Genomic DNA, 56,958 nt, shown 5'->3' on the forward strand with positions numbered 1-56,958 from the left:
CACGAACCCTGTCCTCGTCGCGGGACAAGGACGAACACCCACAACACACGTCGGGAGGCGAGGCCTGAGATGGCCAGCGTCAAGCCCACCAAGGACCGAGGCCGGTACACCAACGATCTTTCCGCTGTGACGCGGCAGGCAGCGAACATGCTCCTGCTGCGGCCACTGGTGTGGAAACTGGTCAAGGTGTCCGTGCACGGCGCGGACAATCTCGACGGGCTCGACGGCGCTTACGTGGCCGTCGCGAACCACTCCTCCCACCTCGATGCCCCGCTGGTCTTCGGGGCGCTGCCGAAGCGACTCTCTAAGTATCTGGCAACCGGAGCCGCAGCCGACTACTTCTTCACCGCATGGTGGAAGGCCGTCGCGCCAGTACTCTTCTTCAACGCATTCCCGGTCGACCGAGGCAAGGGGAAGACCAAGCAAGGGGCTCGCAACCCACGCTCCCATCGCGGCATGGCAGGTTCCCTGCTGACCGACGGCGTCCCACTGCTGATCTTCCCGGAGGGGACAAGGTCGCGCACTGGAGCGATGGGTACCTTCAAGCCGGGCGCTGCCGCGCTGGCGATTTCGCGCGGGGTTCCCGTCATCCCGATTGCCCTGGTAGGCGCCTGGGCTGCCATGCCTTCCGAGCAGGCGGGCCTCCCCAAGGGTCGTCCCCCGGTCCACGTCGCGATCGGACACCCGATGGACCCCGTCCCCGGGGAGATTGCCCACGAGTTCTCCGAGCGGATTCGTCGTCAGGTCATTGAGCTGCACGACCAGACCGCCCGCGCCTACGGCATGCCCACCCTCGACGAATACGGACGCCACCGCGCCTTGAGCCAAACATCTGAGAGCGGTCACGCGACGTCCCAGACCAAGGACTCGACGGCTGAGTCATCTCAGCCGAATGGAGGTCAATGATGGATCGACCGGTCAAGATCAGGGAGGTCGAGGCCTGCCGGGTCATCTCGATGACCCGGGTGGTGTCCATCGACGAACTCGATCCGTTCATGGATGAGGCCTTCAAGGCTCTAGAACGTCTCGCCCCCGGCGATCCCACTCTCGACAAGGCCTCCCCCTTCGTCATCTACCACGACGGCCTCACCGCCGAGAAAAACGGCACCGTCGAAGTGTGCCAGCCGATTCAGGGCTCCATTGACGACTCTGTGCTGCCGGGGAACGTCACCGTACGCACCGTGGACACCCATCGGGAGGCCTGGGTGACGGTCACCAAGGCCGAACTCGAGTACCCCGACATCGACGAGATCTACGACGACCTCGACGCCTGGCTGGAGGAAGCCGGAATGGTACGTACTGACGCCCCTCGCGAGGTCTACTGGGCCAATTGGGACACCACCGGCATGGAAGATCCGGTCTGCGACGTCTGCTTCCCCATCGTCTGAGGCTCACCCAGATACGGGCGTCCTCACCCAAGCCCAAAACCAATGAGAAGGGCCCCGTCAGATGACGGGGCCCTTCTCACGAAGCCTTGGATCAGCTGTAACGGACGGTCACCAGACCCTGTCCGGGAGCGATGGCATTCATCGCAGCGGTCGAGAGATCGAGGCAACGTCCACCGACGTAGGGACCGCGGTCATTGATACGCACGGTCACGGTACGGCCGTTGTTGACGTTGGTGACGCGGATCGTGGACCCCAGCGGGAGGGTCCGCGAAGCAGCGGTCAGGGCCGACGGATCGAAGGTCTCACCGGAAGCGGTGGGGCCACCGGCGGTGCCGTCGCCCTCGCCGTAGGTGGAGGCCACACAGGTGCTACCGCTGGTCACCGGATTCGAGGCGGATCCGGAATTCGAACGAGATCTCGAGTTCGAACGGGAAGAGGCGGACGAGGACTCAGCCTTCTTCGTACCAACCTTAACGACCTGGGTCACCGGGGCCTTGACGACCTTGGTGGAAACCTTCTTCTCAGAAACCTTCTTGCCGTCCTTGTAGACGACGGTCCAGGTCTCCTCGTTGGTGCCCTTGACGCCCTTGGTGGCGATCTCGGTCGCACCCTTGGCCATCGAGGGGTTCTCAACCCTCTTGGTGGAGAAGGGAACTGCCACGCGGCGCTTCTGGGACTTCTGATCAACCATGGTCAGGGTGATCTTCATGCCATCGGCCAGCGGGGTGCCGAGACCCGGCTTGCTGACGTCATTGGAGTCGACGGAAATCTTGGCAGCCTTGAGGGCATCGGCAACAGTCCCGACCGCACTGACCTTCTGAGTCTTGCCACCAGCGGTCACGGTGACGTCCTTGGCAGTCTGCATGGAGAAGGACAGACCAGTGCGGGAAATGTCCAAGGAGCGCGACACCGAGACGAGGTTGTCCGGATCGGACTGGTTCAGCTGATCCAGCACCTCGGAAACGTTCTTGGCGGTGGTCCACCGGACCACCTTCTTGCCGTCGATGGTGACGACGACACGGCGTCCGTAGTTGACGGTGATGACCTGACCGTCGTGGATCTCGGAGTCCAGCGAGGGTTGGACATCGTCATGGGGGCCAACAGTGATCCCATGCTGGGCGAGGGCCTGCTTGACCGTACCCGGCTTGACCTTGCCCTGCTCGGAGACTCCGTCCACGGAGAAGGTCACGGTGTCTCGATCAAGCGCCTGGACCATCGTGAGACCACCAGCCGAGGTAAGGCTGAGGGCTCCGGCAATCGCGGAGGCTACAACTTTCGACATTCGACCACTTCAGTATCGGGGGCTCGAGGGCCCGGTACGGGGATCAGCGTCAGCCAAATCTGACATGCGCCAATGTGCCCCCGGTGGGAGGCACGGGCTATACCCTAGAACAGTTCACCCGGAGAATCCAAAGATTTACTGAGAAACTTAAGATTCGCTCGCTCCTCACGTGCGTCTCGCAAGGTCCAGGCGGAGCGACGAGCCGAAGCGAGCCCACGAAAAACCGCGTCATGCAGCGGTTTTGTGGCCCCCGCCTCACTGCGAGCGAACCCAGCCAACCCATCTCAGCTTCTCAGTTTGAATCGCTCACTTCCGGGTGCCAGCGCACCAGCCTCATCGAGTTCGTCACCACAAAAATCGAGCTGAAGGCCATCGCCGCGGCAGCGATGACGGGGCTCAACAGACCCACGGCGGCAACCGGGATGGCCACCACGTTGTAGGCGAAGGCCCAGAACAAGTTCTGACGAATGGTGCGGTCCGTGGCGTGCGCCAAGGACAGGGCCTCGACGGCGAGCCTCGGGTCTCCTCGGGTGCAGACGATGTCACTGGCGGCGATGGCAACGTCGGTCCCGGTCCCCATGGCGACCCCCAAATCTGCCGCCTGAAGGGCAGCGGCGTCATTGACGCCATCGCCCATCATCGCGACGCGAGTTTCGTCAGCCTGCAGTCTCTTGACGACGTCAACCTTGTCCTCGGGCATGACCTCGCTGATGACCTCGTCGATACCCAGTTCTGAGGCCACGCGTGCGGCAGCGCCGGAATTGTCACCGGTTACCAGCACCGGACGTACACCGGCACCAAGGAGGCGGTTGACGGCGATGCCGGCCTCCGGCTTGATCTCGTCGCTCACCGCGATGGCGCCGAGAATGTCGTCACCTCGGCCCACGACGAGCACCGTGCGACCCTCCGCCTGGGTCTGCTCGACATTTTTCGACAGCTCGTCGGGGATGGCGTCGAAAAGTGACACCCGACCGGCTCTCGCCGGCAACCCGTCAACAACGCCGCTGACACCGAGTCCTGGCAAGGCCCGGAAGTCCTCTGCGGGGGCGATTCCGGGACATGCCTCGACGACAGTCCGCGAAATCGGGTGCTCCGACCCAGCCTCCAGCGCAGCCGCGACAACGAGGACGGGCGGGTTGTCAGAAATACGCACCGCGCGTCCGGACTCGTCCCACACCTGGGTGACGGCCATCTGCCCGGTGGTGAGGGTCCCGGTCTTGTCCATCGCAACGACGTCAATGTCGCGAGCCCTCTCCAGGGATCGGGCCCCCTTGATGACGATGCCCAACCTTGCTCCTCGACCGGTACCGGCGAGCAGAGCCATCGGGGTTGCCAGGCCAAGCGCACAGGGGCAGGCGATGATGAGCACTGCGACACCCGCGGTAAATGCAGCAGTGACCCCCTGCCCCAACAGACCCCACACGATCATCGTTACCACGGCGATGGCGAGAACCGTCGGCACGAAGATCGAGGAGACCTGGTCGGCGAGGTCCTGGGTCTCGGAACGGCTGGTTTGAGCGGCCTCGACCAGAGAAGCGATGCGGCACAACTCGGTGTCCGTGCCAACCGCAGTGGCCTCCACGACAAGACGCCCTGACGTGTTGACGGTGGCACCGACAACGTCGTCCCCAGACGCCACCTCCACCGGCAGGGATTCGCCGGTGACCAGGGATGCGTCGATGGCCGAGCTCCCCTCGACTACCCGGCCGTCGGTAGCCACCTTCTCCCCCGGCCGCACCACGAAATGGTCACCGACCTTGAGGGCCTCGATGGGAACCGTGACCTCCTGGCCGTCACGGACGACACGCACCGACTTCGCGCCCATCTGCAACAGGGCCTGCAGGGCAGATCCGGCCTCGGCACGATTCCGAGCCTCGATCCAACGACCCACGAGGATGAAGGTGATGACGCCGACTGACGCCTCCAAGTAGATGGCCGACGAGGAATCGGGGCGTTGCAGTGCCCACGTCATGTGGTGTCGCATGCCGATCGCGCCGGCGTTGCCCCACACCAGGGCCCACACCGACCATCCCAGAGAGGCCAACGACCCCAGGCTGATGAGGGTGTCCATCGTGGTGGCACCGTGTCGCAGATTCGTCCATGCCGCTCGATGGAAGCCGGCACCGCACCAGAACACGACCGGAAGGGTGAGCGCGAGCGCGAGCCATTGCCAGCCGTCGAACTGCAGGGCGGGAATCATCGACAGCAGCATCACCGGCACCGCGAGGATGACGGCAACGATCAATTTGGTGCGGATTTTCGCCGCGTGATCCTCGGGAGGTGCTGCCGGCTCAGGCAGGGCGGCGCCGTATCCAGCTGCCTCGACCACTTCGATGAGGTCGTGGACGCTGACCGGCCCGGTCGTCAGGACGTGGGCCTTGCTGGTGGCGTAGTTGACGGTGGCCTGAACCCCGTCAACCTTGTTGAGCTTCTTCGTGATCCGGGCGGCGCAGGAAGCGCAACTCATCCCGGTGATGTCGAGGTCGACGGAGGTGGGCTCCGTCTCCTCGTCCAGTTCAGGCGCGATTCCCGAGTGGGTGAGGGTGGACATGTTCTTCCTTCGTGGACCACCCGTCGGAGTCCTGGGCGTCGGGGGCAGGCGGGATCATCCGACCGCTCGAGTGGCTTCGGAGGCCGACGGGCTGTGGGGGGAGGTCGACTTCGGGGGTCGGGATCTGACGGCGATGTGCGATCAGACCCCGGGGCCCGAAGTCGAGTGGATGTCGTCTCAAATGGGACGACGAGCCGAGCAATCTCAGGCCCGGTGTCCGCCGCAGCCGCAGCCGCCCTTCTCGGCGTGCTGGGCATGCTTGGCGACGGCCTCGTCGGAGTGCTTGTGGCTTCCACAGCCGCAACCGGACTCCTCGGTCTTCTGGGCGCCATGTCCATGACCACCGCATCCGCACTGACCACCGGGGTGCCCGGCGGTGTCGAGGGAGGCAGCCTCGGCGACGGTGTACTCGCCGGCCTCGTCAACGGCGTCGGCAACTTGACCGAAGGGGATCTCCTCGGCCGAGTCAATCGTCATGGAGCCGGACTCCAGGGAGACGGTGACCTTGTCGACGCCGTCGATGACCGAGACCTCCTCGGTGATGGCCTTGACGCAGTGCTCGCAGGTCATTCCGTTGATGGTGTACGTCTTGTGCATTGTTCCTCCAGTGTGCTTGGGATCAGGCCTTGACGAGGCGGGCGATGGCCTGGTTTGCCTCGCTGATCTTGTCCTCGGCCTCCTGCCCGCCGGCCTGTGCGGCACGAACCACACAGTGACTCATGTGCTCGGCCAACAGCTCCAGGGAGACGGACTTCAGGGCCGAGGTGACTGCCGAGACCTGGGTCAGGATGTCGATGCAGTACTTTTCCTCATTGACCATTCTCTCCAGGCCTCGCACCTGCCCCTCGATCCGCTTGAGGCGTCGCAGGTGCATCTCTTTGTGACCGAGATACCCGTGTTGAGGATGGTCATTGCAACCGCAGGCTCCACGCGCCTCGCTGGACACCGACTTCTCGGCATCAGAATGAGCGGGGGGCGCCTCAGAGGTGTGGCAGCAGTCATCCGAGTGGTTCATAGGTCCTCCTCCACATGAAAATATACCCTCTGGGGGTATATGAAGCAAGAGGATGGTCCTCCCATTTCAGAACCCCGGGGGTGACACGATGTCAGCCGCCTCCACGACACTTCAGCACTGGCTGATCATTTTTACCGGCTCCCCCTCCGGTCCACCCACATGATTCGGCATCTCCCGGCTCAGGGGTTTTCGCAACACGGCAACACCCACCAGCCCGTCACCCCGAATCCCGCCCCACAAGCCGCTGCCCACCATCCACAGGCGCTGTGGATAAGTCACCTTCGAGGGGACTTCCGAGCTGGTGACACCACCGGCACTCACAACCGTAACGTGACCCATCCCCCAACCCGACACGCCGAAAATTTTCGTCCAATTCGTCACAACACACCCATAAACCCTAGCCAAACACAGTTTCTGGGTGAGTATTCCACTCCCTATCCCCAGATCCACCGAGTTATCCACACGTTTTCCCCAGGCAGTCCCCACACATCCACTCCTTGCCCACAAGGGTTGTGGAAAACTCTTCTGCAGGCGACCTCGAATCGTGGCACACTCCCACTCGGGGAAGTGTCGGACCGTGGTGGGAACGTTGTCCCCATCCCGACGGCGAACGTCGACCCATCCGTCACGCCGTGTCACCCTGAAGGAGCAACCATGTCCAGCGCACCCGCCGAACCCGGACCATCCCTGGACCGCAACCCTCCCCAGGACATCGACGCCGAGAAGTCCGTCCTCGGGGCCATGCTCTCTTCCAAGGACGCCATCGCCGACGTCGTCGAGGAGCTCAAGGGTGTCGATTTCTACCGGCCCGGACACGAGCTCATCTTCAACACCATCACCGACCTCTACGGTCGCGGCGACCCGGCGGACACCGTCACCACCGCCGACGAGCTCGATCGGCGCGGGGAACTCGAACGCGCTGGCGGACGTCTGTACCTCGCCGAGCTGCTGAGCAACGTCACCGTCACCGCCAACGCCGCCTATTACGCCAAGATCGTCGCCGACAAGGCCGTGCTGCGTCGCCTCGTCGAGGCGTCGATCCGAATCGCCCAGATGGGCTACCAGGGCCAAGGAGAGGTCGCTGACATCGTCGACGCCGCCCAGCAAACCCTCTACGATGTCTCCACCCGCAAGACCAGCGAGGACTATCACCCGCTCTCGGAGCTCTTCGAGAACACCTTCGACGAGCTGGAGGCCATCGAGGCCCGTGGCGACGCCATGGCCGGCATCCCCACCGGATTCACCGACCTCGATGAGCTCACCAATGGATTCATGCCCGGCCAGATGATCATCGTCGCCGCCCGTCCTGCCATGGGTAAGTCCACCCTCGCCCTCGACTTCGCCCGCGCCGCCGCGATCAGGAACCACCTGGCAGCAGCCATCTTCAGCCTCGAGATGGGGCGCAACGAGATCGTCATGAGGCTGTTGTCCGCCGAGGCCGGGATCGAGCTGCAACGCATGCGCTCCGGACGCCTCTCCGAGGAGGACTGGCAGCGCATGGTCGACAAGACCACGCAGATCTCGTCGGCCCCGCTCTTCATCGACGATTCGCCCAACCTGACGATGATGGAGATCCGTGCCAAGGCCCGTAGGATGAAGCAGAAGTTCGACCTCAAACTCGTCGTCATCGACTACATGCAGCTCATGACCTCCGGCAAAAAGGTGGAGTCTCGTCAGCTCGAGGTCTCCGAGTTTTCACGTCAGATCAAACTACTGGCCAAGGAGTTGGAGATCCCGGTCGTCGCCCTCTCCCAGCTCAACCGTGGACCTGAGCAGCGCAATGACAAGAAGCCGATGATGAGCGACCTGCGTGAGTCGGGTTCTCTGGAGCAGGACGCTGACGTCGTCATCCTTCTGCACCGCGAGGACGTTTATGACAAGGAGTCTCCGCGCGCAGGTGAGGCCGACATCATCGTCGCCAAGCACCGTAATGGACCGACGCGAACGGTTCCGGTCGTCTTCCAGGGCCATTACTCGCGATTCGTCGACATGCAGCGCTGAGACCGTGACTCAGTACTTAGCCAACCCGCTCGGCATTACCGTGGGGGCATGGAAAGCATGCATGCCGTTGCCGTCACACGCTCCCTCCCCGTCACCGATCCCGAGTGTTTCGTTGACATTGACCTGCCGGTGCCCGAACCGGGCCCGCACGACCTCCTCGTCGAGGTGCAGGCGATCTCCGTCAACCCCATTGACGTCAAGCTACGCAAGGGGGCTGGCACCCCGTCGACGCCCCTGGTACTTGGTTTCGACGCCGCTTCCGTCGTGCGTGCCGTCGGTTCCGAGGTCCACAACTTCGCCGTCGGTGACGAGGTGTGGCACTCCGGGAGCCGAGACCTTCCAGGCACCTACTCCCAGTTCACCCTGGTGGATTCGCGAATCGTCGCAAAGCGCCCGTCGTCCCTGACGATTGCCGAGGCTGCCTCCCTGCCGCTGACCTCCTTGACGTCCTGGGAAGCCCTCGTCGATCACATTGGCCTGGGGACCCTGGACCAGCGCAGCGACAAGGCTTTCCTCATGATCGGTGGGGCCGGCGGGGTCGGGTCCGTGGCCATCCAGCTGGCCCGCGCCATCACCAGCGGACCGGTCGTCGCGACCTCCTCGCGTCCTGAAACCGCCCAGTGGTGTCAGGACATGGGCGCCACTGGGATCATCGACCACCGCGAGCCCCTGGCCCCGCAGGTCAAGGGCCTCGGGATCGACGGTTTCGACGGCATCCTGTCGGCCTACACGCCGCCGGCATCGGCCCTGGCCGAGATCATGGCCCCCTTCGGCCACCTCGTCATGATTGACGGCACCGATTCCTTCGACCTCATGGCCTTCAAGCCGAAATCGCTGTCGGTGGCCAGCGAGTCGATGTTCACCCGTCCTCAGTTCGGCACCGCGGACGTCGCCAAGCAGGGCCAGGCTCTCACTCGTATCGCACAGCTGGTGGAGAACGGCCAGATTCGCCCGACGATGACCCGCCACATCGAGGGACTGACGGCTCAGCACGTCCGCGAGGCCACCGAGGTCGTCGAGTCCGGCAGCATGATCGGCAAGGTCGTCATCACCCTCTGACGCTCCTCGAGAATCACTCGCACCGTTACATATGGCTCAGAACACAACTGAACCCCCGGCTCACCGGGGGTTCAGTTGACTTGCGTAACTGGAGAAAATGAACTCAGGCAGCGTGCTGACAGGTCGGGCAGGTGCAATCCTCACAGGTGCAGTTGGCACAGGAATCGCTGCAGTGGCCACACTCGCACGTCTTGTGATCGCAGGTCGGGCAGGTGCAATCCTCACAGGTGCAGTTGGCACAGGAATCGTCGCAGTGGCCACACTGACAGGTGGTGCACTCGTCGTAGTGGCCGTCGTGCTCGTGGTGAGCATGGCCACCATGAATGTAGTCCACGTGATCGTGGTGGATGACAGCCTCGTGGCCGCAGTTCGGGCCGTGGGTGTGGTGGTGGGTCTCAGCGGGACGATGCTCAGTGGTGACAGTCATGGTCGTGCTCCTTCATGTGGTTGAAGGCGTCCAGAAAGATGGACGCCACATGGTCGTCAATGAGCGAGTACATGGCTTTCTGCCCGTCCTTACGCGCAGATACGAGATGCGCGCTTCGCAACACCTTGAGGTGATGGGAGACCAGCGGCTGCTTGACGCCGACGATCTCCGACAGTTCTCCAACCGATGCCTCACCATCAGTGAGGCGATTGACGATCCGTGCCCGAATCGGATTCGCCAAGGCGGAGAACAGCCGAACGACGGGGTCGAATTCCCCCGATTCCACGTTCTTGCTCATGTCCACGACTGTATATCAGGAGATTTGTATATACAACTATTTTGATGGCTATCATTCTCATCTTCATCTGGGTGGCACCGCCCGGTTCGGTACCTAGACTCGGGTTATGAAGTTGAACAAGGCTGAAGACGTCAACACCGCCGAGGTCGCCGGTCTGGGACTGGTCGGAGGTTGGCTCACCGCCCGCGCCACCGGCGTCCGGGGACTCGGCGGAGTGGTGCTCGCAACTGCCGGTTGCTGGGCCGGGCGCACCTGGCTCGCCAAGAGCGGTCCGACGATCGCCGGCATTCTGGGGGCGACCTATCTGGGTGCCTTTGGCGCCTCCCACGGGTTGGCGAAGAAGATCGGCGCATGGCCCGCCGTCATCGCTGTGACTGGTGCCACGTGCACCGCCTGCCACTTCCTGTGCGACACCAAGGGATGATCGACCTCTCGGCCCCCGCCACCGACGTTGCCCCGCTGCTCCTCGGGGCGACGATCTGGCACGGACCGGTGGCAGTTCGTCTCACTGAGGTCGAGGCGTACACGGGACTCGACGATCCCGCGTCCCATGCCTTCCGTGGACCGACTCCACGCGCCCGCGTGATGTTTGGACCGCCTTCACACGTCTACGTGTACCTGTCCTATGGCATGCATCGCTGCGTGAACCTCGTCTGCTCCCCCGACGGTGTGGCCTCGGCGGTCCTGCTGCGCGGCGGACGAGTGATCGCCGGCGAGGACGACGCTCGCCTGCGCCGCGGAGGGGTCCCCGAGAACCGTCTCGCCTGCGGACCGGGAAACATGGGCTCGGCCCTGGGAGCAACCCTCGAGGAGTCGGGGGATCCGGTGGAACTCATCGACCCCGACGCCACATCGACATCCAGCTGGCGGCTCCAACCCGCGGACCGCCCCGTCGAATTTCGTCAAGGCCCCCGGGTGGGGATCAGCAGAAATGTCAACGCCCCCTGGCGGTGGTGGATCCCCGAGGACCCCACTGTTTCTGGGCCTCGGAAGTAGGAATCCGGCCTGCGGCATACCGCGATCAGGACCCGTCGGCCACCCCGAGCCCACGGTCCTCGGTCACGATGACAAAAAATCCCGGCCCACCGGGGGCCTCATCACTGGAGTGATGGAACCCTTCGTGAGCCGGGAATTTTCGACACAAGGTATAAACGCGGGTCAAGGACACCGGCCCCACCAGGGTCACGAAGCGCGCCAGCCACGATCCCAAACACCAAGATCACCGGCACGAGCACGCAAAAGGCCGGGACCCGCCCCCACAGCAGGTCCCGGCCGACTCCGGATCACAGGAGGTCCGGCGAAACTGAGCCCCACGCCATCGAAGAGCGGTCCGACTCAGTAGGTTTCGATCAGTCGAGCAGGTTGTCCGACAGTCCGAGGGAATGGTGAAGCAACCACACCGGATGGACGATCTTGACTCCCGAGGACTTCGAGATCTGCCAACGGCAGGTCTCGGTGTCGCAGACGCCGATGCCCTCGTTGTGATCCTGCATGTGCTTGAACACACCTGCACCGATCTTCTGAGCAACCTCGTAGCGCTCGGCCTTCAGTCCGTAGGTACCGGCGATGCCACAGCACGGCTCGTTGGACTCCAGCACCTTGACACCCGGGATGAGCTCCATGAGCTGCATGGCCGGGAATCCCATGCCCTGGCTCTTGACCTGGCAGGGCTGGTGGTAAGGGACCGTGATGTCGATCGGACGGAACTGCGAGGCATCAAGCTCACCATTGCGGTACTCGTCCATGAGGAACTCCGAGAAGTCCCGGGAGCGCACCGACACGTCGTGCAGACGAGGATCGTCAACACCCATGATCTCGTGGGCCTCGTGCTTCATCATGCCGACGCAGGAACCCGACGAGGACACGATCGTCAGTCCCTTGCCGAGGCTGATGATCTTGTCGCACAGGTTGAGGATGTCCTTGGTGGCACCCTCGAACAGGCCGTTCGACTGCTTCGCCAGACCACAGCAGCCCTGCTTCGGGACGAGGACCTCATAGCCCAGGTGCTCGAGCACCTCGATGGACTTCTTGGAGGTCTCGGTCTCGAAGTAGCCACCGGCGCAGCCCTGGAAGAAGACGATCGGACCCTTGGTGGCCGGCTTGGCCGGCTTGTGGTGGCGCATCCACTTGCTGAGGGTCTCGGTCTGAGCGATCGGCATCGGGGCGTCACGATGGACCTTGATGATCTTCTCGACAGCGATACGGATCGGCTTCTGCTTGAGGCCCCAGTTGGCCAGCGGAGCGATCGGGGACAGCACGCGTCCCTCGAGGGTGGTCAGCGGAATGAGGCGGTCACGCAGCGGAACACCATTCTGGTGCTTCATCTTCATGGCGGCCTGCTCGTTGAGCTCCGCGATCTTCACGCCCTGCGGACAGTGCAGGGTGCAGATGCCGCAGAAGTTGCACCACTCCAGGGAGTGGTCAACGGACGCTCCGTCACGGTAACGCTCGCCCTGCGGGCCGTTGTACTTCGGACCGGTGTAGAGCGGGGTGGCCTTGGCGACCGGGCACATCGTCTCGCAGATCGTGCACTTGACGCAGGCGTCGAGCGACTGGCGCGAGACCTCATGTCCGGCGAATGTCTCCTCGATAACACCCATGATCAGTTCCTTTCCTTGGTCGCAGCAGCCGCCCCGACCGACGACAGGATGGCATCGGCGGCCTTGATGGCCGAGCCGAGAGCGATGCCCTCACCCGACTTCTCCTGCCACCTGGTGGCGCCGGCGATCACGCCACCGGAAGCGTAGACATTGGAATGGACGGGCTTGCCCTGGTAGGTGACGAGCATGTTCTCGTCCACCTCGACGCCGCACAGGAAGAGCGGCTGCGGGGAACCCCAATAGTCACCGTGGACCAGGTCTTCCTCCTCGACGCCCTCCGGCATGGTGATCGGGAGGTCGAGGATGGTCTCGTGCAGCTTGCCGTGGGAGTCGAGCTTGAGGGCTCCGGACTCGAAGCCACCACCAGCGAGGACGACGGCGTCCGCCTTGATGTCCTTGCCGGCGCCGGCAGTGCCGACATGCACGGAGACGACCTTGCCGTCGACGACCTTGCAGCCGGTGACCTTGGAGCCGAGCACGTAATCGACGCGCTCGTTCTTGGCGGTCACGACGAGCTTGTTGTTGAGACGCATGCCTGGCACGCAGGGCGGCAGGGACGCGATCTCGAACACCTTGGCTCCGAGGATCTTGCTGAAATCAGCAAGAACCTCGGCGTGGTTGTCGATACCGAGGACGGCCGGCAGGGCGACGATCTCACCGGGGTTGACGAATCCCTTGAGGCCCTCGGCCAGCGCCCGACGGGCACGAGCGTTGTCGAGGGAGCGCGCCATGTTCAGGCCGGTGGCGTCATACTCACCCTTGCGGGGCTCGAAGTCGACGACGACGGCGCGGGCGGAGGCGTGGCCACCGCCGGGCAGCTCGGTGCGATCGATGTTCTGGGCGATGAGGCCTGCGTGGAAGTCCTTGTACTGGGCCAGACCGATGACGACGACCTTGTCGCCGTCCTTGAGGTTGCCGTTGATCATCGACGGCGGGACCAGGGCGGTAGGACGGATCGCGCCAACAGCGGTCGGCAGATTGATCGTCGACTCGGCGTCGCCGACCAGGAAGGACTCACCGACGACCTCACACAGGAAGTCGATGCCCTCCTTGACAGCTTCCACGCCGATCTTGGCGTAGGGGTGCTCAGGATGCTCGGAGGCGTACTTCTTGACGGCCTCGTAAGGCTTCTCGACGCGCTCAGGGGTGTAACCGAGGACGTCAATGGTGCCCTGGCCCAGCTGCAGGCCGCCGACACCCTTGGTGACGAGGGTCACACGGGCGCCACCACGGCGAAGACGCAGGGCGGCGGTCAGGCCGGCCAAGCCCGATCCGACAACGACGACGTGCGGCGCCTTGAAGCGGTCGGAGGTCGGCGATGAGGTGGTAACGGTTGCGGTGCTCACAGCTCGACCTCCTGCTGCGGGGTGGGAAGGTGCTCGACGTCGAAGGTGCCCTGGAAGATCCAGTCATCGAGGGCAGTCTGACGAACCTGCTCGCCGTAGAGGATCGGCCACAGGCCGATCCACCGGTTCTTGAGGAACAGACGCAGCAGACCGGTGGCGCGCTCGGCGTCGATGTTACCCTCCTCGACGGCAACGCCGGTGGCGCGCATCGAGCAGAAGCCGCCCTGGCAGGGGCCCATGCCCAGACGCAGCTGACGACGCAGGTCGTCGAAGGTGGCGTCGGGCTGCTCGGCCAGCAAGTCGGTGAACATCTTGCGGCTCATCAGCTCACACTCACAGATGATCTGGTCGTCGAGCTTCTTAGACATCGGGACGGCTTCGGGATCGCCACCGCGAACCAGACCGGTGCTCTCGCGACGCTCCTCGTTCTCGCCCAGACGATGGGTGATGAGGTAGTTCTTGCCGGCGGTCGAACCGGGCACGACTTCCTCGGCGGTGCGGCAGGGACGATCGTCACCCAACTGCTCACACATGACGTCGACGACGTTCTTGGCCATCAGACGGTAGGTGGTGAGCTTGCCGCCGATGATCGACACGATGCCGTTGACGCCATCGCGGGAACCGTGGTCAAGAATGCTCATGCCGCGAGACATGTGACGAGTGTCGGTGGCGGAGACCCGCTTGTCCTTGAACAGCGGGCGGGCACCGGCCCAGGCGTGCACGGCTCGGGCGTCGCGGAATCCGGGGACCAGGGCCTCGCCGGAGTCGAGCATCTGCTGCACCTCGTTGCGCGGGATGGACAGACGCTCCGGATCATCGGCCTTGACGTCGGTGGTGCCGATGATTGACACGGTGTGCACCGGCACGAGGATGTCGCCGTCAGCCGGGTAGATACAGCGGTTGACAACCGTGTTCACCAAGCGGTGGTTCATGGCGATCATGATGCCGCGACCCGGGACGACGTCAACGTCGTGGCAGCCGACGAGCTCGGCAATACGTCCGGCCCACGGACCGGCGGTGTTGATGACGAACTTGCAGTCGATGCGGATCTGCTCGTCGTGCTTCAGGTCGTGGGCGACGACAGCGCTGATCTGGTCGCCCTCGCGGATGATCTCGGTGACAGCGGTGTAGGTCATCACCTTGGCGCCGTACTCAATGGCGGAGTGCGCAGCACCCCACACCATCTGCCAGCCATCCACCGAGCCGTCGCGAACAGCAAAGGCACGCTTGATGCCAGGGTTGAGGCGGGGCTCGCGGCGCAGTGCCTCCGCAGTGGAAATCTCCTCGAAGGGCACCTTGGACTTCTTGGCGCCCTCGACCCACTGATCGGAGAACTCCAAGTCATCCTCGGGGGTCACCACGAAGAGGCCGCCAGTCTTCTCAACGGCATCAGCGTGGATCCGGGTGACGATCTCGTTTTCCTCGGCACACTCCGTCGCCGACCCGGGATCAGACACGACGTAACGGCCACCGGAGTGGAGCAGGCCGTGGTACCGACCGGTCGTCCCTTGGCCGAGGTCGGCCTTGTCCAACAGAACGGCGCGGTATCCACGCATCGCGACGTCCCGCACGACGCCCGCACCGGTGGCACCGCCACCGATGACGACGACGTCTGCGTCCATGGTCCTCATTGAATGCTCCCTTCGAAACCATCCGGCATGTGGGGTGTGGCGCAAGGGGTTCTCGGTGCCCCGCCACCGTTGCCAGGTACTTATCAAGGTTAGGGAAAATAATGGGCCACAACCACCAGAACCGGCTTTTGTGCATGTTCGCGCAGACCCTTGGGAACAGACGTGCAAACGGCTTCATGGCGCGGTTTTCACCCGATTACACCTCGCCTCTGGCGTCGCCATTTAGGCAAAAAATAACTTGTTTAAATAATAGAAAGACAAGAAGGACAATTGTGTGAATAACCACTCATCCTCACCTTGGGACAATTCCTACCGCGTCATCACGTGGTCCCCTCGCTGTCGCCGAACAGAGTTGAGCCCGATTCCCGACAGCAGGGGCCTGCTGTCGGGAATCGGGCTTGCTGCAACAACGCTGTAAGCGAACGGGTCACTCCACCGGAGTCTCGGCCGGCTCCCCCGACAGCACCTTCGCGATGTTGCGCGCAGCCAGCCGACTCATGACCTCGCGGGTCGGCAGGGCAGCTGATCCGATGTGCGGCAGCAATACGACGTTCTCCATCGTCATAAGATCCCCAGTGATTGTCGGCTCGTCCTCGAACACGTCCAGGCCGGCACCGGCGATCGACCCAGCCTTGAGAGCCTGGACGAGAGCAGCTTCGTCGACACAGGCACCACGTGCGGTGTTGACGAGGCAGGCAGTCTCCTTCATGGTGGCCAGGGCGTCAGCGTCGATAACATGGCGGGTCTGGTCGGTGAGCGGGCAGTGCAGGGAGACGGCGTCAGAGGTGGCGAGGAGCTCGTCGAGCTCGACACGACGAGTCGGCTGGGTGCTCGGATTGACGGCGTCGATCGCTGCGACATCCTTCTCGTGACGAGCGTTGTAGATGACGTTCATGCCAAATGCAGCAGCGCGTCGGGCCATAGCCTCGCCGATCTGTCCCAGGCCGATGATGCCGAGGGTGGCTCCCTGCAGACCAGCACCCAACATGAAGGTGTGGTCGTAACGCCAGGCCTTGCCGGCGCGCACCCAACGCTCCGCCTCGCCGGTGCGGCGGGTGACCTCAAGCAGCAGGGTGAACGCAAGATCAGCAGTGGCCTCATGGAGGACACCTGGGGTCGAAGTCACGACCACTCCGGCTTGCCTGGCGGCGTCAAGGTCAATGTTGTTGAACCCTGCGGCGCACTGTCCGATGACCCTGAGTTTCTCACCCTTCCCGATCATCTCGGCGTCGAGGGGGTCGGACAGGCTGGTCAGGAGTGCGTCGGCGGTGACGATCTGGTCGGCGAGTTCCTGGCGATCCATGAAATGGTCGCCGCCCACGATCTCGTGACCGGGGAGTTCCTCGTTGACAACGGACATGAGCTGCGGTGCGGTGACGATGATGCGAGGCATGGCATCACTGTAGGTGAACACGACCCATCGAAACAGGGCATCACACACATTGATGCAGTGTGCAACAATTCCACTGTGCAGATGTCGCAGGGTGCAACGAAATCGGAGGGGCTGAACCCCAACCATGCCGATGTCGAGAAGGCACTTCAGGCGTCATGGGCCCTCGTCGACGTCGCGGCCCGATCCCTCGCCGAGCTTGCCGAGGATGTCAGTGCCCCCCAGTACCGACTTCTCGTTCTCATCGACGCAGGGGTGACACGCGGGGTCGACCTGGCTCGCGACCTGGAGGTCCACTCCTCGACCATCGCGCGGATGGTCGAACGCCTCGTCGCCAAGAACCTCATCGACCGCTCCCCCGACCCTGATGACCGTCGCGCCAACGTGCTCTCCCTCACCCCGCGTGGCTCGAAACTGGTACAAGACGTCAACGAACATCGTCGACGTCAGCTCATTGACCTGCTCAGCCAGCTGGAACCGGGAGAGATCGAGACCGTCGTCACCGGGTTCACCCTGTTCACCCGCGCCGCCGAGGCCAGTGGCCACGGCACTCCCACTTCCAACCGCTCCTGTGCAGAGGACTCCAGCCAGCAATGACCGAGACCGTCGTCCATCCCGAGACACGGGCCGCGTGGGCCAAGCGTCTGAGACGTCTGCGCCGTGCCCTCGTCCCGCACCGACCCAAGGCCTTCCGAGACTCCCTCAACCGATGGCTGCTCATGGGCACGGTCATCGGCATCGTCTCGGGCATCGGCGCCATCATCTTCTTCTTCTGTCTGGAAACCGGGACCCACTACTTGCTGGAGACCTTGGGCGGATATACCCCGCCGGGCACCCTCGGTGAGGGAGACGGTAATCCGGGAACCGGCCTCACCCGACCCTGGGCCATCCCACTGGTCGTCACCGGTGGCGCGCTGGTCTCGAGCATCCTGGTGTACTTCGTCGCTCCCACTGCCAAGGGCCACGGCACTGACAACGCCATTCACGCTGTCCATCACGACCCGACGGCGCTCAAGGGCAAGGTCGCGGCCGTCAAGATCATCGCCTCGTCGCTCATGATCGGTTCCGGAGGCTCTGGTGGACGTGAGGGCCCCACCGCCCAGATCAGCGCGACCGTCATCTCCTCGCTGTGCAAGAAGCTCAAGATCGCCACACCAGACGCGCGCATCGCCGTCTCGGCAGCAACTGCCTCGGGTATCGGAGCGATCTTCCGTGCCCCGTTGGGTGGTGCTCTGCTGGGTGCTGAGCTGCTCTATCGCGACGACATGGAGTCCGACGCGATCATGCCGTCCCTGGTGTCCTCGATCGTCGCCTTCGTCGTCTTCGGATCGGTCTACGGATTCGAGCCAATCTTCGGATCGCTGAGTGGAGTGCAGTTCTCCCAGCCCCTACAGCTCATCTGGTACGTCCTGCTCGGTCTGGCTGCCGGTCTCATGGGCAAGTTCTACGTCGACGTCTTCTACGGCGGCACCAGGTTCTTCGACCGACTCGAGAAGGTTCCCGGCTGGCTCGTCCCGGCCATCGGTGGCCTCGGCGTCGGCCTGCTCGGCCTGGTCATTCCGGCTGCCCTGGGAACCGGTTACGGATCGGTGCAACAGGAGATGTTCGCCGACAACCTCATGCGCATGCCCCTGCTCATGGTGCTGGCCATCCCGTTCGCCAAGGTCCTCTCGACGACCCTGTCGATCGGCTCAGGCGGTTCGGGTGGCGTCTTCGGCCCCGGCATGGTCATCGGCGGCGCCACCGGGGCTGCGCTGTGGCGTCTTCTCGAGGGGCTTCCAGGCATTCCCTCCTCCCCGATGAGCTTCGTCATCGTCGGCATGATTGCCTGCTTCGGATCGGTGGCCCACGCACCGCTCGGCATGCTTCTCATGGTTGGCGAGATGACCGGAAACCTGTCGATGCTGGCTCCCGGCATGATCGCCGTCGCCGTGGCTGGACGGGTCGTCGGAGACATCTCGATCTACACCTCCCAGCTCAAGGACCGTCTGGAGGGCCGTCGTGTCCACGCCATGGGTCGTGTCACGAAGCCGGCCGAGGTCAAGTCCGAGGACGAGGCGGCCAGCCCGAAACCGTCCATCAAGAAGCCGGCGACCAAGAAAACCGACGGAAAGACGACCACCCTGCCGTAGAAGCCGGTTCTCGGCACGCCAGTCCGATCTCAATCAGTCGTGGGGCGGAACGGGCTGCGTCCATCGTGGAGCGACCAAGCGATCCCGACGAGGTACAGCACAACGACAAGAGCTCCCGTTGACAACAATTGGGCGCGCACGTCGGGAGCGAACATCCCCAGCACCATGATGCTCACCAACAGAATCATCGCGGCCCAGGACACCACCGGGAATCCCTTGATTCGCATCGGTAGCGGAGTGCCCTCGCGCTCGACCTGACGACGCAGCACGTACTGGGAACAAATGGTGAAGAAGTAGGTGACGATGATCGTCGAGCCGACGATGTTGAGCAGGGTGCCGAGCACAGTGTCACCCCACCTAAAGGTCGCCAGCACGCAGCAGAATCCGAAGAGCACACTGGCGAGTACGGCCATTGCAGGCACCGAGCGTCCCCTCGTTCGCATCGCGGCGCGGGGGGCCATGCCTCGCTCCGCCAGGGAGCCGAGCATTCGGGCTGCGCCGTAGAGGTTGGCATTGAGGGAGCTGAGCAGGGCGAGCACGATGACCAGGGTCATGACCTCGGACGCAGCGGGAATACCGGCGCGATCAAGCACGGCGACGAAGGGGGAGGTGCCGAGTTTGGGGTCGTCCCAGGGAACCGCGATGACCATGACGGCCACCGACCCCATGTAGAACAGCAGGATCCTCCACACGATGGTACGCACCGCTCGGGACACGTTTCGGGCTGGGTCCTCTGTCTCGGCGGCTGCCACGGCCATGATCTCGATGCCACCGAAGCTGAAGGTCACCATGAGGAGGGCGGCCGCGATGCCGGACCACCCATTGGGCATGAACCCACCGTGTCCGACGAGGTTGGACGCTCCGGCCGCGGGGGCTGCCAGTACGCCACAGATGAGCAGCACACCGATGACGAGGAAGACGAGAACTGCTGCCACCTTGAGCAGTGCGAACCAGAACTCGAACTCCCCGAATCGGTCGACCCCGAGCAGGTTGACGGCCGTCAGGACGACCAGGAAGATAAGTGTGAGTAGCCACACCGGTGCTATCGGCCACATGGCGACAAGGGTTGACGCCGCTGCGATCGCCTCGGCCGCGACGACGATGACCAACTCGATCCACCAGACCCAGCCCATTGCGAATCCGGCGGCCGGGCCCATGGCTCGCGAGGTGTAGACCGAGAAGGCACCGGAATCGGGATGGGCCGCAACCATCTCGCCGAGCATGTACATGATGGCAATCACGAGTAGACCGGCGACGACGTACGCCACCAAGGTGGCCGGACCGGCCGCCGCAACCCCCTTGCCAGAACCGACGAAGAGCCCGGTCCCGATAGCCGATCCCAAGCTCATCATCACAAGATGGCGGCCCTTCATCCGGGGCTTGCATCCTGCGGGGTCCGTGGACGTCTGAGTGACGCCCGTCGTCTGTGTGGCCATGGTCGCTCCTCACCTGCGTGTGGGTGGGGCTGATGTTAGGACCGAGTCCACGGTATGGAGATTGGCGTTTCCATAGGTGGGACGGGACGCAGCTGACCCGACTCAGCTGCTGGGGGTCAGTCGGCGTCGCCCAGCTGGCTCTTCTCCTCCTCGGTGAGGCCGTCGCAGATGCGACTGAGAATGGTCTCCAGGTCGTTGAGATGACCATGATCCAAACCACCGAAGACAACCCGACGCACCAGGGCAGCGTGTCCGGGAGCGGCCTGCTGCAACGCCTTCATGCCCTGGTCAGTGAGGTGGATGATGGCTCCCCGGCCGTCGGAGCAGCAGATGCGACGCTCGACGAGGCCACGCTTCTCCATACGAGTGAGGTGATGGGACAGCCTCGACCGTTCCCATCCCATGTGCTCAGACAGTGCGACGACTCTCATCTCGTCGTCGTCGGTCTCCGACAGTCGGACGAGGACCTCAAAGTCCTGCACGGACAGCTGTGAGTCGCGCGACAGTTGACGATTGAGCACAGCTGGCAGGGCGGTCGTCACCTCCAACCACAGGCGCCAAACCCGCTGTTGGTGGTCGTCCAGCCAAACGGTGCGATCCTCTGTCACTGTGCCTCCTTCGTTCCTGAGTATAGGAGCCCGGTAGGCGCCCTTGGACCTACCGAAACTGTCTTGTGTTGACGTATCACCGTTCTCGTGTCATGGGAGTTGCCATATCAACCGGAGCATACGGAGAACAAGGAGAATCACATGACTGACATCATCGCTGCCAACGGCACCTCCACGACTGCCAACGCCGAAGGCAACGCTCACGTGTGCCGTCAAGGACGATGCCCTGGAGCTCGAGATCAGCGCCATCAAGCAGAACTGAGCGCCAACAACTCCGCCAACCCTGGCTTGACAAGCCAGAACAACAACGGAACAACCGTTACGCAGAAGTGTCCGGGTCGTCTCCTATCGTGTTGCCATGACGAGATTCCTCCATACCTCGGATTGGCAACTGGGGATGACTCGGCACTATCTGTCCAAGCGGGGCGACGATGACCCGCAGGCACGGTTCACTGCCGATCGCATCGACGCGGTGCGCCGGCTGGGCGAGGTCGCCCGGCAGGAAGAGTGCGACTTCGTCATCGTCGCCGGTGACGTCTTCGAGACCCAGAACGTCTCCGCCCAGATCATCGCTCGCAGCTGCGAGGCGATGGCCTCGATCGGCCTACCCGTGTACCTACTGCCGGGAAACCACGACAGTCTGGAGCCCGGATGCCTGTGGGACGGTACGGAATTCACCCGCCGCTGCCCCGGCAATGTCCATGTCCTGCGCGATCAGTCACCAGTCGACGTCACCGACGCGAACGGCTCCGTCATCGCACAGATCGTGGCAGCCCCACTGCTGACTCGGCACCCGTCAACCGATCCGCTGGCAGAGCTCGCTGCCGGCCTGGAGCCCACCCAGGCCCCACGCGTCCTCGTCGGGCACGGTCAGCTCGAGGGATTGTCGGGTGACACCCGCGACGCCCTCATCTCTCGCGCGCCGTTGGAGGACGCCATTGCCCGTGGTGCACTGACCTATGTCGCCCTGGGAGACCGCCACATCGCATGGCCTGTCGACGATGACCACGCCGCGATTCGATACAGCGGCACTCAGGAGACGACGAGCTTCAACGAGGACACCGTCGGCACCGCTGTCGTCGTCGACCTCGACGCCCCGCTCACCTGCAAGACGATCAAGGTTGGCACCTGGTTGCACGCGCGAGTCAGTCAGGAGGTCGCAGGCGAGGCAGATCTGGAAGCCCTGAGGGACCGGTTCAATTCCTTCGACCACCGGGACCGCACCATCATCCGCTATGACCTGCACGGCCAGCTCACCATCTCCCAGAAGGCCGAGCTCGACGAGATCATCGCTGATTACGAGACGGTCTTCGCCAGCCTGGAGCCCAGTGAGAACCGCCACGATCTCACGGTCATCGGGGACGATGCCAGCCTCGCCGACGCCGACCTACCCAACTGGGTGAGGGATGCCGCCGAGGAGCTGTCTGGCATGTGCGCGACCAATGAGGACGCCGTCGCCGCCCTGACCCTCCTGCACCGGCTCGTGAGTGCGGAGAACCCGACGACGCGTACTGCGGAGGTGTCCCGATGAAGCTGCATCGCATCCACGTCGAGAACTTCAAGGCCATCGAGAACCGCACCCTCGAATTGCCCGATGCCGGGATCGTCGTCGCGGCCGGTCCCAACGAGGTCGGGAAGACCTCCATGGTCGAGGCACTGGACCTGGTGCTTGGATCCAAGTACAAGGCTTCCTCCCGGGCACAGGAGGTTCGACGGGCCCAGCGCTACGGCACCTCACTTCCGGTGGTCGTCGAGGCCGAGATGACGATCGGTGAGCATCGTTTTGCCCATCGCAAGAGTTTCCTCAAGGACAAGGAATCCTCGCTGCGGTTCATCTCCGGCCCGCGGGCCGGGCAGATCGTCACTGGGGACGAGGCCGTCGAGACGATGGAGACCCTGCTCGCCGGTGCGGACATGACGCTGTGGAATGCCCTGCGACTCATGCAGGCCAGCGGGCTGTCACCCCTGAGGCTGGACTCCTCCAAAGCCCTGACGGCGGCGCTCGAACAGACGGGCGGTCAGAAACCCGACGAAGGCTCGATCGGTGGTCTCATGGACCGAGTCCGTGCCGAGTACGAGGTGTACTACCAACCCACCACCGGCAAGGAACGCAAGGGGGCCTTCCAAGAAAGGGAGCAGCTCGAGGCCGTCAGTCACGACCTCGACGAGGCCACCGCCCGACTCCGGGAAGTGGATGAGGTCGTCGAGGCCCTGAGCAGGATCAACGAACAGATCAGCCACGACCATGACGTCGTGGCGTCGAAGACCACCGAGTGCCAGCAGACCCAGGAAGCCCTTGACAGTCTCACCGAGCTGGAGGCCCAGGTCGAGACCACCAGTCGCGCTGCCAAGGAGGCGGCGCAGCATCACGCCGAGGCCAAATCCGCTCACGGGGTGCGAGTCAAACTCGTTGAGAGCCTCACCGAGGCTCGCGAGAGGCATGAACAGTGCACGCAGGTGGCCGCCGAGAACGCCGAGAAGGACCAGGCAGTCGCGGCTGAGCTCGCCGAGGCCCAGGAAGCTCTCGACGAGGCTGCATCCAAGGTCGCCGAGGCCGAGACCGCGGAGGAGGAGGCACGACGCACCCTCTCCGCAGTGCGAGCCGGCGAGGAAGCTGCGAAGGCCCGCGAACACCTGGATCGCATCACTGAGCTCAAGGAACGCATTTCCGACGGACAGCGCCAACTCGAGTCGGAGAAGGTGACGAGCCAACTCCTGTCCAAGCTCAAGAAGGCCGTCAAGGCTGATGACCTCGCCAAGGAAGCAGCGGCACTGGCCAGCACCCAGCTCATCATCGAGCATCAGTCCTATGGGGAACCCCTGCGGATTGACGGCACCGAGCTTGACCTGCCCGTTGGTCAGACGAGCCAGCGCAGCATCGACGGTGAGCTCGTCATGGAGATGGGCGATGCATGGCGGCTGAGGATCTCCCCCACCTCAGAGGTCATGAACCTGGGACGCGACGCGGACAAGGCTCACCAAGCAGTCGTCTCCCTCCTGGGGGAGCTCGGCGTGGCGAGCCTCGAGCAGGCCGAGGCCCGAATGGCAGAACGCAAGGTCCTCCAGTCGAAACTCGCCTCGTGGCAGGAACAGGTGGAGCGCGAGCAGGGCGAATACACCATCCAGGAACTCGAAGCCCTGGCCGATCAGGGTGGGGAGAAGTCCTCCCTTACCGCGGCGGAGGCCCAGAAACTTGAGGACGATGCCGTCGCCAAGGCCAACGATGCTCGCAATGTCGAGCGTCAGGCCCAGGCCCGTCTCAAAGCAGTGGACAAGCGGCGCAGTGAGACCCACGACAAGGCTTTTCGCGCCAACATCGACCTCGACACCGCCGCCGAGACCGTCACGCGGCTGAGCGAGGAACTCACCGCCACGCGCGAGGCGGTCCCGGACGATGACCTGACCGAGGCCCTCACGACCGCCAAGGAGGAGGACCGTGTCGCGAGGACTGAGGCCGATCGCGCCGCAGCTGCGTTAGCTGAGCGCAACCCCGACCAGGTTCGCACCGAGGCCCAGGGAAGTCAGCTCGCCCTCAGCAAGGCCACTGCTCGTCTCAAGGAGGACACCGACCGTCAGTTGGAGCTCAAGGGCCAGCTGCTCGGCCTGGGACGCCAGGAGCGTCAGGCCGACGTCGACGCCTTGACCAGCAAGAAACACCAACTCGCACGCCGCGTCGCTGGGTTGGAGAGTCGGGCGCGGTCGACGAAGCTGCTGTGCGACACCCTCAGTCGTCATCTCGATCAGGTGCGTCAGTCCTACGTCGCCCCGTTCACCAGCGAGATCGACCGGATCGGCCGGGCCGTGTTCGGCCAGGATCTCCACGTCGAGATCGACTCCACACTGACGGTGATGGCTCGCCAGCTCAAGGGTGCGCGCCTGGAATGGGACCAGCTGTCGTCGGGAGCCCGGGAACAGCTCGGCCTGGTGGTACGGCTCGCTGCCGCCCGGCTCATCGATCCTGATGACGGGGTGCCTGTGATCCTCGACGATGCCTTGGTCTACTCGGACCCAGTGAGGGTCAGGCACATCCTCACCGAGGTTGCCCAAGGGGCTCGAACGAGTCAGATCGTGGTGCTCACCAGTGCTCCTGAGAGGTACGACTCAGTCCCTGGGGCGCAACAGGTGCGCTTCGACTGACCGAGTGAGGCGACGCTGCTGGTCCGAGACCATCGGCCTCGGACCAACGGGCGGGGACGTGCCGGATTCGCTCCTTCGCGGGGGACCCGGGAGGGGATCCTTTTCAGGCTCCGGTCCTCATCCAGGCGTCCCCATGGGCACGCCAGGCCAGGATCACGCACCGCACCGCCATGAACCCACCAAAGGCGATCCACAACCAGACGACAGCAGCGGCCGGGTCAGCCGGCGCCCAGAGATGAACCGCCCAGGCCATCGGTAGGTACACCAGAAACATGACAACCTGGGCGCCCGACAGCCAGCGGCCGTCACCTGCTCCGATGAGCACTCCGTCGAGAATGAAAGCCGGCCCGGCGATGACCTGCTCAACGGCTACGACGAGAAGACCAGCCGCCACCGCCCGGTGAACTGCCGGATCATTCGTGTAGATGGCCGGCACGAGCTGGTGGAAGGCTGCCAGCAGGATGCCAATGACAACTCCGGCCCACACCCCCCACCGAGTCATGGTGCCGGTCAACAACCGTGTGCGGTGAATGTCGCCAGCTCCCAAACTCGCTCCCGTCAGGGCCTGACCGGCGATACCGAGGGCGTCCATCGTCATGAGGAGCAGGTTCCAGATCGTCATCGTCACCTGGTAGGACGCCATGGTGATCGCTCCTGCCCGCGCCGCGACCCAGGTCGTCACGTAAAGGGCAGCCCGCAACGCGAGGGTGCGGATGAGCAACGGAATGCCGTCGCGCAGGCTCGAGGCGATCCCGCCCAGGTGTGGCACCAGACTCAGGTCCAGACCGTGGGTACGTCTCCACAGCACCCAGACCAGGGCCACCGCCATGGCTATCTGGCAGATCAGGGTGCCAATGGCTGATCCCTCGATCCCCCAGCCCATTCCGAGCACGAACCACAGGTTGAGTACGAGGTTGAGGCTGAAGGTGATGACAGTGACGACCAGAGGCGTCCGGGTGTCCTGGAATCCTCGCAGCACCCCGGTGACTGCCATCGTTGCGAGCATCGCGGGCACACCAAAACCAGTAATGCGCAGATACCGTCCGGCCTGTTCTGCGACGACGCCGCTGGCACCGAACCATCCGGCCACCGTCGTCGGAATGACCACCAGCATGATCGCGACGAGGATTCCGATGATGAGGGACAGCCAGAGTCCGTCAACACCGGTCTGAGCCGCACCATGGCGATCCCCCGCTCCCATCCGGCGCGAGGAGGTGGCCGTCGTCGCATAGGCGAGGAAAACGAAGAGACCCGTGAACGTCGTCAGGGCTGCCGAGGCAACACCGAGGCCGGCCAACTGGGCAGTGCCCAGGTGCCCGACGACCGCAGAATCCGCGACGAGAAATAGCGGCTCAGCCACCAAGGACAAGAAAGCGGGTATCGCCAGATTCAGGATCTGGCGATACCCGGTCTCAGCCTGGAAGTCCGTATTGCGACTCGCTCGAGCCATCAGGCTCGAGCAATCGCACCACACAGGGAGGCACGAATGATGTCGAGGACGTTCTCGGCCCGCTCGGAGGCCTTCTCACCACGCAACGGACCGGAGGTCGACAACGAGGCAAACCCGTGGAGCAACGACCACAGCAGGATGCCGAGACCGCGCACATCGACTCGCTCCGAGAGCTTGATGTCGGGGTCGGCGAGAACATCCCTGATGACCGAGTCGGGCAAATTCGGTGCCTTCGACCGATCCGTTTCGATCATGTCGAGGCCGGCATCCGAAATGCGGTATGCGACGTCGAAAAATCCCGGCTCTGCCAGGGCGAAATCAAGGTACGCGCGGCACGCAGCCACCAGCTGGGCAACTGCTTCAGCCTCATCGTCTTCAGGCTGGGCTTCAGCCACAGCTTCACGCATCCTGCGGCCGATCTGGTCGGCAGCCGCCAAGCCCACCTCATCGAGAAGGGCCTCGCGGTTCGTGAAGTGACGGTACGCCGCGTTGGGTGACACGCCAGCTCGGCGAGTCGCTTCACGAAGCACGACCGCCTCGGCGCCACCACTGCGAGCCATCTCCAAGCCCTCTTCCACAAGGGCCTCACGCAGATGACCGTGGTGGTAGGTCTGACGTGTCTGCGACGAGCGATACGACTCCGTCATTAATGATCTCCCAGTCCGTTAGTAATATGACGTCAGCCAAACTGGCTGAATATCGACGCCCAACCATACGTGACATTCCTGTGGTCGCGGAGGGCAGCCTCTGTGACCACCCAACTTCTACTCAACTAGGCTGAACGCATGAGTTCAAGTGTTCCATACCTACTAGCCATACTTGGCGAAGGGGACGTGCCGCCCTCGACCATGGTGTGCCATGGAGACGATCTCGGGCTGCTGCGTGGGGACGGAGTTTTCGACGCAACCCGTATCGTCACCGCACAGGATGGGACGTCCCGAATCGATCATCTCGAGGAGCATCTGTCCCGCTTCGCCCGATCGATCGCAGGCGTGGATGGCCCCACCCCTGACATGGACTCATGGCGGCACCTCATCGAGGATGCAGCGCGTACCTGGCGCCTCCCCGGAGAGGCCACCCTCAAACTCGTCTATACCAACGGCCGCGAGGTCGTCCCCGGACCGCCACGTGGGTTCCTCATCATCGCTCCCCTCTCCGAAACCCACAAGGAGGAGAGGGAAGGAATCGACGTGCTGTGCCTGTCGCGAGGGGTCACGAGCGAGTCCTTCGCCGATGCACCGTGGCTCCTCGGCGGCGTCAAGACCTTGTCGTATGCCGTCAACGTCGCGGCGCTGCGTTACGCCAAGTCCCAGGGCGCCGACGACGTCATCTTCACCTCGACCGAGGGCTACCTGCTTGAAGGGCCCACCTCAGGGTTGGTCGTCCAAGCTGCCGACGGACTGTGGACAACCCCCACCGGCGCCACTGGGATCCTCAGCTCCATCACCGTCAACACCGTCTTCGAAGCCGCTGACGACGACGGGGTCAAGACTTCCACCCGCCTCATGAGGCGCGACGAGGTCTTGCGAGCACAAGGGGCCTGGCTACTGTCATCGATTCGCGGCATCGTCCCCATCCTGAGTATTGACGGTCGCCCAGCCCCCCAGGACGACGAGATGACCCACCGGTTGCGTGTGTGGGCCGGATTCGAGGACTGATGCCTGCCTCTGACTCTGCCTCCCCAGCCACGAAAGCCCTTGCCAAGGCCAAGGTGGCTCACGTCCTCCACAGCTACGACCATGACCCGTCGAACCACCACTTCGGTGACGAGGGGGCCGCAAAACTCGGCTTCGACCCGGACATCATGCTCAAGACCCTCATCGTCGAGCTCGCTCCCTCGGGAAAACTCGCCGTCGCCGTCGTCCCGGTGAGTGGCCAGCTCAACCTCAAGGCCTTCGCATCCGCGATGGGTGCGAAAAAAGCCGCCATGGCCGACCCCGCGGCAGCTGAGCGCTCAACGGGGTACATCGTCGGGGGGATTTCGCCACTTGGACAGAAAAAGCGGCTGCCCACGTGCATCGATGAATCGGTGCTGGGGCAGCCGCGAGTGCTGGTTTCGGGCGGGCGTCGCGGGCTGTCGGTGGAATTGTCACCATCAGACCTGATGGCTGTCACCGGGGCCTTGACGGCGAGAATTACCTGCTGACGCCAGCCCGCGTCACTTCCGGGAAGACTTGGCGATCGACTGGGGCAGAACGAGCAGCCCGACGACGATGACGACGCCCAGGATCACGTGGATCCACTTGACCGCACCGCCACTGCTCATCTCGCCGAGGCCGTACTGGACAAGGACCAACACCGCCATGCCCACGGCGTGACCGACGATCGACGACGGGCCACCGTGACGCTTCCACATGACAGCCAGGACGGCAGCCACGATGGCGGCCACCAGGGTCAGAATTCCAAATCCCATGTGCACGTCGCCGAGCCCGTGAACACCGGAGAGCATGAAGCAGGCCAACGCAGCCTGAATGATCACGGACGCGACCGCGACCCAGGCAGAAATCGTCAGGGCCTTGGGAGGGGTGGGAACGACAGGGGTGTTCTGTGTCATGCCTCACACTCTAGGCCACGGTTGTCGTTGCGGCCTCATCGCGAGCGGCGGCCCTCGATGACCCAGGGACCCCACCAGGCCCCCAGCCCGATGGCTAACAGGAGGGCAGGCCAGGTGACCTCGGCCACCGCCGAGAACACCGGTATCAAGGCGTACAAACCCGCCCCTCCGAGCAAAACGGTCACTCCCCCGACGATCCCGCCAGCGAGGCGCTGCCTCCTCCGCCGCTCCAACCTCGCCCCCAGCAGAGCTGCCAGCAGGACGACCGGGATGATGAGGATGACCGCCACCCCCATCGCGTAGAGCAGACCGACGAGGAGGCTTCCGAACCAGCCGCGTGCCGGCATGGTTCCGCTGGTGCCATTCGCCCCGGGCGTCACAGCCCAGATCGCCAGGCTGAGGCCCCACACCAGTCCGGTGATGGCCATGACCGCGACAAAAGCACCGGCAGACCTACTGACCCGAGCCGACTCCGTCGTCGCCCCCAGGGTGTCGCGATTCCCCGAGTCGACGTCCTCGTGGTCGACGCTGTGGCCCAGCCGTGTTCTCAGGTCGAGGGTGTTCTCCTCGTCGCGTCGACGACTCACCGCACCTTCACCCTCACCGCACCTTTACCTTTGTGCCCTCATGGGCAAAGTTGTAGAGAGCCTCCGAGTCCTTCGGAGCCAACCTCGCGCAGCCGTGACTCGAGTACCCCGGCATGCCCAGGGTGTAGACGGGCTGAGCAAGTTTCTTAGTCTTCTCGTCCCACGGGATCTGGTGGAAGCCAATGTGGCCGATCGCTCCCGGGCGTTGATAGAAAGCCAGAAAATTGGGGATGTACCAGCGAATGCCATCCTCGGTTGATGCGGCATGTTGAACCTTGTACTCGATCTCATAGTCCCCGACCGGGGTTTTCCACGGCTCCGCGGTGGTGAGCATCGCGCGCTTCACCACACCGTCGTCAACGAGGTAGACGTGATTCTCCGCCTTGACCCACAGCACATAAGTTCCAGCGCCTGCCGAGGATTTCTCACCCACCGCCAGGGATGCGGGAGGTGGAGTCGGCCCGGGAATCGAGGGCCTCGATTCGTCAGTCTGGGGGCTGGCAGAGTTATCGGGCTCGTCGGCACCGACCTTGTCAGTCGGCCCGTCCGGGGCCTCCTCACTCGGGGACGCCTTGGCCGTCAACTCGGGAGAAGCGGTCGGGCACGTCACAGGGTAGCGATGACGAGCACGAAGATCACCCGCGCCCGGAACGGAATCGATACACGGCGTCACTGCCGGCATGGATGATCCGCAGCCAGCGACCAAGCACACCGTTGCCACCAGGGCAGCGAAGAAACCACCGCCGCGCCAGAGGCCAGAGCCGGCGCGCGGTTCCGGGGTCGGGGTGCTTCCGGAGGCGATCATCAAATCCAGTCTAGAGGCCGCAACCTGGCTATCCGAATACAACGCTGGTAGCAGAACGACGGTTGGCCCTCCACCAGGACGGCTGCGCGGGGTGCGAGAGACTGGAGGCACCATCGGGAGGAGAGGTCATGTCCACCGCACTTGTCATCGGGGAGTCACTGATCGACGTCGTCAATGATGCCGGACGGGTGAGCGAACACCCCGGCGGATCCCCCATGAATGTGGCGGTTGGGCTGGCCCGCCTGGGACGCGATGTCGAGTTGGCCACCTGGATCGGTGCCGACGACCACGGCCGGAGCATCGAGGCCCATGTCGGTGCCGACAACGTCCGTCTCAGCGGGCCGTCACGGGGAGCCGAGCGCACCCCCACGGCCACCGCCACCCTGACGGGAGGCCAGGCTAGCTACGAGTTCGACCTCGAGTGGGCATTGCCGTCGGTCACGATTCCCGATGACTGCGTCGTCGTCCACACCGGGTCATTGGCGTGCGGGATCGAGCCGGGACGTCAGGCGGTGGCGCAGACGGTTGCCGCCGCCCGGGACTGCGCGACGATCACCTTTGACCCGAACTGCCGTCCCAGCCTGCTCGGTGATCCAGCTGCTGCGCGCCACGATGTCGAGCAGTTCGTCCGACTCGCCGACGTCGTCAAGGCCTCCGACGAGGACCTGGAATGGCTGGGCGAGGGGGCTGACCCGGTCGAAATGCTCACCGACTGGATGGGGTTGGGGCCCAAAATTGGCATCCTGACGATGGGAGAACACGGCGTGGTGGCCATGACGGCCGCTGGTGTCGAAATTCGCGTCCCCGGGGAGCGAACCGAGGTTGTCGACACCGTCGGTGCCGGGGATTCCTTCATGTCGGCGACCATTGACAGTTTGTGGACCACCGGGCTGCTGGGGGCCGAGCACCGCATGGATCTCGGCCGCATCCAGCCTGACGTTTTTCGACAGGTGATGCAGCGGGCAGACCACATCGCCGCCATCACCGTCTCTCGGGCCGGCGCAAATCCCCCGCGCAGCAGCGAACTGGGGTGAACAGGGCTTCCGCACCCCAGGTTCTGCGAGACTGACCCCATGAAGGGGAATTTCCACTCGGCATATGACCAAGGTTTCGCACGAGTCGCGGCGTGCACCACGACGGTGCACATCGGTGACCCTGCCTCGAACGTGGCGGGAATTCTCGACACCTGCCGGGAGCTCAACTCTCGTGACGTGGCTATCGCCGTCTTCCCCGAGCTCTGCCTGACCGGCTACGCCATCGACGACCTGCTGCTCCAGGACGTCGTCCTCGATGCCGTGATCGACGCCATCGAGACCCTGCGTCAGGCCTCCCGCGAGCTCTTCCCGGTCATCGTCGTCGGGGCTCCCTTGCAGAGGGGGAACCGGCTGTACAACTGCGCGGTCGTCGTCCACCGTGGCCAGGTGCTCGGTGTGGTGCCCAAGAGTTACCTCCCCAACTACCGGGAGTTCTACGAAAAGCGTCACTTCGCGGCTGGTGCAGGCACCAGCGGGACGATCGACCTGTCGGGGCGACAGAAATCTCACGTGGCCTCGACCGAGGTCCCCTTCGGACCCCACCAGCTCTTCCAGGCCTCAGACCTGCCGGACCTCACCTTCCATGTGGAAGTCTGCGAGGACCTGTGGGTTCCGGTGTCCCCGTCCTCCCAGGCCGCTCTCGCAGGCGCTGTCGTCGAGGTCAACCTCTCGGGTTCCCCGATCACCGTCGGAAAGTCCCGCCAGCGACACGAACTGTGCAAGGTGACGTCCTCGCGCAACCTTCAGGCCTACGTCTACGCGGCCGCCGGCCCCGGGGAGTCGAGCACCGACCTGTCCTGGGACGGCCAGGCGATGATCTACGAGAACGGCACCCTGTTGGCCGAGACCGACCGGTTCTCCCCCGAGCCCGGGTACTGCCTGGCTGACACCGACCTCGACCTGTTGCGTCAGGAGAGGATGCGGCAAGGGTCCTTCGACGACAACGCCCTGGCCCAGTCCGACGCTCGTGCCCACAACGAGGAATGGCGCACCAACACCTTCACCCTCGACCCGACCCATGAGGACATCGGTCTCGAGCGGCCCGTCGACCGGTTCCCCTTCGTCCCGAACGAGCCAGACCAGCTCGCCCAGGACTGCTACGAGGCCTACAACATCCAGGTCTACGGCCTGCGTCGTCGCCTCGAGTCGATCGGAGCTCCCAAGGTCGTCATCGGCGTCTCGGGAGGCCTCGACTCCACCCATGCCCTACTCGTCGCTGCCAAGGCGATGGACCAGATGGGCCGTCCCCGCACCGACATCCTCGCCTTCACGATGCCAGGGTTCGCCACCACCGACCACACCAAAAACAACGCCCTGGACCTGTGCCAGACACTCGGCATTCCCTGCGAGGTGTTGGACATCCGCCCGGCAGCCACCCAGATGCTCAGGGGGATGGGGCACCCGGCCGGTGACGGGGCCGACGTCTATGACGTCACCTTCGAGAACGTCCAGGCTGGTCTGCGTTACGACTACCTCTTCCGCATCGCCAATCAGCGGGGCGGCATCGTGCTGGGCACCGGAGACTTGTCCGAGCTAGCCCTGGGGTGGTGCACTTTCGGCGTCGGCGACCAGATGAGCCACTACGGGGTCAACACCGGCGTGCCGAAAACCCTCATCCAACATCTCATCCGGTGGTGCATTTCGTCGGGCCAGTTCAACGAAGCCACCAATATCGTCCTTGAGTCCGTTCTGGGGACGGAAATCTCCCCCGAGCTCGTCCCGGCTCGCCCCGGAGAGAAGATCCAGTCCACCCAGGCGAAGATCGGCCCCTACGAGTTGCAGGACTTCACCCTCTACCACCTACTGCGCCACGGGATGCGTCCCAGCCGGATCGTCTTTCTGTCCCATCACGCCTGGCGCGACGCCTCGGTGGGGTCCTGGCCACCCGGGTTCCATGACGAGGACCGCCATTCCTATGACCTGTCGGCCATCAAGGACTGGACGCGGCTGTTCCTGCGTCGATTCGTCGGAAACCAGTTCAAGCGCTCCACCCTGCCCAACGGACCCAAGGTCGTCGCCGGTGGGTCCCTGAGCCCGCGCGGTGACTGGCGAATGCCGTCCGACGCCGTGGCCCGGGCATGGATGGACGACCTCGAGACAGTTCCCGACGAGCACTCCTGAGTCCTGACGACCTGGGATGGTCAGCCCGAGGGTCACCCTCCCCGCCGCAACACCGAACGCTCACCGCACCAGAGACGAAAATCCCCGACCCACCGTCCCCACCGTCACAGTTCACCCTCCGGCCACTCTGACGCGGCAATATTGAACTGTGCGTGTTGATGACGAATTGAGGCTTACCCCAACCCTCCCCGACGGTCGTGGGTTGCGCATCGGCATCCTGACCAGCGGTGGCGACGCCCAGGGAATGAATGCCGCTGTCCGCGCCGTGGTGCGCTCTGCATTGAGCGTGGGAGCCGAGGTCTATGCGATCTACGAGGGCTACCAAGGCATGATCGACGGAGGCGACGGCATCCGGAAGTTCGGATGGGGTGATGTCGGTTCGATCCTCAACCGTGGCGGCACCGTGATCGGCACCTTCCGCTGCAAGGCAATGCGCGAACGCTCAGGTCGGCTGAAGGCCGTTCAGAACCTCTTGGAGCACGGAATTGATCGTCTCGTCGTCATCGGTGGCGATGGTTCGCTCACTGGTTTGGACGTGCTGCGCACCGAGTGGACCGATCTCGTCGCCGAACTCGTCGACACGGGTCGGGTGAGCCCCGAGGTGGCCCGCGAGCACCCCTCCCTCATGATCGCGGGACTCGTCGGTTCCATCGACAACGATCTCGTCGGATCCGACATGACCATCGGCGCGGACACGGCTCTGCACCGCATCGTCGATGCCATTGACGACCTCACCTCCACCGCTGCCAGCCACCAGCGATCCTTCGTCGTCGAGGTGATGGGTCGTCACTGCGGCTATCTCGCCCTCATGGCGGCAGTCGCCGGTGGCGCCGACTATGTGCTCATCCCGGAGCGTCCACCGGAGGACGGCTGGGAAGATCGGATGTGTGCCGAGCTCAAGCGCGGTCGACAGTCGGGGCGCCGGGACTCGATCGTCATCGTCGCTGAGGGAGCCACCGATCGCGCCGGTAACCGCATCACCTCCGAGTACGTCCGTCAGGTCCTCGAGGACAAGCTCGGGGAGGACGCCCGCGTCACCATCCTGGGCCACGTCCAGCGCGGCGGACGCCCCTCGGCCTACGACCGTTGGGCCTCCACCTGGCTCGGCTACCACGCCGTTCACGAGGTACTTTCGACGACCCCGGAGGCCGAGGGGCGCGTCATCGGAACCGGCGCTAACCGCATCCACCGTCTGCCCCTCGTCAAGGCCGTCGCCGACACCAAGTCGGTGCCCGGTCTCATCGAGCAGGGGCGTTACAACGAGGCCATGAGGATGAGGGGACGCTCCTTCGTCGAGATGGACGCCATCTTCACCGAGCTCAGCGAGCCCGCTCGCACCAAGACCGAGGGGGGCGAGGACGCCGACCGCAAGCGGATTGCGATCATGCACGCCGGCGGCCCTGCCCCGGGCATGAACACTGCTGCCCGCGCAGCCGTCCGGTTGAGTATTTCTCGTGGCCACACCGTCATCGGAATCCACAACGGATTCGTCGGCCTGGCTGCCGGGGACATGTCGGAACTGGCCTGGAGTGACGTCGAGGGCTGGGCCGGGGAAGGCGGTGCTGAGCTGGGCACCCGCCGCGAAACCCCGAGCACCCGTGACCTCTACGCCGTCAGCCGCGCACTGGAGGACAACCACATCGACGCCCTGCTCGTCATCGGCGGATACTCGGCCTACGAGGGCATCCACACCATGACGACGGAACGGGACCGCTACCCCGCCTTCCGCATCCCGACGGTGTGCATACCGGCCTCGATCGACAACAACCTCCCCGGTTCCGAGCTGTCCATCGGTGCCGACACCGCCCTCAACGTCATCGTCGAGGCGATGGACAAGATCAAGGAGTCCGGCATCGCCTCGCGTCGGTGCTTCGTCGTCGAGACGATGGGGCGCGACTGCGGATACCTCGCCCTGATGTCCGGCATCGCCGCCGGTGCCGAGCGGATCTACACCAATGAGGACGGCATCTCCCTGGACGATCTGGCCAATGACGTCCACTGGTTGCGGGAGTCCTTCGCCCACGGACGGCGTCTATTCCTGGCCGTTCGCAACGAGAACGCCTCCCGCAACTACACCACCGACTTCATCGCTCGACTACTGGAGGAGGAATCCCACGGCATGTACGACGTGCGCCAAGTGGTTCTGGGGCACATGCAGCAAGGTGGGTCGCCCTCCCCCTTCGACCGGTTGCTGGCCAATCGTCTCGCGTATCGCGCTCTCAACCTCATTGACGACGAGTTGGCCGCCCACCAGGACGGGCCGTGGTTCATCGGTGTCAACGAGTCGGACATGCGCCCCAGCAAGATGGAGACGATGCCTTCCCTCGTCGACTCCGCTCACCGTCGTCCCCGCGAGCAGTGGTGGCTGACGATGTCACCGGTGGGACGAACGGTATCCGACGAGGTGCGCTGATCCCGGACACCTAGCTCGTCGACCGCCCACGACTCGAAGTAGATCTCACGCCGCCCCAGGGCAGGCTCTTGGGCCACGAAGGACGTGCGCGTCGACTGATCGATGGTACCCCAGCAAAGGGGGCCAAAGAAACCGATGGTGTCATTCTTGGCCACGTAGCGCGAGATATAGGCAAACAGTGCATCTGCCCGGCGCCGGTTCTTGCGGTTGTTGACCGGTTCGAGAGTTGTCAGGTTGTTCTGCAGGATGCCCGGGTTTTGCCACGCTAACGCCTCCCCGACAGGCGTCTCTCGACAAATTCGCGCAACCTGTTCGATGAACAGTTCGTCGAGGTCTTGAGCTCTGATGGAGGACTCGGCCACGTTAGCGGACGGTTTCCTGCGCAGAACATGCAACGTTGCCACCGGGAATCCAGCGCTGCGCAGCAGGCAGTCGCTCCGGTACTGCACACGCCGCGGAGCCGGAGGCGCTGACGTCGCTCCGGCCGAATTCGGGACTTCAGTGATCACGTCGGAACTCCGTCATGTGTTGCACCTTTCGGATCGGGGAGGCGAGGATCCATAGAGCCGACAGGCAGGCAATCAAACCTGATGCGACCAAGGAACCTCGGATCCCGAGGAAAGCCATGGATGAGCCGGCGAGCAAGCTTCCCAGGGGGGCCGTTCCCCACACGATCACACGACTGGAGGCGCTGATCCGACCTAGGATGTCCGGCGATGTGCTGGCCTGACGCAGCGTGAAGACAGTGATGTTGTATACGGTGACCGAAATCGACAAGACCGCTTGTAGAATCCCTCCCACGACGAGAGCAGTGCGCGGACTGAGTGACGCCAGCGCCGAGATACTGCATCCCGCGATGAGCGCCGGCATCCAGATGGCGGCACCAATCCCGATCCTTGCAACCAGCTTTTCGGCGAAGATGGCAGACAGCACAGAGCCAAGGCCGCCCATCGCGAGAATTGAGCCGACAATACCCTCACTGACACCAAGTTCTCGCAGCAGAAATAGACAGAACAGAGGCTGTAGCATTCCGTAGGCAAAGTTGAATGTTGCCGTACAGGCGATGGTGCTTCACAGCTCGCGTTGGTGCCAGAGCTCCCTGAATCCGACCTTAAGCTCCCGAAAGAGGCTCCGCTGCTCGGCGGCGGTTGCCGTGCCGGGGACCCTGGCGGCGTCGATCTTCCTGCAACCAATCAGCGGGGCGGCCGCCAAGAAGTAGCCGATGGACGTCACGCCAGCGGCGACGTGGCTACCTAACCATTGGATCATCGCTCCTGCGAGCGCAGGGGCCCCGATTTGGGTCGCCGAGTCCACGGCGTGCAGCTGGGAGTTGCGTGCCAGCAGCTCTTCCTCTGATGCGATGCTGGGGGTCAGCGCTTGAGCTGCGGTGTCGGCGAAGATGCCACACGCGCCCGCGATGACTCCAAGAGCGATAAGCATAGGAATGCTCACTACTTGAAAGAGCCCCCCTATCGGCAGCGCGAGGAACGCCACGGCGCGCAGCACGTTGGCGGTCGTGATGACGGATACTCGATTGTGACGATCGGCAACTAAGCCCGCGAAGAGCCCGAAAAGGACCAATCCCGCGGACTCGGCCGCGGTCACGGCGCTCGCCTGCCATCCAGTTGCGCCAAGGGCGCCCACCGCGATGAGTGGCAGGGCAACGTCGGCCACCCCCTGCGAGAGCTCTCCGAGGCCGGAGGTTGCGGCTACCCGCCAAAACACACTTTTCGGAATTCTGGGTGTGGTAGTCATACATCTCTCTTCACTAGCTTACGGTCCGCCATGGATGGGATCGAGTGATGCTTCACCCGCCGAGCTTCATCTCGACGAAGTCGTATTCCCCGCCATTGGTCACCTGCTTGAAGTAGCGAATAACTTTGAACCCACTGGCCTCATACACCTTGATGCCCCGCAGATTAAATGACGCGACCGACAGGCGAATCTCCACGCCTGGGTATTCCTGGCGAATCCTCGCCAAATTGCACCTCATGAAGTTCCGCCCCAAACCGGCGCCGGTAAGGTCGGGGCGCATCCCTAGCCCAATCTCCAAACCATCGCCCCCTTCCGGAAAAGCGGCTCTTCCCAATCATCGGTGGAAGGCGGGTCTGAAACCGCCGGTGTCGAGTATTGCCCTTCGGATGTAGTTGGTCAGGTTACGGAACCCGAGAGCGGTCCCGCGGAGGTGCTCGAGCCGTCCGTTGATCGCTTCGGTAGGGCCGTTGCTGGTGCCGGGATGATCGAAGAACGCCAGGACGTCGCTGCGGCGCTTGTTGAGCGTCCTGCCAAGTCTTGCCAACTCGGGCAGAGCCTTGGGGACCCCGTGGGCCAGCGACTCGATGATGCGGGCGAGCGAGGCCTTCCCGGCTGTGGCGTCCTTGCTCCGGTAAGCCGAGACCAGCTGCTGATAGACGCTCCATGTCACCTCGACGCCGACGTGATCATCGCAGGCGAACAGGTCCTCGAGTCGCTCGATCTGTCGTGGTCGGAGCAGATCCAAGCCGGTATGGAGTAGCCGCCGGGCCTGATAGAGCGCATCATGGTTGCGGCCGCGATGCCCATGGACTTCCTGCTGGACCCGCTGTCGGGTCGCGTCCAAAGCGTCTGCGGCGAGCTTGACGACATGGAAAGGGTCCATGACCGTGACCGCATCAGGGATCGCCTCAGCGGCCGCGGTCTTGAACCCAGTAAAGCCGTCCATCGCCACGATCTCGACTCCTTGACGGAAGTCTTGGGACTGCTGATCGAGCCAAGTCCTGAACACTGCCTTGGAGCGCCCGGGAATCATCGCGAGCAGCCGGGACGAACCGCTGCCATCGCGGACCGGTGTGAGGTCGATGATGACCGTGACGTACTTGTCGCCCAGCCGAGTGTGGCGCCAGACATGCTCATCAACACCCAGGACTTCGATCCCGTTCAGACGGCCAGGATGCTCAATGAGCAACTGCTGCCCGGCGTCGAGGATCGCGGTGTTCGCGGTGTCCCAAGCGACCCCGAGCGCCGCCGCTATCCGCGAGATAGAGAGCCGATCCACCACCAGTGCTTCCAGCCCCCAGCAGACCGCGGCACGAGTCATCTTGGCTCGCGGCCCAGCAGCCAACTCCAGGTCGTGACGCCAACAGCAACCACACCCGCGACAGCGATACCTGGGCAGGCGAACCAGCAGCATCGTGGGGCGCCAACCCAACGGAATATGCGCCAACCAACGGTCCACGACCCCATGCCGAACACCCCGACATCCGCAGCGATGGCACCAACTGTCGTCGCTAATCGGGACACACTCAATCACAGCACGACCAGCCTCGAGACGGAGCCCGATCGCCTCCAAGCCGAGGTCGGCCAAGCCGAGGAAGGTAGTCAGATCCGGACGACAGAAGGTAGCGTTGAACACATCGAGGCTCTCGGTATGGACGGGGTAGGAACCTCCATCATCGAGGGCCTCGACCCCTGCCTACAACCTCACCACCCACCGTTCACTGGGATGAGCCGGAAAAGCTCCGGAAAGGAAACCGATAAGTTGACCGGCCTGCCGCACTTGAAGGAAGAATTCCGGCCACAGCTCGGGAGTAACGAATTCACGATAATCCCCGGGATCCGCCGTCATGTCATAGAAATCATAAGGAGGCGGGTATTTCCAATCATCCGCAATCTCTCGTGCGGTTGCCGCGTCCATAGGCATGTATACCAGGTCTTGATTGACCTGATCACGTACCACTAGGGGTGAACCTTGGCTCATTTTCTCTCCTGTGAGGGCGAAGGGAACAGATCCATCATGAGGCTAAGTGGGTGCAGGAAACAACGCTGATCGCTGCGTGGTCTCGCTGCAGCAAGACTTCGATATCGGCAGAACACGACCCGTCGGGGGACGGAGGGGATATGGATACCATCTCGGTGGCGAGAAGCCGGATCCAAGGAATCCGGGCATCAGCCTCCACCACCGAGAGGTGGACGACGGGCGTTTCGTCGGCCGCCCCGGTGGGGCTCGACCTTCGCAGCTGAGCCGATGCGACGTCGAAGCTCCAGTTCTCGACACGGTGGCGATCACCGCCCCCTGTAGCGGCCGGTAGGTCGCCACGCACATGCTTGACAACGGGCAACGTTCTCGCGTCATGTGCCTTGCCCCAGCGCTGCAAATGCTCGCGGAGCCGCTCGTACAACGCTTCTGGCGGACACGAGAACTCCAGCCGCCACCCGCCGGGAGCCACGGTTGCTCGGTCCGCCGATTGGGATGAGGACGAGGCCACGAGGGCGCTCCCGTCAGCAACCTGTGACGACGTCTCGCCAAACCCCGCACTGAGGTCTAGGTGTAATCGCCGGACAGGTTAGGTACGCGGTCGGCGGGTGATGTGCCTTTGAGCGCGGTGTGCCCGCGGTGGTGATTGTAGTGGTGCAGCCAGCCGGGGAGTTCGGCCAGGCGGTCGGTCTCGCTGGCGTAGGGCCGTGCGTAGGCCCACTCGGCGACCAGGGTCCTGTTGAACCGCTCGACCCTGCCGTTGGTCTTGGGCGTGTAGGGCCGGGTGTACTTGTGCGTGATGTGGGTGTCTTTGAGTGCCTTGTTGAAGACTTTGGACCGGCAGCAGGAGCCGTTGTCGGTCAGGACCCGCTTGACGGTGATGGCCTGGCTGGCGAACCAGGCCTGGGCCCTGGTCCACAACCCGGCGGCGGTGTCCTTGCGCTCATCGCTGAGGACCTCGACGTAGGCCAGGCAGGAGTGGTCGTCGACGGCGTTGTAGATGTAGTGATACCCACCCCCGCTGGCGGATCAGCCACGGTTGCGTACTCCTTGGGCGCGTCCGACCATGCGGTGGCCGCCGCCGTCGGGGATCCGGCCCAGCTTCTTGATGTCGACGTGGACCAGCCAACCGGGGGTGTCGTGTTCGTAGCGGACGGGTGTGGGCTGGGCGCGTAGCCGGGCGCCGGTGGCCTTGTCGATCCAGGTCAGGGGTGGGCATCCGTAGCGTTGCAGGATCTTGCCGACAGTCGAGACGCTGAGGTGCTGGTGGCGTAGGTGGTAGGCGATGCGTGCTGGGCCCCACTGGTGGGTGATGGGCAATCCCACCACCCATCGTTGCGTGCGACGGCAGACCCGTCGGGGCTGGTGGTGGGGTCGGCTGGAGTGATCACGCATTCCGGCCGGCCCGTGGGCGCGGTAGCGCTGTGCCCAGCGTTGGGCCGTGGTGACGCTAACGTTGAAGCGTTCGGCGGCCCGACGCAGGGAACCGCCATCCTCGACAATGCAGCAGGCCAGGCGCAAACGTCCGGTTTCGGACAACGAGGCATTACAGTGGGTCATGAGGGCCTCTTGGGAGTCGTGCTTTGTGTGGTAGCAACACACTCCACCCACAGGCCCTCGCCCGTGTCCAGCCACAGCTGTCTCTGACCAGCCCGATGTACCTAACCTGTATGGTGGTTACAACTAGCCAGGGTCATTACGCGACTCTTCCTCGTGACGCGCAGGTCCGACCAGCCGTGACCGTGGCAATCTGGTTCACATGTGTGGACGTTTCAGTCTCGGGATGGACGGCGACCAGGTCGCGCACCTCTATGGCAGTGACCTCGCCATCCCTTGGCAGCCGCGGTACTCCATCGCCCCGTCGACGATCGTCCTTGTCCTCCACCAGGAGGACGACACCCGGGTCCTCGCCCCCGCGAGGTGGGGGTTCCGGCCTGGCTGGGCTAGGAATCCAGGACCCAGCCCCATCAACGCACGCCTCGAGACCATCGCCACCAATGGGATGTTTCGTACCGCGATGGCCTCCCAGCGCTGCGTCGTTCCCATGACGGGGTATTTCGAGTGGACCGGGGAGCGCGGTGACAAAATTCCCCACTACATACATGGGTCCGGACTCCTGAGTGCAGCAGCCATCGCCGCGACGCGAAAAATCGACGCCGGCTTTGAGACGACGGTGGCGATCATCACCGCTCCCTCCCGTGACGCCGCTGGCCAGATCCACAATCGGATGCCGGTCTTCCTCACCGACAATGACCTCGACGAATGGCTCGATCCTGCCTGCCTCGACGCGGCCCAGGCACGGGGACTGGCCGCCCACATCAGCAAGGCACGTGACTTGATCGCGAACGAACTGAAGGTCGACCGGGTCGATCGTCGCGTCAACTCGGTGAGCAGGATCGACCCGGCCGACCCTTGTCTGATCGAACCGGTGGCCTGACGATTATCGTCAGGGGAAATCGGGAAGCAGCACTCAGGCGACCTTCGGGATCTTCACCTTCTCGTTGTACTTGGAGAAGGTGGCATCAACAGCCATGTCCCCGCCCTGCCCTGACGGCATCGACATCTTGATGCCCTTGAACCGCTTGGCATCGTCGAGCCAATAGGTGACCTTGCCAGTGGTCTTCTTCTGGCCAGTGCTCGACGACGCGCTCGGGGTGGCACCACCGGAGGCCGCCGGAACGGTGGCGTCGTAACGATGGCCTCGGGATTCCTTGCCGACGTAAGTCAGGTTGTCGATCCCCTGGGTGAATCCAACCGCCATGTCGCCGGGATCGTTCTTCTTGCTCTTGGTCTGAGAGGGAGTCTTCTGCCATTTCGACCCCTGTTTGGTGTACGTCTGATCGTCAATGATCACCTGCTCGAGGGTCCCGCTCGACTCAGGGGTGGTCGTGACCATGTGAGCCTTGGGCTTGGAAGAATCCGTGCCGTCGTAGTCCGTGGTGGCCTTCATATTCATCTTCTGGCCATTCATCGAGCCGTCCAGAGAGGTCTCCATGCGGTAGGTCTTCACCGTCGCCATGGAGGTCTTGACCTCCTTGATGAACCTCGCCTTGTCGACCTTCCCCTTCTTGGACAGCGGGTCAGCTGCTGCGGAGCTGGTGTGACTGTCATCAGCCTTTGATCCACCATCACACGCAGTCAGAGACAAGCTCGTCGTTGCAACCAGGGCCAGGGCAGCAACCTTCAACGGGGTACCTGAAAACACTCGCATGCATTTGTCCGGCTGGGGGTGTGCCGGCCTTCCCACCCTCGATGTTAGGCGCTCCCTGGCGCAACTGGGTCGTCCCACCCTGACGGTAGGACGACCCAGAATCACTGATTCTTCATGAAACCTTGGGAATCCTGACGGGCTCCGCGAACTTCGACAGGGTCATGTCCATCGTGACGCCAGCCCCTTCGGCGCCCGTCGACATCTTCATCCCGACGACCCGCTTGGCATCGTCGAGCCAGTACGTCGTTTTCACCTTCTGATTCATGGTGGCGGCCGCCTCTCTCCCGCCCATCTTGGCCGGATCGAGCACGACGTCGAACCGATGCCCGCGGGAATCTTCACCCACATAGGTCACGGACTCCATCGCATTGGTGGACTCGCGGACGGTCTTCGCGACATCGGCCTGGCCCATACCGACACCAGTCTTGGAGCTCTTGACCCACTTCGATCCGCTCCTCTGGTAGACGTCCTTGCCCAGGATGACAACGTCTGCATCCTTCCCCTCATCGGGAGCAGACACAAGGACATGCGCCTTCGGAGCCGACTGATCATGGCCGTCGTAGTCGGAGGACAGCTTCATGGTGTGCTTCTCACCAGACATTGCGACACCCATGGAGCCTTCCATGTGGTACGTCCTCATCTTCTTTAAACCTTCGGTGAGATCATGAGAAAAATCATCCCTGTTGACTTTTCCCTTCGTGAAGATCGGATCCGGTGCAGGAGTAGGGGTTGCACTGGTGGCGACGCTTGTTGCCTTGTCGGCAGCCTTGGAAGGGTCGGAATTCCCACCACAGGCGGTCAAGGACAGACTGGCCGCAGCGATCGTAATGACAACAGCGGCCTTCACGGGATTACCTGAAAGAAATCGCATCTTCACATTCCGGCTAGGAGGGTGCCGGCCTTCCTGTCTGCATACTAGCTACGGGAATGTGTCGTGGCGAGATCCGTTCTCACTTCATTGCAACCGCACAGACAAGCTCCAACTGCCACCACGAATCACCGGGCCATGGCCCACGCCCACAGCCCGAGGATCGTCATGCCAATGATCGTCACGATGACGACGATCAGCCAGGTCAGCCAGTCGGGGCGCTGGCGGGGCGGGGTCGGGTCGCCGTCAGACATGAGATGCCTCCAGATCAGTTTCGCACGGTGATGTCCATGAAAGAGTAGCTGGAAATCATGACTGCCTACCCCCATGGAAGGACCGTCCGAGGCCGATCAGCGGGCAGTGAACGTTCCCGTTTCGGCCCAGTTGACGTTTGGGGAGTCGCCGGTCCGGCGCTGTACGATATATCCCGTTCGTCTTCCCATCGAAATGGACCATGGCTCTCATTTCGCACTCAAAACATGGAGGTACTGTGCCGTCGAGACTGACCCGGCGTTCGGTTATGGCCACAAGTGCCGTGGCTCTGCCAATGACTGTTGCTGCTTGTGCCAAGACGTCCCTGGGCGGGGACGGCTTTGGCCCCGGAGGCAACGCCGGTAAATCGTCCGCGACCCCGACGCCCACTCCGACCCCAACCCCAGCAGCTCTGACGATCACCTCGGACCACCCGATCACCGAGCTGCAGCCTGGCGACGCCCTGAAGTTCGCCGTCGTCAATGGTGCTCTCAAGGACGTCAAGGTCACCGACAAGGATGACGGGGAGGTCAAGGGAACTCTCAAGGAGAGTACCTGGACCCCGGAGGAACCGTGGAGCCTCAACACCCGCTACACCGTGACGGCGACCCTGACGAACACGGATCCCCATGCCGGGGCGACGACCACTGTGACCACGAAGGTCAAGAGCCTTGACGGTGACGTCAACGTCGCCGAGATGCTCTACAAGGATGCCGCCGTCGGCGTCGGCATGCCTGTCATCATCAAGTTCCGCAAGGACGTCATCGACGCTGACATGCGCGCCAAGATCCAGGAGGCGATGGAGATCGACGTCTCGCCCAACCAAGAGGGGGCGTGGGGATGGCTCGACCAGTCCCAGCTCGCGTGGCGTCCCAAGAAGTTCTGGGAAGCCGGCACCAAGGTCAGCGTCAAGGCTGACCTCACCGGATTACCGACGTCGAGCCACCGCTGGATCACGAACAACGTCACCGGGTCCCTCCGTGTCGGTGATTCGCGGATTCTCAAGGTGTACATCGCCAAGCACAAGATGGACGTCGTCGTCAACGGCAAGACCGTCCGCACCATCCCGGTGACGACCGGAAAGCCCGGTGCGAGAACCACGACCCGATCGGGGACCAAGGTCATCATCGAACGCAACGCTGTCAAGGTGATGGACTCGTCGACCGTCGGCGTCCCCAAGGGGAGCAGTGGGTACTACAACGTCAAGGTGAAGTACGCCATGCGAGTGACGAACACCGGAGAGTTCATCCACGCCGCGCCCTGGTCTGCGGGCTCGCAGGGCTCTGCGAACGTCTCCCACGGCTGTATCGGCATGTCCACCGCGAATGCCAAGTGGCTGTACAACCTGTGCTCGGCTGGTGACCCCGTCATGAACACCGGGTCGAACCGACAGTTCAAGCCCGACGAAGGCATCGGTTGCTGGTGCTATGACTGGGAGGGCTGGCAGAAGCTGAGCGCACTCTGAGTCGATTCCTCGATACACGGTGAAACCCTCTACCTCGATACAAGGTAGAGGGTTTCACCATGTCAGGGGGTCCTCACTCCTTGACGCCGTCTTTTGGCTTTACAGCGCGGTTCGCTACGTCAACCAGAGCACCTTGACGACAGTTGACGCGACACGCTCGAACCCTCAATGTCTTTGAGTCCACCGGTCGGCAATTCCTAATGTCCCACCCGTCCCGGAAACGCCGGGATCGAAAGCCCCGATGCCTTCATTGGCGAGAGGAAGTCACACCGTGATCCGCCCCAAGCGCTCAGTCCGAGGTGCTGCCGCCACCATCGCCCTCACCTCCGGTATCAGCGTTGTTGCACCCGCCGTCATCGGTGCGGTCGCACACGCAGCTAACACGCAGACGATGTACGCGACAACGGATGTCAACGTGCGCTCTGCATCCTCCAACTCCGGCAAGGTGCTCACCGTCGTGGCCCGTGGCCAGTCGGTGCAGGTTACCGGCGAGAAGGTGCGCGGGTGGATCCCCGTCGCCGTGAACGGAACCACCGGCTGGATTTACCAGCGCTTCCTCACTGAGGAGAGCATCCGCCCGGTACGTTTTGGGTCCGACCCGCTCCCTGACACCATGATCGCGACCGTCCCGGTCAACGTTCGTGACGACTCCGCCAATGCCGGCAAGGTCCTCACCGTCGCCGAGCGTGGTCAGGAGGTTCAGGTCACCGGTCGTCCCGACGGCGGCTGGGTCCCTGTCTCCGTCAATGGCAAGTCGGGTTGGATCTACGGTCGTTACCTCACCACCGGCAAGTCAGCCCCCGCTCCGGCCAAGCCGAACACCGACACCAAGGGCGACTCGTCCACCAGCCGTGACACGAACCGTCCGGCCCTCGACAACGCTGCCACCCGCACCACCAGCGGCGTCAACGTGCGCACGGCTCCGTCTCCGTCCGGGCAGGTCATTGACCAGCTGGCTGACGGCGCCGGCGTCGAGGTCACCGGCGAGGCTCACGGGAACTGGGTGCAGGTTCGCGCCGGCCACCGCACTGGTTGGGTCTACCGCACCCACCTGAGCGGCAAGGTGCCCGCCGCCCAGCCCATCAAGCACGCCGAACCGGTCAAGCACTCCAAGCCCGCCAAGTCCACCAAGCATGCCAAGGACGACGCCTCCACCCACACCACCAGCGGCGTCAACGTGCGCACCGCCCCCACCCCCAAGGCCAGCATCGTCACCTCCCTGGCCGAAGGAACCGGCGTCAAGGTCACCGGCGACGCCCGCGGCAACTGGGTCGAGGTCCGCGCCAACGGCCACACCGGTTGGGTCTACCGCACCCACCTGAGCGGCAAGGTGCCCGCCGCCCAGCCCATCAAGCACGCCGAGCCCGTCAAGCACAAGGGTGGAGACACCAGCCGCGACACGACCCGTCCCTCGCGTCACCACGCCAAGGACGGTGACTCGAACAAGGGTTCGGGTCGCGCCGATGCACGCTGCGTCGCCTCGTTCTACGACGAGCCGCAGTCGACCGCCTCGGGCGAGCAGTTCAACCCGAACGCCATGACCGCCGCTCACAAGTCCCTGAGCCTGGGTACTCACATCCGCGTCACCAACGTCCGTAACGGTCGCTCGGTGGTCGTCCGGATCAACGACCGTGGCCCGTACGTCGCCGGTCGCTGCGTCGACCTTTCACGTGCCTCCTTCGCCGAGATCGCCGATCTCGGACAGGGAACGACCCCGATCACCTACACCGTCCTCGACTGATGACGAGGGACTGAGTCCAACTCCTCGTGGGGGGTGGCTCGCCGATGGGCGGGCCACCCCGACGCGCGTCTCGTCAGCCGGGGGTCCGTCGGGCCGGTGTCGAAAACTGTCACCCGACCCGCGGAACCCTCAACCATGCCGACCAATATGCCGGTTTCTTGGTGATTTGCACCGGCGAGCCGTAGCCTTGGCTGTGCCATAGTTCACACCGTGGTGACGCTCGGGAACGAACCCGTAGTGCCACCCGTCCACGTATACCCGGCCACCGGTGATGTCCGGACGCGGCCGCCAGGAAGGATCGCACGATGGGTTCGAGTGCAAGGTTTGTCGACGAAGACACCCAACTCGATTTCGGCAAGGTTGTCGCCACTGACGGCCAGGTGGGTTACGGCATCGGGGGTCTGCTCAACAAGACCGGCAACGTCATGATCGACCCCGGATTCGTCAACACGGCGTCCTGCGAGTCTCAGATCACCTACATCGACGGCGAGAAGGGCATTCTGCGCTATCGCGGCTACCCCATTGAGCAACTCGCCGAGCAGTCCACCTTCCTCGAGACCGCTTACCTCGTTCTCTACGGCGAACTGCCGAGCAAGGCCCAGCTGGAGGGATTCGAGGAACGAATTCGCCGCACCACCCTCATCGATGAGCGAATGCGAGACCTGTTCCGTTGCTTCCCTCGTCGCTCCCACCCAATGCCCGTGCTCGCCGCCGGCATCATGGCTCTGTCGACCTTCTCCCAGAAGTCGTCGGGAACTGATCCCGATCAGATTGAGGCTGCAACCACCCGTCTGATCGCCAAGGCCCCGACCCTGGCTGCTTTCGGTTACAAGAACTCGATGGGCCAGCCGACCCTGTACCCAGACAACTCGCTGAGCTACGTCCAGAACTTCATTCGAATGAGCTTCGGCTTCCCGACCGAGCCGTACGAGTTCAACGACGAGATCACCAGGGCTCTGGAGACTCTCCTCATCCTGCACGTCGATCACGAGCAGAACTGTTCGACCTCGACCGTTCGCATGGTCGCCTCGTCGGGTGCGAACATGTACGCCGCAGTGGCCGCCGGCGTCAATGCGCTGTCCGGCCCGAAGCACGGTGGCGCAAACCAGGCCGTCCTCGAGATGCTGCAGTACATCCGTGACTCCGACATGACGACCAAGGAGTTCGTCCGCAGGGTCAAGGACAAGGAGTCCGACATCAAGCTGATGGGCTTCGGCCACCGTATTTACAAGAATTACGATCCGCGAGCCGCCATCATCAAGAAGCACGCCGATCGCATCATGGAGCTCCACACCGGTCGCGAGGATCTTCTCGAGATCGCCAAGGAGCTTGAGGAGACCGCGCTGAGCGACGACTACTTCAAGGAGCGCAAGCTCTACCCGAATGTCGACTTCTACACCGGTCTCATCTACGAGGCGATGGGCTTCCCGATGAACATGTTCACCGTACTGTTCGCCTTGGGTCGTCTGCCCGGCTGGATCGCCCAGTACCGCGAGCAGGTGGCCACCGGCGGAAACAAGATCTGGCGTCCGCGTCAGATCTTCACCGGAGCTGACCTGCGCGACTACGTACCGCTGGATCAACGCGCCTGAGTGTGCAAATGGCCCCGGGCCTTCGGCTCCCGGGGCCAATTCATGACTGATGCTCCGGCAAGCGGCAACCCTTGGAGCGTTGCCCGGCACCGGCACCCACCCGGACCACCAGTTTCCTCCGCCAGGCTGACGCCACTCCCCACCTCCCATGACGATTTTCGTCAGTTCCCCGAGCCGCGCGTCATTCCAGAGCCAGGACCACCCCTGTGACGGGGAATTTCGCGCATCAGCTCTGGGATTGCCGAAGGCGACTTCGGAACGGAAGCACCGTCGATAGACTCCGGCGCATGGATTCGGCTGAAGCGATGAGTCTCCCCAAGGTCGTGTTGCACGATCATCTCGACGGCGGGTTACGTCCGGCGACAGTTCTGGACCTCGCTGCCGAGCGCGGCCGACCCGTTCCTGCCAACACTCCCGAGGGGCTTGCCGAATGGTTCCTCGAGGCCGCTGACTCCGGTTCCCTGGCCAGATACCTCGACACTTTCACCGAAACCGTCGCCCTCATGCAAGATGCCCACTCTTTGCGCCGCATAGCGCGAGAATTCGTCGAGGACATGGCGGCCGACGGAGTCGTGTACGCCGAGACTCGATGGGCTCCCCAGCAGCATCTCGAAGATGGTCTGACCGCAGCGGAGGCCACCGAGGCAGTCCAAGCCGGCCTCCTGGAGGGGATGGAGTCCGCCTCCAGGTCGGGCAAAACCATCATCGCACGACAGATCCTGTGCCTCATGAGACAGCTCGACGTCCCGGAAGACGTCGTCGACCTCGCCGTCAACCATGCTCCGGGGGTCGTGGGGGTCGACATTGCTGGCCCTGAGGACGGTTTCCCCCTGGCCCCGTTCACCGATGCCTTGAAGCGCGTCCAGGCAGCCGGAATCCACCTCACCGTCCATGCCGGCGAGGCCGCTGGCCCGGAGTCGGTTCGCGACGCCCTCGACCACGGGGCAGAGCGTCTCGGTCACGGAGTGCGCATCGTTGAGGACCGCGACGCATCCGGCTGGGGTCCGACGGCCCAACGGGTGCTGTCCCACCGGGTGCCGTTGGAGGTCTGCCCGTCGTCCAACACCCAGACCGGCATCTGTCGCAGGATTGCCGATCATCCGCTGTCGGTGCTGTGGCCGGCAGGGTTCAATCTCACCCTGAGCTGCGACAACCGCCTCATGAGCCGTACGACGACGTCCCGGGAACTGTCACTGGCGTCCCGGGTCCTCAACTGGAATCGCGACGATGCTCTCTCGGTGCAGCGCAGTGCCCTGCAGGCGGCCTTCTGCACCTCGGCCGATAAGAAGTCCCTCGCACCCCTGCTGGTGTGAGACTCGCGTCTGGACATGGTCATGGGGCGGTATCTCTGAGATACCGCCCCATGACCATTCAGCACCTCAGAGAAGTTCGGAGATGCAGGAGACGTCCATGTCAAGAGCTTTTCCTACGCCAGCGGTGTAGAGCCTGCCGTCGTGAGTCGTCAGGCCACGAGCCAGCTCCTTGCGCTTCTTGCAGGCATCCTTCCAACCTTCCTCGGCGATGAGGAGCGCGTAACGCATGGTGGCGTTGGTCAGTGCGTAGGTCGAGGTGTGCGGGACAGCACCCGGCATGTTGGCGACGCAGTAGAACACCGAGTCGTGGACCTTGAAGGTCGGCTTGGCATGGGTCGTCGGGTGGGAATCCTCGAAGCAGCCGCCCTGGTCGATGGCGATGTCGACGAGCACCGAGCCCGGCATCATCTGCGAGACGGTCTCGTTGTCGACCAGGTGCGGGGTACGAGCGCCAGGGACCAGCACGGATCCGATGACCAGATCCGACTCCTTGCAGGCTTCCTTGACGGCCAGCGGGCTGGAGAACTTGGTGCGGATACGTCCGCCCGTCACCTCGTCGATGTAGCGCATGCGGGCGACGTTGACGTCATAAATGGTGACGTCGGCGCCCATGCCGTCAGCAACGCGAGCAGCGCAGAATCCGGCGACGCCACCGCCGAGCACCGTCACTCGACCGTTGCGGACACCGGAGCCACCGCCGATGAGCACGCCATTTCCGCCGGCAGGTTGCATGAGACAGTTCGCACCAACCTGGGCTGCGAGTCGGCCGGCAATTTCCGACATCGGGGACAGCAACGGCAGGGAGTGATCGTCCATCTCGACGGTCTCGTAGGCGATCGAGGTGACCTTGCGCTTCAAGAGCTCCTCGGTGAGCGGACGATCCGCAGCCAGATGCAGGTAGGTGAAGAGGGTCAACCCCTCATGCATACGGTGATACTCGTCCTCGATGGGCTCCTTCACTTTCAGGATGAGCTCAGCGTCGTCCCACACCTTGTCGACGTCGTCGATGACCTTTGCGCCGGCGTCTTCGTACTCGTCGTCCGGGATCCCCGAACCCAAGCCTGCGCCAGCCTGCACCAACACCTCATGCCCATGACTCGCCAACGAATGGACGCCCGCGGGCGTAATGGCTACGCGGAACTCATTGTTCTTGATCTCTGTGGGGATACCAACACGCATACCTTCTGCTCCTTTGCAGTCATCGCCGAGAGGATCCTCGGGGGATCAGCATCGGTGCCGATCCATAATCGATCATACGCGTCTTCTTATGGCATTGCCTTAGTAACCTCATCAGCATCGCATGATGTTCTTGAGTCCATGTGGCATCTGTCACATCTGAAAATTTCTTTATCGACTAACGGTCCCGGTTGACCTGCATGGCTTCTAGAATAAGCACAATTCTCTGTTCAGCAACGATGCTGGCGGAGAGCACCGTCGATACCGGGAGTGCGTAGATGAGTCACATAGATAACGCCGCCCAGGCGACAGCTCAAGCTGGAGAGCCAACTGATGGAGAGCCCCAACTTCAGCGCGGCCTCAAGAACCGGCACCTCCAGCTCATTGCCATCGGTGGCGCCATTGGAACAGGCCTCTTTCTGGGATCCGGAAAGACCATCTCCCTTGCAGGGCCGTCCATCTTGCTGGTCTACCTCATCATCGGAGTAGTGCTCTTCTTCGTCATGAGGGCGATGGGAGAACTATTGCTGTCAAACCTGGCTTACAAGTCCTTTGCCGATTTTGCAACAGACCTCATTGGCCCCGGAGCCGGGTTCTACATGGGGTGGACATACTGGATGTGCTGGGTAGTCATAGGTAACGCCGACACGATCGCAATATGTGGATATCTGGCTGCCTGGTTCCCTAATCTCGACAAATGGATACCAGCCACATGTATCGTCTTACTACTGACCTGTCTTAACATGGTCGCAGTAAAACTCTTTGGCGAGATGGAATTTTGGTTTGCGATGATTAAGATCGTCACTATCATCGCGTTGATCCTAGTCGGCTGCTATCTTGCGATCACCGGATTCCAGCCACCCCGCAGCGGAGCACCAGCCGCGTCATTTTCTCACTTGTGGGACCGCGGCGGGTTCTTCCCCACTGGGTTCATGGGTTTCATAGCCGGTTTTCAGATCGCCATCTTCTCTTTCCAAGGTATTGAAATGGCGGGAACTGCGGCAGCTGAGACGGCCGACCCCGAACACAATCTTCCCAAGGCCATCAATTCGATTCCGGCTCGTATCCTTATCTTCTACGTGTTAGCCCTCGGCGTCATCATGGCAGTACAGCCATGGGATCTCATCAACCCACAGGCAAGCCCTTTCGTCGAAATGTTTAGCTTTATTGGGATTCTCATCGCCTTCCACATCGTTAACTTCGTGGTACTCACTTCAGCGGCATCCTCGGCAAACTCGGGGGTCTTCTCAACATCTCGTATCCTCTACGGACTGGCACGCGAGAAAGATGCCCCGCCAATCTTCGCCAAGTTGTCCAGCCGCCATATTCCTCGCAACGCTCTCATCCTCACGGCGATATGCATCTCGCCGGCCATCATCCTCGTGACCCTTGAAGATTCGGTCATGGATGCGTTCTCCCTCGTGGCAGGCGTCTCATCAGTGCTCTACCTGTCGGTGTGGGGACTCATCTTGGTCTGTTACCTCAAGTATTTACGCAAACATCCCGAACGCCATGCCGAATCAGCCTTCAAGATGCCCGCCGGCCGCGTCATGTCGTGGGTCGGCATCATCTTCTTCATTACCATTCTCATCATGTTGGGTTTTTCGGAAGACTCTCGTCAGGCCCTCATTGCTGCTCCTATCTGGGTGATATTTATGATGGTGCTGTATCGCCTTTTGGCTTCTACTCGCGCTAATCACACTCGTATCGACTTCGACGCCGAGCGAGTCCGTGCCCTCGAGGAGCTCCACCACATGCAGAATGACGAGCACCAAGTCTGACCGTGCATGTGGTCCGCATCTGTGGACGGTTCAGCCTCAGCATGGACGGCGACGAAATCGCAGACTTCTACCACGGCAATCTCACGGTGTCATGGTGCCCGAGGTACTTCATCGCTCCATCAGAGGGGTCGCCCCGGCTCTTCACCGGGGCAACTCGCGAGTCCGTTCTCCAGTGAGGTGGGGCTTTCGGCCCGGTTGGGCGAATGAACCCGGGCCACATCCCATCAGCGCTCGGTTCGAGACCGTCACATGAATGAAATTTCCGTGAGGTCACGGTCTCCCAGTGGTGTGTCGCTCCCATGACTGGTGACTTCGGGTGGATCGAGAAGCGCGGTGACAAAATCCCCATTGCACACACGGGTCTGGGGTCTCAAGTGCTGCAGCTACCGCCCCGACGCGAAAAATCGCCAACGGATCCGAAACGGCGATGGTGATCATCGCCGCGCTTTCCCGCGATGCCTCCGAGCAGATGCATGACAGAATGCCAGTCTTCCTCACCGAAAAAGATCTTGGCGAGTGGCTCGATCCTGGCCACCTTGATTCTGTTCAGACGCGTGGTTTAGCCACCCACACTAGTGAGACGCGCGACACGATCGCACACGAGCCGAGGGTCAACCAGCTGTGGGTAACACCTAGAGAGTAAGCACTTGCACGGCTCAACCCAACAGTCAGCAAGGCGATCCTTTGACTCTTTCAAAAGCGTCCGGCAAACCTCGAGATCCGTTCATCCGGAGCTGGCACTGTTAGTGATCGCCTCTCTCGTGATCCCCGATCAGCGGAGGGCAGATGAACTCCCCGGTGGCACGGCCGGTACGGCCCAGAATCCATCCCATCGACTTGTGACTACGCATGTAGACGATGGTTTCAGCCGGAGCAAGACCTGGTATCACCTCCGCGATCGCCGACTCGATCATGCCGATCCCGTTCTGGCGCTCCACCCGGAAGTTCACCCGCAAATTATTGTTGCCAGTGATCCACATGCACGACCGCAGCGCCGGTTGCTGACGCAGCAACTCCAGCACTCTCGTCTTGTGATTGAGGGGGATGGTGGCCGTCCAGGTGCACTCCAAATTCCACCCGCCCAGCTCCGGGGAGACGTCACATCTGAGCTGGATCTTCCGGTTGGTGAGCAGTTTTTGCAACCGGCGATGCAGGGTGCTGGCCGGAATGTCCAGGGTCCTGGCCAGGAAGGTCGCACTGGCACGTCCATCAGCCGCAAGCAACTGGGCCAGCTCACGATCCAGATCGTCTGGTGGCAGCATCCACAGCTCCCCCGACTGCGGGCCCCTGGCGAGGATTTTCTCCGACTTGTTGAGGGCATTGATGTGCCAGGTGTCCGACCCGATGACCACCGACGTCACCAGCGCGCTACGTGACCCATGGACACCGCGCAGTCCACCGATCCAATCGATGACCATGTCGGAGAGAGTGGGGAGATCGGGTGCCACCACGGTGAGCAACAGATCACGATCCCCTGTCGTCTCGTCGACGCTGACGATCATCGGATTCGCGCACAAAGTCTTGATGACCTGGGGCAGGCTCTCGGTGTGACAGTCAACCTCGACGATGGCCGTCATCTGCTGATTGAGGTTCGGACAAGCGGTTATCCAGGCGACTCCGTCATCGACGAGACGCTGCCAACGGTGGGCAACGGTCGTTGGTGACACACCCAGGACCTTGCCCACCTTGGCCCAGGTGGCACGCGGGTCGATTTGCAGGACATTGACAAGCCGCCGGTCCAGCTCTTCGTACATGTGTCTCCTTCGCCGCCGTTGGGAGGATCTCCAAAAGTTTCTCACCTCGATTGGAATAATGTGTGGCCACCCTCCCAGTTCTGCGCACATCTGGAGTACGGGATATTGCACAAACGTCTAGTGACAAAGTAGAGCCCGGACGGATCAACGAAGAACCGTCGACCTGCACGAACGCAGGCCAGGGCAGGCCCCCTTCGACTGCAGAAATGCCGCCAGCACAGTGCATGCACGGTGCCAGACAGTGACCAGTAAAGAAGTCGGCTCGCTTCAGCACCAGACATCGTCGTCAGGAGGAACCACAATGACCGCCACCAATCCCATCCGAGTCGTCCAGTGGGGTCTGGGAGCTATGGGCCAAGGAATGGCCAAACTCATCGCGTCCAAGGATGGACTGGATCTTGTCGGGGCCATCGACGTCAACCCGGCCCTGGACGGTAAGGATGTCGGCGAAGTACTCGGCATCGATTCCCTCGGAGTCTATATCACGACCGATCCCTCCACCATCCTCGACTCCGGCAAGGTCGACGTCGTCACGATCGCCACCACCTCGTGGGTACGCGACCAGATTGCTGACCTTCGCACCATCATCACTGCCGGAATCAACGTCGTCAGCATCGCCGAAGAGATGTCCTGCCCCGAGGCCCAGAACCCCGAGATGGCCAAGGAACTCGACGAACTCGCCAAGTCGCACGGCGTCTCAGCTGTTGGTGTTGGCGTCAACCCCGGATTCGTCCTCGACCACCTCGTCGTCGCCCTGTGCTCCGGCAGCCAGGAGGTCACCCACATAGAGGCCCGCCGCGTCAACGACCTCGCCCCCTACGGCGAGACCGTGCTTCGCACCCAGGGCGTCGGCACCACCCCCGAAGAGTTCAGGGCCGGAGTCGCCGACGGCTCCATCGTCGGCCACGTCGGCTTCCCGGAATCCATCCGACTCCTCAGCGACGCCCTCGGCCTCGGGGTCGACTCGGTCGAGCAGAACATCGAGCCCATCATCGCCAAGGTTGCCCGTCCTGCCCGCGACCGCACCGTCGAGCCGGGTCAGGTCGCCGGGTGCAACCACACGGCAGTCGGCCGTCGCGGGGGCCAGGAGGTCATCCGACTCATCCATCCGCAGCAGGTCGCCCCGGAGGCCGAGGGACAGGAGACCGGCGACTTCATCACCATCACCGGCGTCCCGGACATCTCGATGTCGACCGGACCGGAGATCGCTGGCGGCAAGGCCACCGCGGGTATCTGCGTCAACACCATCCCACGCATCGCCGCCGCCACCCCCGGCCTCAAGCGCATCATCGACCTGCCCTCGCCGTGCGCCCTCATGGGACCGTCGGCCTACGAGCGTCGCTGAGCGAGGTCATCATGGCAGAGACTCCCAACACCACCCCGCAGGCGGACGGCCCGGTCCCCGAGGGCACCTGGGTGAAGGTTCGCACCATCATCCTGCAGCCTTCCGAACGCGCCGCCGCCGTGCCGGCTGACACCGCCGCCACTCCCCTCGTGCAGTGGATCAGTGGATTCCTCGACGAGGAGGCGCACATCGGCGACGAGGCCACCATCACCTCGATCATCGGACGGCATCACACCGGTGTCCTCGACCGCGTCAATCCCAGCTACAGCCACAGCTTCGGCCACACCGTGCCCGAGCTGTTGTCGATCGGCACCATGCACGAATCCATCACGTCCCACGGGAAGGAGGACCAGTCATGAGCAACTCCTATGACGACGTCATGGCTCGCCGCAGCGAAATCATGCGGCGTGCCCTGTCTCTGGACTACGACAGCTTCCAGCGCGGTGACCTGGCCTTCGACTA

Annotated in this window: 53 protein-coding genes and 1 pseudogene (2 of these 54 only partly in view); 26 read left to right on the forward strand and 28 right to left on the reverse strand. The window is 63.2% G+C overall.

Annotation, left to right across the window (positions count from 1 at the left end; all coding sequences use genetic code 11):
• The 3 genes in view from ACP8LP_RS11650 to ACP8LP_RS11660 are tightly spaced (at most 1 nt apart) and all read left to right on the forward strand, a layout consistent with a single transcriptional unit that may run on beyond the window.
• Positions 1-68 carry the 3' portion of an SDR family NAD(P)-dependent oxidoreductase gene (locus ACP8LP_RS11650; RefSeq protein ID WP_036975561.1) on the forward strand. It extends 742 nt beyond the left edge of the window, so 68 of the gene's 810 nt are visible here — the last part of the coding sequence; its start codon lies beyond the left edge, outside the window; its stop codon occupies positions 66-68.
• A gap of 1 nt (position 69) precedes the next feature.
• Complete coding sequence (locus ACP8LP_RS11655) at positions 70-906, forward strand: lysophospholipid acyltransferase family protein (protein ID WP_016666451.1); 837 nt, start codon at positions 70-72, stop codon at positions 904-906.
• The gene (locus tag ACP8LP_RS11660) at positions 906-1,388 is read left to right on the forward strand and encodes a GyrI-like domain-containing protein (RefSeq protein ID WP_015583627.1); all 483 of its coding nucleotides are present in this window, start codon (positions 906-908) and stop codon (positions 1,386-1,388) included. Before ACP8LP_RS11655 ends, ACP8LP_RS11660 begins: the two co-directional genes overlap by 1 nt.
• 91 nt (positions 1,389-1,479) lie before the next feature.
• Here ACP8LP_RS11660 and ACP8LP_RS11665 read toward each other — a convergent pair whose 3' ends face one another.
• The 4 genes from ACP8LP_RS11665 to ACP8LP_RS11680 all read right to left on the reverse strand — a co-directional run bounded on the left by ACP8LP_RS11665 (position 1,480) and on the right by ACP8LP_RS11680 (position 6,236).
• Complete coding sequence (locus tag ACP8LP_RS11665; RefSeq protein ID WP_016666452.1) at positions 1,480-2,670, reverse strand: septal ring lytic transglycosylase RlpA family protein; 1,191 nt, start codon at positions 2,668-2,670, stop codon at positions 1,480-1,482.
• A gap of 292 nt (positions 2,671-2,962) precedes the next feature.
• Positions 2,963-5,221, reverse strand: a complete 2,259-nt coding sequence (locus ACP8LP_RS11670; RefSeq protein WP_484483177.1) for a heavy metal translocating P-type ATPase — start codon at positions 5,219-5,221, stop codon at positions 2,963-2,965.
• Between the two features lie 204 nt (positions 5,222-5,425).
• The gene (locus tag ACP8LP_RS11675; protein ID WP_016666454.1) at positions 5,426-5,818 is read right to left on the reverse strand and encodes a heavy-metal-associated domain-containing protein; all 393 of its coding nucleotides are present in this window, start codon (positions 5,816-5,818) and stop codon (positions 5,426-5,428) included.
• A gap of 22 nt (positions 5,819-5,840) precedes the next feature.
• A complete protein-coding gene (locus ACP8LP_RS11680; protein ID WP_016666455.1) occupies positions 5,841-6,236 on the reverse strand; it encodes a metal-sensitive transcriptional regulator in 396 nt (131 codons plus the stop codon).
• Between the two features lie 654 nt (positions 6,237-6,890).
• Here ACP8LP_RS11680 and dnaB point away from each other — a divergent pair.
• Together dnaB and ACP8LP_RS11690 are read left to right on the forward strand one after the other, a co-directional pair.
• Positions 6,891-8,237, forward strand: coding sequence for a replicative DNA helicase (gene dnaB, locus ACP8LP_RS11685; RefSeq protein WP_004809813.1), 1,347 nt, complete (start codon positions 6,891-6,893; stop codon positions 8,235-8,237).
• Positions 8,238-8,285: 48 nt separating this feature from the next.
• Complete coding sequence (locus ACP8LP_RS11690; protein WP_484483178.1) at positions 8,286-9,296, forward strand: zinc-binding alcohol dehydrogenase family protein; 1,011 nt, start codon at positions 8,286-8,288, stop codon at positions 9,294-9,296.
• A 103-nt stretch (positions 9,297-9,399) separates the two neighbouring features.
• Here ACP8LP_RS11690 and ACP8LP_RS11695 read toward each other — a convergent pair whose 3' ends face one another.
• Both ACP8LP_RS11695 and ACP8LP_RS11700 read right to left on the reverse strand, forming a co-directional pair.
• The gene (locus ACP8LP_RS11695) at positions 9,400-9,723 is read right to left on the reverse strand and encodes a hypothetical protein (protein ID WP_015583622.1); all 324 of its coding nucleotides are present in this window, start codon (positions 9,721-9,723) and stop codon (positions 9,400-9,402) included.
• Complete coding sequence (locus ACP8LP_RS11700) at positions 9,707-10,021, reverse strand: ArsR/SmtB family transcription factor (protein ID WP_036976361.1); 315 nt, start codon at positions 10,019-10,021, stop codon at positions 9,707-9,709. The genes ACP8LP_RS11695 and ACP8LP_RS11700 overlap by 17 nt, the downstream gene beginning before the upstream one ends.
• A gap of 106 nt (positions 10,022-10,127) precedes the next feature.
• On the opposite strand from ACP8LP_RS11700, the gene ACP8LP_RS11705 reads away from it, so the two are divergent.
• Together ACP8LP_RS11705 and ACP8LP_RS11710 are read left to right on the forward strand one after the other, a co-directional pair.
• On the forward strand, positions 10,128-10,445 hold the full coding sequence (locus tag ACP8LP_RS11705) for a hypothetical protein (protein ID WP_334338696.1): 318 nt from the start codon (positions 10,128-10,130) through the stop codon (positions 10,443-10,445).
• Positions 10,442-11,017 (forward strand): DNA-3-methyladenine glycosylase, encoded by a 576-nt coding sequence (locus ACP8LP_RS11710; RefSeq protein ID WP_016666461.1) that lies wholly within the window; start codon positions 10,442-10,444, stop codon positions 11,015-11,017. The genes ACP8LP_RS11705 and ACP8LP_RS11710 overlap by 4 nt, the downstream gene beginning before the upstream one ends.
• A gap of 353 nt (positions 11,018-11,370) precedes the next feature.
• Here the strand turns inward: ACP8LP_RS11710 and ACP8LP_RS11715 are convergent, their stop codons facing one another.
• The 4 genes from ACP8LP_RS11715 to ACP8LP_RS11730 all read right to left on the reverse strand — a co-directional run bounded on the left by ACP8LP_RS11715 (position 11,371) and on the right by ACP8LP_RS11730 (position 16,991).
• Positions 11,371-12,621: an anaerobic glycerol-3-phosphate dehydrogenase subunit C gene (locus ACP8LP_RS11715; protein WP_063279391.1), complete on the reverse strand. Its 1,251-nt coding sequence runs from the start codon at positions 12,619-12,621 to the stop codon at positions 11,371-11,373.
• A gap of 2 nt (positions 12,622-12,623) precedes the next feature.
• Positions 12,624-13,967 carry a glycerol-3-phosphate dehydrogenase subunit GlpB gene (glpB, locus tag ACP8LP_RS11720; RefSeq protein ID WP_016666463.1) on the reverse strand — a complete coding sequence of 448 codons (1,344 nt, stop codon included), beginning with the start codon at positions 13,965-13,967 and terminating at the stop codon, positions 12,624-12,626.
• The gene (gene glpA, locus ACP8LP_RS11725; protein WP_016666464.1) at positions 13,964-15,598 is read right to left on the reverse strand and encodes an anaerobic glycerol-3-phosphate dehydrogenase subunit GlpA; all 1,635 of its coding nucleotides are present in this window, start codon (positions 15,596-15,598) and stop codon (positions 13,964-13,966) included. The genes glpB and glpA overlap by 4 nt, the downstream gene beginning before the upstream one ends.
• A 427-nt stretch (positions 15,599-16,025) precedes the next feature.
• Positions 16,026-16,991, reverse strand: coding sequence for a 2-hydroxyacid dehydrogenase (locus tag ACP8LP_RS11730; RefSeq protein WP_036976363.1), 966 nt, complete (start codon positions 16,989-16,991; stop codon positions 16,026-16,028).
• A 75-nt stretch (positions 16,992-17,066) separates the two neighbouring features.
• Here ACP8LP_RS11730 and ACP8LP_RS11735 point away from each other — a divergent pair, with 75 nt between their 5' ends.
• A complete protein-coding gene (locus ACP8LP_RS11735) occupies positions 17,067-17,585 on the forward strand; it encodes a MarR family winged helix-turn-helix transcriptional regulator (RefSeq protein ID WP_004809830.1) in 519 nt (172 codons plus the stop codon).
• Positions 17,582-19,120 carry a chloride channel protein gene (locus ACP8LP_RS11740; RefSeq protein WP_016666467.1) on the forward strand — a complete coding sequence of 513 codons (1,539 nt, stop codon included), beginning with the start codon at positions 17,582-17,584 and terminating at the stop codon, positions 19,118-19,120. Before ACP8LP_RS11735 ends, ACP8LP_RS11740 begins: the two co-directional genes overlap by 4 nt.
• A gap of 29 nt (positions 19,121-19,149) precedes the next feature.
• Here ACP8LP_RS11740 and ACP8LP_RS11745 read toward each other — a convergent pair whose 3' ends face one another.
• Both ACP8LP_RS11745 and ACP8LP_RS11750 read right to left on the reverse strand, forming a co-directional pair.
• Positions 19,150-20,556 carry an amino acid permease gene (locus tag ACP8LP_RS11745; protein ID WP_016666468.1) on the reverse strand — a complete coding sequence of 469 codons (1,407 nt, stop codon included), beginning with the start codon at positions 20,554-20,556 and terminating at the stop codon, positions 19,150-19,152.
• A gap of 116 nt (positions 20,557-20,672) precedes the next feature.
• Complete coding sequence (locus tag ACP8LP_RS11750) at positions 20,673-21,164, reverse strand: MarR family winged helix-turn-helix transcriptional regulator (RefSeq protein ID WP_065673103.1); 492 nt, start codon at positions 21,162-21,164, stop codon at positions 20,673-20,675.
• 358 nt (positions 21,165-21,522) lie between these two features.
• Here ACP8LP_RS11750 and ACP8LP_RS11755 point away from each other — a divergent pair, with 358 nt between their 5' ends.
• On the forward strand, positions 21,523-22,695 hold the full coding sequence (locus ACP8LP_RS11755) for a metallophosphoesterase family protein (RefSeq protein ID WP_279187084.1): 1,173 nt from the start codon (positions 21,523-21,525) through the stop codon (positions 22,693-22,695).
• A complete protein-coding gene (locus ACP8LP_RS11760; RefSeq protein ID WP_484483179.1) occupies positions 22,692-25,301 on the forward strand; it encodes an AAA family ATPase in 2,610 nt (869 codons plus the stop codon). The genes ACP8LP_RS11755 and ACP8LP_RS11760 overlap by 4 nt, the downstream gene beginning before the upstream one ends.
• A gap of 103 nt (positions 25,302-25,404) precedes the next feature.
• Here ACP8LP_RS11760 and ACP8LP_RS11765 read toward each other — a convergent pair whose 3' ends face one another.
• Both ACP8LP_RS11765 and ACP8LP_RS11770 read right to left on the reverse strand, forming a co-directional pair.
• On the reverse strand, positions 25,405-26,751 hold the full coding sequence (locus tag ACP8LP_RS11765) for an MATE family efflux transporter (RefSeq protein WP_016666472.1): 1,347 nt from the start codon (positions 26,749-26,751) through the stop codon (positions 25,405-25,407).
• Positions 26,751-27,398 carry a TetR/AcrR family transcriptional regulator gene (locus tag ACP8LP_RS11770; RefSeq protein WP_063279396.1) on the reverse strand — a complete coding sequence of 216 codons (648 nt, stop codon included), beginning with the start codon at positions 27,396-27,398 and terminating at the stop codon, positions 26,751-26,753. The genes ACP8LP_RS11765 and ACP8LP_RS11770 overlap by 1 nt, the downstream gene beginning before the upstream one ends.
• 138 nt (positions 27,399-27,536) lie before the next feature.
• Between ACP8LP_RS11770 and ACP8LP_RS11775 the strand changes: the two genes are divergently transcribed.
• Positions 27,537-28,409, forward strand: a complete 873-nt coding sequence (locus ACP8LP_RS11775; protein WP_016666474.1) for an aminodeoxychorismate lyase — start codon at positions 27,537-27,539, stop codon at positions 28,407-28,409.
• The gene (gene ybaK / locus ACP8LP_RS11780; protein WP_016666475.1) at positions 28,409-28,897 is read left to right on the forward strand and encodes a Cys-tRNA(Pro) deacylase; all 489 of its coding nucleotides are present in this window, start codon (positions 28,409-28,411) and stop codon (positions 28,895-28,897) included. The genes ACP8LP_RS11775 and ybaK overlap by 1 nt, the downstream gene beginning before the upstream one ends.
• A gap of 12 nt (positions 28,898-28,909) precedes the next feature.
• Here the strand turns inward: ybaK and ACP8LP_RS11785 are convergent, their stop codons facing one another.
• Genes ACP8LP_RS11785 through ACP8LP_RS11795 form a run of 3 tightly spaced genes read right to left on the reverse strand, consistent with a single transcriptional unit; the run spans position 28,910 to position 30,811 of the window.
• Positions 28,910-29,305, reverse strand: a complete 396-nt coding sequence (locus tag ACP8LP_RS11785) for a hypothetical protein (RefSeq protein WP_016666476.1) — start codon at positions 29,303-29,305, stop codon at positions 28,910-28,912.
• A gap of 35 nt (positions 29,306-29,340) precedes the next feature.
• Positions 29,341-29,892: a hypothetical protein gene (locus ACP8LP_RS11790; protein ID WP_484483180.1), complete on the reverse strand. Its 552-nt coding sequence runs from the start codon at positions 29,890-29,892 to the stop codon at positions 29,341-29,343.
• 13 nt (positions 29,893-29,905) lie between these two features.
• On the reverse strand, positions 29,906-30,811 hold the full coding sequence (locus ACP8LP_RS11795; RefSeq protein ID WP_315968708.1) for a L,D-transpeptidase: 906 nt from the start codon (positions 30,809-30,811) through the stop codon (positions 29,906-29,908).
• Between the two features lie 14 nt (positions 30,812-30,825).
• Between ACP8LP_RS11795 and ACP8LP_RS11800 the strand changes: the two genes are divergently transcribed.
• The 3 genes from ACP8LP_RS11800 (at position 30,826) to ACP8LP_RS11810 (ending at position 36,265) form a co-directional block, all read left to right on the forward strand.
• Complete coding sequence (locus tag ACP8LP_RS11800) at positions 30,826-31,731, forward strand: carbohydrate kinase family protein (RefSeq protein WP_484483181.1); 906 nt, start codon at positions 30,826-30,828, stop codon at positions 31,729-31,731.
• A 39-nt stretch (positions 31,732-31,770) separates the two neighbouring features.
• Positions 31,771-33,852 (forward strand): NAD(+) synthase, encoded by a 2,082-nt coding sequence (locus ACP8LP_RS11805; protein ID WP_462575100.1) that lies wholly within the window; start codon positions 31,771-31,773, stop codon positions 33,850-33,852.
• A gap of 166 nt (positions 33,853-34,018) precedes the next feature.
• Positions 34,019-36,265 carry a 6-phosphofructokinase gene (locus ACP8LP_RS11810; RefSeq protein WP_252908506.1) on the forward strand — a complete coding sequence of 749 codons (2,247 nt, stop codon included), beginning with the start codon at positions 34,019-34,021 and terminating at the stop codon, positions 36,263-36,265.
• On the opposite strand, the gene ACP8LP_RS11815 is transcribed toward ACP8LP_RS11810, so the two are convergent.
• The 6 genes and pseudogenes from ACP8LP_RS11815 to ACP8LP_RS11840 form a co-directional block, all read right to left on the reverse strand.
• Positions 36,190-36,627 (reverse strand): lantibiotic dehydratase, encoded by a 438-nt coding sequence (locus ACP8LP_RS11815; RefSeq protein ID WP_065673092.1) that lies wholly within the window; start codon positions 36,625-36,627, stop codon positions 36,190-36,192. The two genes, ACP8LP_RS11810 and ACP8LP_RS11815, sit on opposite strands and share 76 nt — an antisense overlap.
• Before the next feature lie 136 nt (positions 36,628-36,763).
• The gene (locus tag ACP8LP_RS11820) at positions 36,764-37,216 is read right to left on the reverse strand and encodes an MFS transporter (RefSeq protein ID WP_036975568.1); all 453 of its coding nucleotides are present in this window, start codon (positions 37,214-37,216) and stop codon (positions 36,764-36,766) included.
• 120 nt (positions 37,217-37,336) lie between these two features.
• Complete coding sequence (locus tag ACP8LP_RS11825) at positions 37,337-38,020, reverse strand: MFS transporter (protein WP_334338702.1); 684 nt, start codon at positions 38,018-38,020, stop codon at positions 37,337-37,339.
• A gap of 52 nt (positions 38,021-38,072) precedes the next feature.
• Positions 38,073-38,216, reverse strand: coding sequence for a GNAT family N-acetyltransferase (locus ACP8LP_RS11830; RefSeq protein WP_484483182.1), 144 nt, complete (start codon positions 38,214-38,216; stop codon positions 38,073-38,075).
• A 138-nt stretch (positions 38,217-38,354) separates the two neighbouring features.
• A complete protein-coding gene (locus ACP8LP_RS11835; protein ID WP_221268287.1) occupies positions 38,355-39,656 on the reverse strand; it encodes an ISL3 family transposase in 1,302 nt (433 codons plus the stop codon).
• Between the two features lie 909 nt (positions 39,657-40,565).
• A pseudogene (locus ACP8LP_RS11840) lies at positions 40,566-41,558 on the reverse strand (IS481 family transposase).
• 199 nt (positions 41,559-41,757) lie between these two features.
• Between ACP8LP_RS11840 and ACP8LP_RS11845 the strand changes: the two are divergent.
• Entirely contained in the window at positions 41,758-42,435 is a 678-nt protein-coding gene (locus ACP8LP_RS11845) for an SOS response-associated peptidase (protein WP_016666489.1), read from the forward strand.
• 33 nt (positions 42,436-42,468) lie between these two features.
• Here the strand turns inward: ACP8LP_RS11845 and ACP8LP_RS11850 are convergent, their stop codons facing one another.
• From ACP8LP_RS11850 to ACP8LP_RS11860, 3 genes are all read right to left on the reverse strand, one after another.
• Entirely contained in the window at positions 42,469-43,185 is a 717-nt protein-coding gene (locus tag ACP8LP_RS11850; protein WP_279187107.1) for a LolA-like protein, read from the reverse strand.
• A gap of 136 nt (positions 43,186-43,321) precedes the next feature.
• On the reverse strand, positions 43,322-44,056 hold the full coding sequence (locus ACP8LP_RS11855) for a hypothetical protein (protein ID WP_083940448.1): 735 nt from the start codon (positions 44,054-44,056) through the stop codon (positions 43,322-43,324).
• Positions 44,057-44,205: 149 nt separating this feature from the next.
• Entirely contained in the window at positions 44,206-44,331 is a 126-nt protein-coding gene (locus ACP8LP_RS11860; protein WP_016666492.1) for a hypothetical protein, read from the reverse strand.
• A gap of 293 nt (positions 44,332-44,624) precedes the next feature.
• Here ACP8LP_RS11860 and ACP8LP_RS11865 point away from each other — a divergent pair, with 293 nt between their 5' ends.
• The 4 genes from ACP8LP_RS11865 to ACP8LP_RS11880 all read left to right on the forward strand — a co-directional run bounded on the left by ACP8LP_RS11865 (position 44,625) and on the right by ACP8LP_RS11880 (position 50,440).
• On the forward strand, positions 44,625-45,794 hold the full coding sequence (locus ACP8LP_RS11865) for a L,D-transpeptidase (protein ID WP_036976372.1): 1,170 nt from the start codon (positions 44,625-44,627) through the stop codon (positions 45,792-45,794).
• Positions 45,795-46,065: 271 nt separating this feature from the next.
• Positions 46,066-47,535, forward strand: a complete 1,470-nt coding sequence (locus ACP8LP_RS11870) for a septal ring lytic transglycosylase RlpA family protein (protein ID WP_063279432.1) — start codon at positions 46,066-46,068, stop codon at positions 47,533-47,535.
• Positions 47,536-47,840: 305 nt separating this feature from the next.
• Positions 47,841-49,127, forward strand: a complete 1,287-nt coding sequence (locus tag ACP8LP_RS11875; protein ID WP_063279431.1) for a citrate synthase — start codon at positions 47,841-47,843, stop codon at positions 49,125-49,127.
• A 287-nt stretch (positions 49,128-49,414) separates the two neighbouring features.
• Positions 49,415-50,440 carry an adenosine deaminase gene (locus ACP8LP_RS11880; protein ID WP_063279430.1) on the forward strand — a complete coding sequence of 342 codons (1,026 nt, stop codon included), beginning with the start codon at positions 49,415-49,417 and terminating at the stop codon, positions 50,438-50,440.
• A 66-nt stretch (positions 50,441-50,506) separates the two neighbouring features.
• Here the strand turns inward: ACP8LP_RS11880 and ald are convergent, their stop codons facing one another.
• The gene (gene ald, locus ACP8LP_RS11885; RefSeq protein WP_063279429.1) at positions 50,507-51,619 is read right to left on the reverse strand and encodes an alanine dehydrogenase; all 1,113 of its coding nucleotides are present in this window, start codon (positions 51,617-51,619) and stop codon (positions 50,507-50,509) included.
• A gap of 275 nt (positions 51,620-51,894) precedes the next feature.
• Between ald and ACP8LP_RS11890 the strand changes: the two genes are divergently transcribed.
• Both ACP8LP_RS11890 and ACP8LP_RS11895 read left to right on the forward strand, forming a co-directional pair.
• On the forward strand, positions 51,895-53,397 hold the full coding sequence (locus ACP8LP_RS11890) for an amino acid permease (protein ID WP_279187106.1): 1,503 nt from the start codon (positions 51,895-51,897) through the stop codon (positions 53,395-53,397).
• A gap of 469 nt (positions 53,398-53,866) precedes the next feature.
• Entirely contained in the window at positions 53,867-54,040 is a 174-nt protein-coding gene (locus ACP8LP_RS11895; RefSeq protein ID WP_279187110.1) for a hypothetical protein, read from the forward strand.
• Between the two features lie 100 nt (positions 54,041-54,140).
• On the opposite strand, the gene ACP8LP_RS11900 is transcribed toward ACP8LP_RS11895, so the two are convergent.
• Positions 54,141-55,151, reverse strand: coding sequence for an Lrp/AsnC family transcriptional regulator (locus ACP8LP_RS11900; protein ID WP_484483183.1), 1,011 nt, complete (start codon positions 55,149-55,151; stop codon positions 54,141-54,143).
• Between the two features lie 301 nt (positions 55,152-55,452).
• On the opposite strand from ACP8LP_RS11900, the gene ord reads away from it, so the two are divergent.
• The 3 genes in view from ord to ortB are tightly spaced (at most 11 nt apart) and all read left to right on the forward strand, a layout consistent with a single transcriptional unit that may run on beyond the window.
• Positions 55,453-56,496, forward strand: a complete 1,044-nt coding sequence (gene ord, locus ACP8LP_RS11905; RefSeq protein WP_016666501.1) for a 2,4-diaminopentanoate dehydrogenase — start codon at positions 55,453-55,455, stop codon at positions 56,494-56,496.
• An 11-nt stretch (positions 56,497-56,507) separates the two neighbouring features.
• On the forward strand, positions 56,508-56,855 hold the full coding sequence (gene ortA / locus ACP8LP_RS11910) for a 2-amino-4-oxopentanoate thiolase subunit OrtA (RefSeq protein ID WP_484483184.1): 348 nt from the start codon (positions 56,508-56,510) through the stop codon (positions 56,853-56,855).
• Positions 56,852-56,958, forward strand: the 5' end (the start) of a protein-coding gene (ortB, locus tag ACP8LP_RS11915; protein WP_484483185.1) for a 2-amino-4-oxopentanoate thiolase subunit OrtB. It continues 1,309 nt past the right edge of the window; the window shows 107 of its 1,416 coding nt (coding positions 1-107); its start codon is at positions 56,852-56,854; its stop codon lies beyond the right edge, outside the window. Before ortA ends, ortB begins: the two co-directional genes overlap by 4 nt.

It is taken from the genome of Cutibacterium sp. LaCa_89 (assembly GCF_058177555.1).

Excerpts from the sequence above, each read along its gene's own strand:
- ACP8LP_RS11655 (WP_016666451.1), top strand. The coding sequence starts at position 70 with ATGGCCAGCGTCAAGCCCACCAAGGACCGAGGCCGGTACACCAACGAT.
- ACP8LP_RS11660 (WP_015583627.1), top strand. The coding sequence starts at position 906 with ATGGATCGACCGGTCAAGATCAGGGAGGTCGAGGCCTGCCGGGTCATC.
- ACP8LP_RS11665 (WP_016666452.1), bottom strand. The coding sequence starts at position 2,670 with ATGTCGAAAGTTGTAGCCTCCGCGATTGCCGGAGCCCTCAGCCTTACC.
- ACP8LP_RS11670 (WP_484483177.1), bottom strand. The coding sequence starts at position 5,221 with ATGTCCACCCTCACCCACTCGGGAATCGCGCCTGAACTGGACGAGGAG.
- ACP8LP_RS11675 (WP_016666454.1), bottom strand. The coding sequence starts at position 5,818 with ATGCACAAGACGTACACCATCAACGGAATGACCTGCGAGCACTGCGTC.
- ACP8LP_RS11680 (WP_016666455.1), bottom strand. The coding sequence starts at position 6,236 with ATGAACCACTCGGATGACTGCTGCCACACCTCTGAGGCGCCCCCCGCT.
- dnaB (WP_004809813.1), top strand. The coding sequence starts at position 6,891 with ATGTCCAGCGCACCCGCCGAACCCGGACCATCCCTGGACCGCAACCCT.
- ACP8LP_RS11690 (WP_484483178.1), top strand. The coding sequence starts at position 8,286 with ATGGAAAGCATGCATGCCGTTGCCGTCACACGCTCCCTCCCCGTCACC.
- ACP8LP_RS11695 (WP_015583622.1), bottom strand. The coding sequence starts at position 9,723 with ATGACTGTCACCACTGAGCATCGTCCCGCTGAGACCCACCACCACACC.
- ACP8LP_RS11700 (WP_036976361.1), bottom strand. The coding sequence starts at position 10,021 with ATGAGCAAGAACGTGGAATCGGGGGAATTCGACCCCGTCGTTCGGCTG.
- ACP8LP_RS11705 (WP_334338696.1), top strand. The coding sequence starts at position 10,128 with ATGAAGTTGAACAAGGCTGAAGACGTCAACACCGCCGAGGTCGCCGGT.
- ACP8LP_RS11710 (WP_016666461.1), top strand. The coding sequence starts at position 10,442 with ATGATCGACCTCTCGGCCCCCGCCACCGACGTTGCCCCGCTGCTCCTC.
- ACP8LP_RS11715 (WP_063279391.1), bottom strand. The coding sequence starts at position 12,621 with ATGGGTGTTATCGAGGAGACATTCGCCGGACATGAGGTCTCGCGCCAG.
- glpA (WP_016666464.1), bottom strand. The coding sequence starts at position 15,598 with ATGAGGACCATGGACGCAGACGTCGTCGTCATCGGTGGCGGTGCCACC.
- ACP8LP_RS11730 (WP_036976363.1), bottom strand. The coding sequence starts at position 16,991 with ATGCCTCGCATCATCGTCACCGCACCGCAGCTCATGTCCGTTGTCAAC.
- ACP8LP_RS11740 (WP_016666467.1), top strand. The coding sequence starts at position 17,582 with ATGACCGAGACCGTCGTCCATCCCGAGACACGGGCCGCGTGGGCCAAG.
- ACP8LP_RS11745 (WP_016666468.1), bottom strand. The coding sequence starts at position 20,556 with ATGGCCACACAGACGACGGGCGTCACTCAGACGTCCACGGACCCCGCA.
- ACP8LP_RS11755 (WP_279187084.1), top strand. The coding sequence starts at position 21,523 with ATGACGAGATTCCTCCATACCTCGGATTGGCAACTGGGGATGACTCGG.
- ACP8LP_RS11760 (WP_484483179.1), top strand. The coding sequence starts at position 22,692 with ATGAAGCTGCATCGCATCCACGTCGAGAACTTCAAGGCCATCGAGAAC.
- ACP8LP_RS11765 (WP_016666472.1), bottom strand. The coding sequence starts at position 26,751 with ATGGCTCGAGCGAGTCGCAATACGGACTTCCAGGCTGAGACCGGGTAT.
- ACP8LP_RS11770 (WP_063279396.1), bottom strand. The coding sequence starts at position 27,398 with ATGACGGAGTCGTATCGCTCGTCGCAGACACGTCAGACCTACCACCAC.
- ACP8LP_RS11775 (WP_016666474.1), top strand. The coding sequence starts at position 27,537 with ATGAGTTCAAGTGTTCCATACCTACTAGCCATACTTGGCGAAGGGGAC.
- ybaK (WP_016666475.1), top strand. The coding sequence starts at position 28,409 with ATGCCTGCCTCTGACTCTGCCTCCCCAGCCACGAAAGCCCTTGCCAAG.
- ACP8LP_RS11785 (WP_016666476.1), bottom strand. The coding sequence starts at position 29,305 with ATGACACAGAACACCCCTGTCGTTCCCACCCCTCCCAAGGCCCTGACG.
- ACP8LP_RS11795 (WP_315968708.1), bottom strand. The coding sequence starts at position 30,811 with ATGGTGCCTCCAGTCTCTCGCACCCCGCGCAGCCGTCCTGGTGGAGGG.
- ACP8LP_RS11800 (WP_484483181.1), top strand. The coding sequence starts at position 30,826 with ATGTCCACCGCACTTGTCATCGGGGAGTCACTGATCGACGTCGTCAAT.
- ACP8LP_RS11805 (WP_462575100.1), top strand. The coding sequence starts at position 31,771 with ATGAAGGGGAATTTCCACTCGGCATATGACCAAGGTTTCGCACGAGTC.
- ACP8LP_RS11820 (WP_036975568.1), bottom strand. The coding sequence starts at position 37,216 with ATGGGCGGCCTTGGCTCTGTGCTGTCTGCCATCTTCGCCGAAAAGCTG.
- ACP8LP_RS11825 (WP_334338702.1), bottom strand. The coding sequence starts at position 38,020 with ATGACTACCACACCCAGAATTCCGAAAAGTGTGTTTTGGCGGGTAGCC.
- ACP8LP_RS11845 (WP_016666489.1), top strand. The coding sequence starts at position 41,758 with ATGTGTGGACGTTTCAGTCTCGGGATGGACGGCGACCAGGTCGCGCAC.
- ACP8LP_RS11860 (WP_016666492.1), bottom strand. The coding sequence starts at position 44,331 with ATGTCTGACGGCGACCCGACCCCGCCCCGCCAGCGCCCCGACTGGCTG.
- ACP8LP_RS11865 (WP_036976372.1), top strand. The coding sequence starts at position 44,625 with ATGACTGTTGCTGCTTGTGCCAAGACGTCCCTGGGCGGGGACGGCTTT.
- ACP8LP_RS11875 (WP_063279431.1), top strand. The coding sequence starts at position 47,841 with ATGGGTTCGAGTGCAAGGTTTGTCGACGAAGACACCCAACTCGATTTC.
- ACP8LP_RS11880 (WP_063279430.1), top strand. The coding sequence starts at position 49,415 with ATGGATTCGGCTGAAGCGATGAGTCTCCCCAAGGTCGTGTTGCACGAT.
- ald (WP_063279429.1), bottom strand. The coding sequence starts at position 51,619 with ATGCGTGTTGGTATCCCCACAGAGATCAAGAACAATGAGTTCCGCGTA.
- ACP8LP_RS11890 (WP_279187106.1), top strand. The coding sequence starts at position 51,895 with ATGAGTCACATAGATAACGCCGCCCAGGCGACAGCTCAAGCTGGAGAG.
- ACP8LP_RS11895 (WP_279187110.1), top strand. The coding sequence starts at position 53,867 with ATGCATGACAGAATGCCAGTCTTCCTCACCGAAAAAGATCTTGGCGAG.
- ACP8LP_RS11900 (WP_484483183.1), bottom strand. The coding sequence starts at position 55,151 with ATGTACGAAGAGCTGGACCGGCGGCTTGTCAATGTCCTGCAAATCGAC.
- ord (WP_016666501.1), top strand. The coding sequence starts at position 55,453 with ATGACCGCCACCAATCCCATCCGAGTCGTCCAGTGGGGTCTGGGAGCT.
- ortA (WP_484483184.1), top strand. The coding sequence starts at position 56,508 with ATGGCAGAGACTCCCAACACCACCCCGCAGGCGGACGGCCCGGTCCCC.